Source organism: Gordonia sp. WA4-43 (assembly GCF_020520305.1).
GTDB lineage: Bacteria > Actinomycetota > Actinomycetes > Mycobacteriales > Mycobacteriaceae > Gordonia > Gordonia hongkongensis.
Genome location: NZ_CP084736.1, coordinates 1,778,416 through 1,836,086, shown reverse-complemented (window position 1 = coordinate 1,836,086; position 57,671 = coordinate 1,778,416). Strand labels below are relative to the sequence as shown.

Sequence of the window (57,671 nt, the reverse complement as noted above, 5' to 3'; positions counted from 1 at the left end):
TCGAGATCGGTGGAGTCCGCACCCGCCGGCTCGGGTACCTCGTTGACCGCATCGATCTCCGCTGCCAGCTTCGCCGGGTCGGTGGTCACCGCATAGCGTCCGCACATGGTGTCCATGCTGCCCTAATGGTGGCCCGGCCTCGTGATGAGTGTCCGTTCCGATGACCGACGATCAGGCGACGGCGATGTCGGCGACGACGGCCTCGGTGACGGACACCAGATCGGCCGGGGCCAGCTCGATCTCGAGCCCGCGCTTGCCGGCGCTGCACAGCACCCGGTCGAAGTGCGTGGCCGACGAGTCGACGACGGTCGGCAACCGGGTCCGCTGGCCGACCGGGGACACGCCGCCGAGAACGTAGCCGGTGGTCCGGGTGACCGCCTTGGCGTCGGCCATCTTCGCCTTCGACGCGCCGAGTGCGGCGGACGCCGATTTGAGCGACAGCTTGGCCGGCACCGGGACCACCGCCACCGCCAGGCCGGGCCGGTCCCCGCCGGAGAGTTCGATGACCAGCGTCTTGAAGATCTGCTCGGCACGGACACCGAGGGTTTCGGCGAGAGCGGCGACCGCCTCCGCGCCGTAGGCCTCCGATCGGGGGTCGTGCGCGTACCGGTGCACCGAGTGGTCGATCCGGGCGCGTTCGAGCGCGGCGATCGCCGGGGTGGACGCCATGGTCGGTTACCTCCTGGTCGTGAGCGGGGTCGCGGCTGAGCGCGTGCGCACGAGGCCGCGGTGATCCGCGCCGAGACGATCGCGGGGGCGGGCCGGGAACAAACCGCGCGGTGCGCTCTGTTGGGACTGATCGGACAACGGACGTATGAAGACGGACACGAAGGAGGTCAGAGGCATATGAGCACAGCGGCCGTGATGGAGCTCCCGCAGCGCGTCGAACCGAGGCCTCTCTCGGTGGGGGACGGGTCGGTAAGCTTGATCGACAACATCTCCGTGATGCCTCCCATCGAAGGGATCGTAGTGTCCGACACAGAAGCATCCGACACAGAGTCACCCGATTCCGGCCGTACCGGGAGCGCCAAGGCGCCTCGCCGGGCCGATCCGAACGAGTCGCCGGAGCAGCTGACCGAGCGGTTCGAGCGTGACGCGCTGCCGCTGCTCGACCAGATGTACGGTGCCGCGCTGCGGATGACCCGCAATCCCGCCGACGCCGAGGACCTGGTCCAGGAGACCTACATCAAGGCGTTCACCGCGTTCGCGTCGTTCCGGGAGGGCACCAACCTCAAGGCCTGGCTCTACCGGATTCTCACCAACACCTACATCAACGGCTACCGCAAGAAGCAGCGTCAGCCCGCGCAGTACCCGACCGACGAGATCACCGACTGGCAGATCGCGGCGACCGCCGAACACACCTCGCAGGGGTTGCGGTCGGCGGAGATCGAGGCGCTCGACGCCCTCCCCGACGACGAGATCAAGGCCGCGCTGCAGGAATTGCCGGAAGACTTCCGGATGGCCGTCTACTACGCCGATGTGGAAGGCCTGCCGTACAAGGAGATCGCCGAGATCATGGACACCCCGATCGGTACCGTCATGTCCCGACTGCACCGCGGTCGCCGTCAGCTGCGTGAGCTGCTGGCCGACGTCGCGCGTGAGCGCGGGTTCAATCGTTCCGCACGTGCGGCGGCGGATGCGGAGGTGGCGCGATGAGCGACGTCGATCCGGAGCTGACCCAGCTCGACTGCTCGGCCGTCATCGCCGATGTCTGGCTCCTGCTGGACAACGAGTGCGACCAGAACGCCCGGGAACGACTCCAGGGCCATCTCGACTCCTGCCCGTCGTGCCTGGCGCACTACGGCATCGAGCAGCAGCTCAAGGCGCTCGTCAACCGGAAGTGCGGCGGCGACCAGGCACCGCAGAGCCTGCGCGACCGTCTGCGCATCGAGATCCGCAAGACCGTGATCGTGCACGAGGTCTCCGAATCCGATCGCTGATCGCGTCGAGAACACACCAAAAAGCCCGGGCGGCCTGTGAAGGCCGTACCCGGGCTTTTTGGCTTGCTCGCTCGCCGAGACCGCGTGGTGCGGTGATCAGGCGTTGGGGCGCTTGCCGTGGTTGGCAGCGTTCTTCTTACGAGCACGCTTCTTGCGTCCGCGCTTTCCCATGACGCATCTCCTTCATTGCGGGGCGGGCGCCGTGGGACCGGGCCCGCCGTGTACTGGTTCAGCTGTGCTGAGACAACCCTGGCATCGGCCGGGGAGGACATCCCTGGTTTCATCCGGGGAAGACATCCCTGGTGATCGGGACATCACAGTGTCTCAGGGATTCTCCCACGTACCAAAAACACCTCTGCTGACGCCCCCGGCACCGGGACCTCCGGGTATGACGCCGTGGGCTAATTTGGGTGCATGGCAGAAGACGTTGTGGCAGAGATCGTCGCGAGTGTCCTCGAGGTGCGCGTCGCCGCGGGGGAGCAGATCGAGGTCGGCGACACCCTGGTCCTGCTGGAGTCGATGAAGATGGAGATCCCCGTGCTGGCCGAGGAGCCGGGCACGCTCGCCGAGGTCAAGGTCGAGGTCGGCGACGTCATCCAGGCCGGCGATGTGATCGCCGTCTACGAGTAGTAGTGAACCGGCCCCGGCCCGTCGTCGCCCCCGTGTCCTGAGATGTCCACCCTCTCCGACCTGCTCGCCGAACACACCACGCTGTCCGACTCGGCAGCCGCGCATCTGCAGCGCCTCGTCGCCGAATGGCAACTGCTCGCCGACCTCTCGTTCGCCGACCTCCTGTTGTCGGTGCGCACGGAGGCGGGCGCGGTCGTCACGGTCGCGCAATGCCGTCCCAACACGGCCTCGACGGTCTTCCCGACGGACGAGGTCGGCCGCGTCATCGACACCGAAGCACATCCACAGGTGTTGCGCGCCTTCACCTCCGCCCGCATCCTGCGCGACGAGGACCCCACCTGGTTCGGCGCGACGGCCATGCGGCAGGAAGCGGTTCCGGTCGGCTTCGACGGCGAGGTGATCGCCGTGGCGACCCGAGCTGTCGACCTCACCCACCCGCGCCTGCCGTCGCCGCTCGAACTCGCCTATCAGGACTCGGCCGACGATCTGTGCCAGATGGTCGCCGACGGCACGTTTCCGCACGAGGAGGGGAATCCGCGCGGGCTGTCGACGCCCCGCGCCGGCGACGGCTTCGTCCGTCTCGATGGACAGGGCCTCGTCACCTACACCAGCCCGAACGCGCTGTCGGCCTTCCACCGGATGGGGTGGACCGCCGAACTCAATCACACGCGCTTGTCCGACGTCGTCAAGCAACTCATCACCGAACCGTTCGAGGCCGACGACGTCGCACTGATGCTCGACATCGCGGCCGGCGTCGCCGAGATCCCGACCGGCCCCTACCGCGACATCGGGATGCGCGTGGAGGCAGACGCCCGCCGCGCGACGGCCCTGATCCGCGCCGTGCCGCTCCGTCCGCGGGGCGAGACGACCGGAACCGTCGTCCTGATCCGGGACGTCACCGAGGTCAAGCGACGCGACCGCGCACTCATCAGCAAAGACGCCACCATCCGCGAGATCCACCACCGGGTGAAGAACAACCTGCAGTCGGTCTCGGCGCTGTTGCGACTACAGGCGCGGCGCACGTCGAACTCCGATGCCCGCGAGGCGCTCAACGAGGCGGTGCGCCGAGTGGCCTCCATCGCGCTCGTCCACGAGTTGTTGTCGGGCAGCGTGGACGAGGAGGTCGACCTCGACGAGGTCGTCGATCGTCTGGTCCCGATCCTGGTCGATGTCGCGTCGGGGGAGGCGAGGGTGGCTGTGCGCCATCGCGATCGGCTCGGCGTGCTGACCGCCGAACTCGCGATGCCGCTGGTGATGGTCCTCACCGAACTCATCCAGAACGCGATCGAACACGGCTTCGACGGCGCGCCGCACGATGACGCCGAGATCGCGGTCGTCGCCGAACGGGATGTGCGCGGCCTTCGAATAGCGGTCCGCGACAACGGTTCCGGTCTTCCGGAGCATTTCGATCTGGCCACGTCCGACCATCTCGGCCTGCAGATCGTCAAGACCTTGGTGTCCATCGAACTGGGCGGTGAACTCGATGTCCGGTCCAATCCGGGTGGCACGGGAACCGAAGTGGGTGTCTACATTCCGCTACGCTCGTGAGCCGTGGTCGCGGACCGCATTGTCTGACCGCGGTTTCCGCCGGACAGTGGGGACGAGTGCACGAAAAAACCCGGCCGTGGCCGGGTTTCTTCGAGTCCGGGGCGACGCCGGCCGTCGAGGCCTAGACGCTGCTCCGGGTACGCGTACGTGCGGTACGGCGCTTGAGTGCGCGTCGCTCGTCCTCGCTCATGCCGCCCCACACTCCGGCATCCTGGCCGGACTCGAGGGCCCACGACAGGCAGTCGGCGGTGACGGGGCACCGCGCGCAGACGAGCTTCGCGTCGGCGACCTGTGCGATGGCCGGGCCGCTGGTCCCCACGGGGAAGAACAGTTCCGGATCCTCGTCGCGACAGATGGCCTTGTGACGCCAGTCCATTCCACTACTCCTTCGGGCGCGTTCGCACCACTCGATCGTCTTGCTGGTGATTGTCGGCTGTAACTCTCAGTTCACGCGGCGCACCAAATGTTTCCGCGTTGTTGCTTGTGAATACTTTCACGAATCGGGCCGAAGTCAATGGGTTTGCTTCACACGTGGGCAACATCACGTCACCCGCCTAGCACTCCGGTCGCGGACTCCCGAAGGGGGGTCCGGGCACTTTGTCTCACGGCCTTGTTGTAGCCTACGCGTCTCGCGGCGGTACTGTCGACGACTTTCTGCAGGTCGCGACCCCGTCGCCGGTGAAAAACGCTCGTGACGTGGCCGGACGCCGAGGGTATTGTTCACCACATGCGTCGACGATGTTGATCCACACCGCCCCGGCGGCCCCACCGCAGGCTGACAGCCGCGGCGGTGGGCTCCGCCCTCCTCGAAGATCTCATCCCGCTCTACCCGCTGTACGCCGTCCTCTTCGCCGACCCCGGGATTCCGGGCGCCGGGCTCGGGCCCGCCGAGATCTCGGCGCTGTTCGTGATCTGGTCGGTGTCGTCGGTGATCGTCGAGGTCCCCACCGGTGTGCTGGCCGACCGCGTGTCCCGACGGAAGCTGCTGGTCGCCGGTCCGCTGATCACCGCGTCGGGTTTCGCGCTGTGGACGGTGGCGCCGTCGTTCGTCGCCTTCGCTGCCGGATTCGTCCTGTGGGCCCTCGGTGGAGCGTTGCGGTCCGGCACGACACAGGCGCTGGTCTACGACGAGCTGAACCGGCTGGGGCGCTCGCATGACTACGCCCGACTGACCGGGCTCATGCGGGCGGCCGGGGCCATCGGAGTGATCGGCGGCACCGCGGCGGCCGCACCGTTGTTCGCGTGGGGCGGTTACGACGCCGCGGGCGCCGCCAGCGTCGTCGCCTGCGTGTTGTGTTCGGTGATGTCGGCGATGCTGCCCGAGAAGGGTCGAGAGGCCGCCGCCGATCCACCGGAACCCGAGGACGCGGACCCCGACCTCGGTTGGCGGGAGATCGTCCGCCACGGCTGGGGCTCGGTGCGGACGCAGCCGGTCGCACGGCGCATGTTGCTGCTGGGCGTGGCGCTGACCTGGGTCGCGGCGCTCGACGAGTATCTCCCGTTGCTGATCGCGTCGTTCGTGGTCGACGCCGCCGCCGAGCCCGATCCGGCGGCGGTCGCGCTGCTGATGATCGTGGTGTCGGTCGGTGACATCGGCGGCGCGCTCGCGGCGGGGTGGTTCCGGTCGGTCGACGCGATCGGGCCGGCGGTGGGGGTGGGCGCGGTCGTGCTCATCGGGTCGGCGCTGTGGGGGCACCCGGTGGGGGCCGCCGGCGTCGCGACGGCGTTCGGGATCCTGGGGTGGGCGCGTGTCGTGGCCGACGCCGAGCTGCAGGACCATCTGAGTTCGGCATCGCGGGCCACCGTCACCTCGCTGGCCGGGATGGGCGAGGAGGTGGTCGCGATCCTGGCCTTCGCCGGCTGGGCGCTGGGGTCGACATGGCTGGGTCCGGCCGGGCTCTTCGCGGCGGCGGCGCTGCCCTACGTCGTGATGTCGGCGGTGCTGATCGGCGGTGCGATGACCGTGAGGGCGTCGCGGCGATGACGAAAACGTATGTCGCGGAACGCCCCGATGTAATCGCCGTCCATCTGTACGTCGATCGGGGCCTCCGCGCGGAAGCACACCTCGTCGACGTCGTCATCCCGAAAGAGGTGGCGTGCCTTGGGATCTGCCTGTGACAGGAGTCGCGTCGCCAGTGGGAGGTTACGGAACACGCCGGTGGAGGTCGCCACGAACACCCCGAGGCCGGTGTGGAAACCGGTGCCGGGGTTGGTGCGGATCTCGCGCGGTCCGAGATAGGTCCACGGGCTGGTGTTGGACACGAAACCGTAACACGCGCCGACGATCCGGTCCCGGCCGGGGATCTCGACGTCGAACGTGGCCGACGAACCGGACTGCTTCAGGAAGCTGGTGATCGTGGTCCACAGGTATCGGGCCGGCGTCGCGGTCTTGCCCGCGTGCCGCTTGTCCTCCATCGCGTGGATGACGACCGCGTCCATGCCCATGCCCGTGTTGAACAGGAACCAGCGGTCATCGGTGTGGCCGAGTCCGATCCGGCGACTGCGTCCCGCGTCGAGGAGGGTGATGATCTGCTGTGTCGCGAGCAGCGGGTCGGGATCGACCCCCAGCGTGCGCGCGAAGACGTTGGCGCTACCGCCGGGGATCACGGCCAGGGCGGGCCGCCGCCGGTCGGGATCGCTGCTCGACGGCGGGTCGAGCAGTCCGTTGGCGGCCTCGTTCACCGATCCGTCGCCGCCGTGCACGATGACGGTGTCGAAGTCCTCGGCCGCGGCGCGCGCGGCGAGCTCGAACGCATGCCCGCGGTGCGTGGTGAGTTCGACGTCGAGGTGGAAATGCGCGCTCAGGGTGTGCGCCAGCGCGTCGCGGCCGGCCGGACTGGTCGCGGTGGCGAACGGGTTGACGATCAGCATGACACGCACGACACCCGAGGATATGGGGTCGTCGCCGCCCGCGCGTAATCGCGCGGATGTGTACGGCGCCATCGCTCCGGTGCGCACACCCGCGGAGGTCCGCGCGAGAGGACCAAATATCCTGGGACGGTGAGCACCGAGAACGGCCGTCCGGAGTCCGACACCGATCCGTCGGTGACCCCGCGCCAGATCAAGATCGCGGGTGCGGTGACCACGCTGCAGGGGCTGGCCGGTGTTGCGGTCGCGGTGATCCTGGTGGTGCGCGGCCTGGCCGGGCACGAGGAGACCACCATCAGCGGCTACGGCACCGCGGCCTGGTTCGGCATCATCGGCGGGGGAGTACTGGTCGGCGGTCTGGCGCTGCTCTCGGGGCGGCGGTGGGGACGCTCGATCGCCATGGTGGCGCAGATCCTGCTGCTGCCGGTGGCGTATTACCTGTTCACGAGCGGATGGCCGGTGTTCGGCGTGCCGCTGGCACTCGCGGCGCTCGCGGTCCTGGTGATGCTGTTCAGTCCGGCGTCCATGAGGTGGCTCGCCGACGAACTCGAACCCGAGCGCTGACATCCTCCTCCGGCGGGCTCTCCTCCGTCCGGGTACGCCGCGCAGCCGAGGTGGACTCTCATCCGACGATCGACGCCCGGGCGGTCGTACAGTAGGGCGCATGACGCGCATCCTCGCGATTGCCAATCAGAAAGGTGGGGTCGCCAAGACCACCACGGTGGAATCCCTCGGTGCCGCCCTCGCCGATCTCGACGTCTCGGTCCTCGTCGTCGATCTCGACCCGCAAGGGTGTCTCACCTTCTCGCTCGGGCACGATCCCGATCAGCTCACCTCCTCGGTCCACGACGTGTTGCTCGGTGACGAGGAGATCGCCGATGTCCTACTCGACACCGAGGACAAGGTCACCCTGCTGCCGGCGACCATCGACCTGGCCGGCGCCGAGGCGCTGCTATTGATGCGCCCGGGGCGGGAGTATGCCCTCAAGCGTGCACTCGCAGAAGTGAGCGAGGACTTCGACGTCGTCATCGTCGACTGCCCGCCGTCGCTCGGCGTGCTCACCCTGAACGGTCTCACCGCGGCGGACGAGGTGATCGTGCCGCTGCAGTGCGAGACGCTCGCCCATCGTGGCGTCGGGCAGCTGTTGCGCACTGTCCGGGAGGTCCAGCAGATCACCAATCCGAACCTCACGATGCTGGGTGCGGTGGCCACCCTCTTCGACGCCCGGACCACGCACAGCCGCGACGTTCTCGCCGACGTGGCCGATCGGTACGACCTGCCGGTGCTCGACCCGCCCATCCCGCGCACGGTGCGTTTCGCCGAGGCCTCCGCCTCCGGGACGTCGGTCATGCGGGGCCGAAAGAACAAGGGCGCGACGGCATATCGCGCGCTCGCCGAGAATCTGTGGAAGCACTGGGAGGCGGGCGCCGAAGTCGGCACCTTCGAGGTCTGACAGTCGGGTCTGAGGTCCGGGGGGTCGTGGAGGTCAGCCCGGACCGAACGCCTCGATCCGGGGTCCGTGCTGTTCGACGACGATGTCGCCGAGGACACGCAGACTCACCACGGGCGCGGCCGGTTCACTCCGGGTGAGCGGGATGGACCGGATCTCCCGGCCGGTCGCGACATCGCGGACGCTGATCCCGGTGGTACTCGGCAGCAGGAGCTGTCCCGCCATCATCTGGCCGGGTCCCAATGTGCCGGGGACCTGGTAGATCGGATTCAGCGTCTGGGCATTCAGGACGACGGTCGCCTTCCCGGTCCAGTAGGTGACGATCCCGTCGGAGGAGATCGGGACGCTGCCGGCGGGCGGCATCGAGTCGCCGGCAACGGTGTTGGTCCCCGCCGCGTTCGCGTCGGTGTCGAACCGGCGGATCGCCGGCCCGCTCTCGGCGTCGAACGTGGGCGGTTCGGCCGGTGCGGCGCCACCGTCGTACACGGCGATCCCCGACGACGACATCGCGATGACCACGGGCGGCGGTCCGCTCACGTCGCCGGTGATGAGGGTCGACCCGTACTGCTCGACCTTCTCGTCGTCGCCGAGTACCGCGCCGAGGACCGTGAGCCGATACCCGGGGTCGTCGGCGCAGCGTTCGACGACGGCCACGCGGTCTCCCGACACCACCGACGAGAACAGCTCGCAGTCGACGCGATCGGGCGCGTCCTCCGGTCGGACCGGCGCCTCGACCCGGCCGTATTCGATTCCGCGAACGAGATTGGAACCCCAGGTCTCCATCCGGCGGGGGCCCTGCGCGACGACGTACCCCGAGTCGGTCGCGAGCCGGACCTCCGGGTCGGCGTCGCTTGTGCGGGCGCCCTTCCGGCTGCCGGTGCCCGCATCGAGAGCGGTCACCTCCGAGCAACCGCGGCTGTTGCGGTACACGGCCAGCGCCAGATCGGCGCTCCCGGTCCAGGCGGTACCGACCGCACACAGGTCGAGATCGCGGCTGTACGACCAGAGTTCGCGTCCGGTGGCCGGGTCGTGCCCGACCACCCGTCCGCCGTTCCCGGTGACGACGGCGGAGGTGCCGATCGCGGGGGCGCGGGTGGCGTCGGAGTCGGCCCGCCAGCGCGCGACGAAACTCGCGGGCACGGACTGTGCCGGCTGCACCGCGGCGGGTTCGGCCGCGGCCGGCACGCTCACGGTGTGGCGAACCGGGCTGAGGGCCCAGGCGGTGACGCACAGGGCCGCGACGACGACCACGATGGCCGCGGTGACCGCGAGATCGATCGGGCGGCGCCGTTCGGGCCTGACTCGTGCCACGCGGGTCAGCCGGTGGTCAGTCGGCGACAGCTGCTGTGGACTCCGACGCGCCGGCGTCGGACGCGGCGGTCTGCTCGCCGGCGGGCTTGCGGTTGGCGCCACCCCGACGGCGACGACGGCGACGCGGCTTCGCGGTGCCGTCACCGGCGGAGGTGTCGCTGCCGGACTCGGTCGTCGTGGTCTCGGTTGTCGTGGTCTCGGCGGCCGATTCGGTGGACGTCCCATTGGCGTCCGTCTGCCCGCCCCGGGTGCGACGGCGAGTGCGGGTCGAGCGCTTGCGCGGCTCGCGGTCCGCGCGCGTCTCCCGCGTCTCGTCGGGGTCGCGCGGCGGCTTGGCGGCGGCGATCCGCCCCGTCTTCGACTCGTCGATCGACAGGTCCGACCGGAGGTGTTCCGACGTCGAGTAGGTCTCCGGCGGATCGGGGATACCGAGACTCAGCGCCTTGTCGATGAGCTCCCAGCGGTGCAGCTCATCCCAGTCGACGAGGGTCACCGCGATGCCTGTGCGCCCGGCGCGACCGGTACGGCCGATGCGGTGCACGTAGGTCTTGTCGTCTTCGGGGCACTGGTAGTTGATGACATGGGTGACGTCGTCGATGTCGATGCCGCGGGCGGCCACGTCGGTGGCGACCAGCACATCGATGGTGCCGTCGCGGAACCGCTTGAGCGCCTTCTCGCGGGCGACCTGGCCGAGATCGCCGTGGACCGCGCCGACCTTGAAGCCGCGCTCGGCGAGGTCGTCGGCGACCTTCTGCGCGGTGCGCTTGGTGCGGGTGAAGATCATCGTGGCGCCGCGACCCTCGGCCTGCAGGATGCGGGCGACGAGTTCGGCCTTGTCCAGCGCGTGCGCCCGGTAGGCGTACTGCTTGGTGCGGTCGTGGACCGCGGAGTCGTTGGCGTTCTCGGCCCGGATGTGGGTCGGCCGGTTCAGGAACGTGCGGGCCAGGGTGACGATCGGACCGGGCATGGTCGCCGAGAACAGCATCGTCTGACGAGGCGTCGGCAATGCGGACATGATGCGCTCGATGTCGGGCAGGAAGCCGAGGTCGAGCATCTCGTCGGCCTCGTCGAGAACCAGGATCGACACTTTGCCGAGGACGAGGTGGCCCTGCTGGGCGAGGTCGAGGAGCCGGCCCGGGGTGCCGACCACGACGTCGACGCCGGACTGCAGCTCGGCGATCTGCGACTCGTACGGACGGCCACCATAGATCGAAGTGACCTTCAGGGGACGCTTCGTGCCATCGGCCAGGGTGACCTCGAGCGACGGCGCCGCCACCTGGAGATCGCCGGTCACCTGCACGCACAGCTCGCGCGTGGGCACGATGATCAGCGCGCGGGGCGTGTTGTCCAGCGGACGGACCCCGGACTCCTCGGCATGGGCGAGCCGGTGCAGCAGCGGGATGCCGAAGCCGAAGGTCTTGCCCATGCCGGTGCGGGCCTGGCCGATGAGGTCGTGGCCTTCGAGCGCCAGCGGCAGGGTCAGTTCCTGGATCGCGAAGGTGTGGGTCTTGCCGTCTGCGGCGAGGGCCGAGACGATACGGTCGTCGACGCCGAGCTCGGCGAAGGTGGGGGCGGTGTGGGTGTCGTCGACGATGGTCGTCTGCACGGCGGAATCGCTCATGTGCGGTTGTGTGCCTTTCTGGGCCGGTCTGCGCGCGATGTGTTTCGGTGCGCGCACGGAGAAGGCTCGAAAGTGCACGCGCATATGTCGTAGTGGCACCGGGGATGTGACCGGGTATCGCGAGGAACTCGCAGTTCGGCGAGCAACGCCGTCGTCACATCCACACGCTCGCGCCGGCGAGCACGCGCTCCACGCGCAGCTCAGCGGGCAAGCGACGGGGGGTCCCGTCGGAGTGCACCGCCGTCGAGTGTACTTGGTGCCCCGCGGCGGCCCGCTACCATCACCTCATGGCGCCTGCATCCGACCCGTCCGAGTCGACCCCGTCACCTGCGACGTCCACCTCGGTGGCGTCGGCCGAGATGCGGGATTCGGCGATCGGGAAGCTGTTCGCCGTGCTGCTCGCCGGCGAGTTCGCCGCGTTCCACCGGCTCATCGAGGAGTCGGCGATGGCGCCGGATGTGCCCAGCCGCATCGCGATCGCCCGGATGGCGGCCTCCGAGGTCGGCCACTTCGACCGGCTCGCCGAGCGGGTGGAGGCGATGACCGGCCTCGGCGCCGCGGAAGCCGTCGAGCGCTACCGTTCGGTGTTCGATCAGTATCACCGCGCGACGACGCCGAAGACCTGGTACGAGGCGCTGGTCAAGGCGTATGTCGGCGACGGACTCGCGGCCGACTTCTACGCCGAGCTCTCCGACATGCTGCCGCCGGACTCGCAGGCCGTGATGGCCGAGGTGATGTCGGAAACCGCCAACTCCCAGTTCGCCCGGGACCAGGTCCGGGCGGCCGTCGAGGCCGACCCGTCGATCAAATCGGCCCTGGTGCTGTGGGGCCGCCGGCTACTCGGAGAAGCCATCACCCATGCGCAGTGGGTTCTCGCCGCCGAGGAAGAGGTCACCGATCTGCTCTTCGCCGGGGCCAGTTCGCTGACCGGCGTCGCCGGGTTCTTCGACGTCGTCGCCGGCAAACACGCCGAGCGGATGGCCGACCTCGGCCTCGCCTGAGCCGGACCTGACCACGGCGGAGTCGGCCGACGGTGTTTCGCTCTGAGCGGAGTGGCTGTCCCGCCGCACCCCGGCTGCACTAGCCTTGTGCGGCAAGCGTTGACAGACACCGAGGAGGGCGGCACATGGCCGTGGAAGTGAAGATCGGCATCACCGACAGCCCGCGGGAGCTGACCATCGCGTCGACCCTGACCAGCGACAAGGCCTTCGCCGAGGTCGAGGCGGCACTGGGTGGCAAGCAGCAGCTGTTGTCCCTCGTGGACGACAAGGGCGCCCGCTACCTCATCCCGGTCACCAAGATCGCCTATGTCGAGGTGGGTGCGTCGGAGAATCGCCGCGTCGGATTCGGTTCCTGACGGGCGGCACAACCAGATCGACGAGAAGGGGCCTGTACGCCGGATGGCGTGCAGGCCCCTTCTCGCGTCGGAAGTGGTTCAGGCAGTGGCGTTGACAGTCGGCCCGCTCGGCTCGGTTCCGGCGCCGTTGACAGTCGGCCCGCTTCCGGCGTCGGTGACTTCGGTGTCCGGCTCGACGACCGGCTGCGCGTCGACCGACGCCGTCTGTCGCGGGAAGTGCGACAACCCGCCCCAGAGGAGGGCGACCGTGGTGTCCACGGCGGTCTGCTTGTCGACCGGGCGCTTGGCCTCGAGCCAGTAGCGGGCGTTGACCTGGCTGGCGCCGACGAGCCCCGACGCGAGCATCCGCGAACGGTACGGGTCGAGACCGGAATCGTGCATGACCAGGCCGTATACGGCGTCGACGCACGCCTCGGTCGCGCCCTCCACCCGGCGGATGACGGCGGGATCGGAGGCGTCGGAGGAGAAGATCAACCGGTAGCCCGAGTTGTCCTGATCGATGAAGTCGAAGAAGGCCTGAACCGCGGCACGGACGCGCTTGCGGTTGTCGGTGGTCGTCCGCAGGGCGGTGTTGACGTCGCTCACCAGCTTCTCGGCGTGGCTGTCCACGACCGCGATGTACAGGTCGAGCTTCGACGGGAAGTGTTGATACAGAACGGGTTTGCTCACTCCCGCGTGCACCGCGATCTCATCCATGCCGGCCGCGTGGTAGCCGCGTTCGACGAAGATCTCACTGGCCGCGTCGAGCAACTGCATACGTCGTGCGCTGCGCGGCAGGCGAGTGCTGCGGCCGGGCACGGCGGACGCGTTGGTTGCGGTCGACATGCCCAAGAGAGTACTCGGCGGAGCTTCCTGCGCAGTATCGGTGGTCTGCTGTGAGAAAGTTGACCGGTGAGCCGCACAGAGGACGGTGGCCCCGGGTCCGAGCGTGGCCGGGTGCGTGCCAAGGATGTCGGCCCGAGATCGTCGGGACGCCCCAGACCGGACCAGCCGCTACGAGCGCGCTGGGACCCGACCGACGACAGCGGACGTCCCCGCGTCGACCGCGATGCCCAGCCGGAATACAAGAAGCAGTCGGCGCTCGGGCGGTTCGTCTCGACCTATGGGTGGCGTGCCTATGCGATCCCGGTGCTCACGATCCTGACGATCGCGCTGATCGTCGTCACCATCCGGGACGGCCGGACCGATGCGCTCGAGCCGGCGGCGGCCGCCAGTCCCGACTCCGCGGCGCGCAACACCGACATCAGCAAGGAGACCCGCCCGATCGGTGCCCCCACCGGCGACATCCAGGCGGCCGCGCTGCCCGCCGGGACGCTGCCCCAGGGCGGCCCGTTCACCGACCGGGCCCGCAAGACGTTCCGGGTCCTGCGCGGCGGCGGTCCGCCCGTCGGCACCGGCGGGCAGGTGTACACCTACACGGTGGAGGTGGAGAACGGCCTCAACCCGCAGGACTACGGCGGTGACCCGACCTTCGCGAAGATGGTGGACACGACGCTGGCCAACCCGCGCAGCTGGATCGGCGACGGCCGCGTGTCCTTCCGCCGTGTCGACCGCGGCGAACCCGACCTCCGCATCTCGCTCACCTCGACCGGCACCACCCGCGAGTTGTGCGGCTACCAGATCCGCCTGGAGACCTCGTGCTATTACCCGCCGCAGGCGCGGGTCACGCTGAACGAAGCCCGATGGGTGCGCGGTGCGCTGTCCTATCAGGGTGACGACGTCGCCTACCGGCAGTACCTCATCAACCACGAGGTCGGTCACGGCATCGGCTACGAGGCGCACGAGGCGTGCCGCGAGGACGGCGCGCTCGCGCCGATCATGATGCAGCAGTCCTTCGGCGTCGCGAACTCCGAGATCATGGCTCTCGACCCGCAGATGAAGGCCAACCGGACCTTCGTGTGCCGTCCCAATCCCTGGCCGTTCCCCACCCGCTGACCGGGAATGCCGCCGCGGACTCATCCGTTGTGCCGGGGGTACGTAGTCAGCCCGAACAATGGAGGCGTTCGTGTCATCGCAAGGGTCGCCCACAGGGTCGCTGCCGCCGCTGGTGGAACCGGCCGCGGAACTGAGCAACGAAGAGGTGGCCCGCTACAGCCGTCACCTGATCATCCCGGACGTGGGGATGGACGGTCAGAAGCGTCTGAAGAACGCCAAGGTGCTGGTGATCGGCGCCGGAGGACTGGGTTCGCCGACGCTGCTGTACCTCGCTGCGGCGGGGGTCGGGACGATCGGCATCGTCGAGTTCGACATCGTCGACGAATCCAACCTGCAGCGCCAGGTCATCCACGGCCAGTCCGACATCGGCCGGCCCAAGGCCGAGAGCGCGCGGGACTCCATCCTGGAGATCAACCCCTTCGTCACCGTCAACCTGCATGACCGGCGGCTCGAGCCCGAGGGTGCGATCGAACTGTTCTCGCAGTACGACCTCATCCTCGACGGCACCGACAACTTCGCGACCCGGTACCTGGTCAACGACGCCGCGGTCCTCGCGCACAAGCCCTACGTGTGGGGGTCGATCTACCGCTTCGAGGGTCAGGCCTCGGTCTTCTGGGAGGACGCCCCCGACGGCCGCGGTCTCAACTACCGCGACCTCTACCCGCAGGCGCCACCGCCCGGGATGGTGCCATCCTGCGCCGAAGGCGGTGTACTCGGCATCCTCTGCGCCTCGATCGGATCCATCATGGGCACCGAGGCCATCAAGCTGATCTGTGGGATCGGCGAGCCCCTCCTCGGTCGACTCATGGTGTACGACGCCCTCGACATGACCTACCGGACCATCAAGATCCGCAAGGATCCGGAGGGTGAGCGCGTCGCCGGTCTCATCGACTACGACGACTTCTGCGGTGTCGTCTCCTCGGAGGCGTCCGACGCCGCCGCGGGGTCCACGCTGACCGCCGTCGAACTCAAGCAGAAGATCGACGCGGGCGAGAAGCTGGCGATCATCGACGTCCGGGAGCCCGTCGAATGGGACATCGTTCGCATCGACGGCGCGACCCTCATCCCGAAGGGCGACATCCTCTCCGGCGAGGGTCTCGCCAAGGTGCCGCAGGACCGGCCCACCGTGCTCTACTGCAAGACCGGCATCCGGTCCGCCGAGGCGCTCGCCGCGCTGAAGCGAGCCGGTTTCGCCGACGCCACGCACCTGCAGGGCGGCGTGACCGCGTGGGCGAACCAGGTCGACAAGACGTTGCCGGTCTACTGAGCCCGGTCATCGATCCGCACGTCGGTGCGGGTGGTTGCCGCGTGCCTTCCGGAAACGGACAACCGCGCTCGGTAATCTGGCCGACGTGAACACCGTCGAGCCGCCCGAACACGTGTTGAACACGTTCGGGCTCACCGCCCACCCGCCCATCGCGATGGGGGAATCGTGGGTCGGCGGGTGGCGTGTCGGCGAAGTCGTGCTCTCACTGGTCCCCGACCACGCGCGCGCCGCGTGGTCGGCGTCGGTGCGCGAATCCCTGTTCGTGGAGGGGATGCGCATCGCGCGTCCGTTCCGCGCCACCGACGGCCGGTACGTGGTGTCGGGCTGGCGGGCCGACACCTACATCGCCGGGACGCCCGAACCACGGCACGACGAGGTCGTCCTGGTCGCCGACCGGCTGCACGAGGCGACCGCCTCGCTCGAACGGCCCCGGTTCCTGCTGCAGCCGCCTGCTCCGCCGCACACCGACGTCGACGTGTTCACCGCGGCCGATCGTGCCGCCTGGGAGGACGTCCCGCTGCGCTCGGCCCGGGCCGCCGGTATGGCCGAGCCGACCGCACCCGACGGTGTGCAGAGCGTCGACATGCTGAAAACCCTTGCGAAGCTTCGTAAGCCGGTGGATCTGCCGTCTCAGGTCGTGCACGGTGACCTTTTCGGCACGGTGCTGTTCGCCGGTGCCGCGGCCCCGGGGATCACCGACATCGTCCCGTATTGGCGGCCCGCCCCGTGGGCGGCGGCGGTCGCGGTGGTCGACGCCCTGGCGTGGGGTGGTGCCGACACCGAACTCATCCAGCGATGGTCGGATCAGCCCGAGTGGCCGCAGATGATGCTGCGGGCGACGATGTTCCGGCTGGCCGTCCACGCGCTGCACCCGCGGTCGACCTCGGGCGCACTGCCCGGGTTGCAGCGAGTCGTCGAACATGTGCGTTTACTCGTATAACCGCAGCTCACAGCCCTGACTGACCGCTGACAGGGTTCTCACAACGCCCGTGTGACGGAGTGAGGACAACGTGACGATGCGGTCACCTCGCGGAAAATCCGCGCAACACGCCCCCTCCACACTTGGTCTCGAGTCGCACGACACCGGTGTCGGCGTCTTCCACGACAGCCACCACTGCACGCAGCCCTGTGCACGGCAGTGACACCACGTAGACCAGCAACCATCGGAGGCGGAGCCTTGGCATTCGCAGATCTCAGAGCACAACTGACACGGGACCACACGATCACCGACTGGGACCCGGAGGACCGGGTCGCCTGGGACAACGGCAATGCCGCGATCGCCAAGCGCAACCTGATCTGGTCGGTCATCTGTGAGCACGTCGGATTCTCGATCTGGTCCCTGTTCTCGGTGATGGCCCTGTTCATGGGCCCCGAGTACGGCATCAGCATGGACCAGAAGTTCGTCATCGCCGCCACCGCGACCCTGGTCGGCTCCTGCCTGCGCATCCCGTACACGCAGGCCACCGCCAAGTTCGGCGGCCGCAACTGGGCGATCTTCTCCGCCGTCGTGCTGCTCATCCCGACCGGGCTGACGATGATGCTGATGATGAACCCGGGCGAGTTCGGGTTCGGCTGGTTCCTCGCCGTCGCGGCCATCACCGGTTTCGGTGGCGGCAACTTCGCGTCGTCGATGACCAACATCAACGCGTTCTACCCGCAACGGCTGAAGGGCTGGGCGCTCGGACTCAACGCCGGCGGCGGCAACATCGGCGTGCCGGTCGTGCAGGTCATCGGTCTGCTGGTCATCTGGCTCGCCGCCGACCAGCCCGAGATCGTGTGCGCCATCTACCTCGTCGCCCTGGCCGTCGCCGGTATCGGTGCCGCCCTCTACATGGACAACCTGGACCACCAGACGGCCAGCGGTCGGGCGATGCTCGACTGCCTCAAGTACCGCGACACGTGGCTGATCTGCCTGCTCTACATCGGTACGTTCGGTTCGTTCATCGGCTTCGGGTTCGCGTTCGGCCAGGTCCTCAACATCAGTTTCACCGAGGCCGGAGTCGCGAAGCCGGCGCTGGCAGCAGCGCAGATCGTCTGGATCGGTCCGCTGCTGGGGTCGGTCATCCGTCCCTACGGCGGAAAACTGGCCGATCGCGTCGGCGGCGGCAAGGTGACGCTGTACACCTTCATCGCGATGGTCTTCTCCGCGGCGATCCTCGTCGTCGCCGGCACGATCGCCGACAACAACGGCAAGACGATCACCGGCGCCACGTTGACGGCCTTCATCATCGGCTTCATCCTGCTGTTCCTGCTCTCGGGCCTGGCCAACGGGTCGGTCTACAAGATCATCCCGACCATCTGGGAGCACAAGGCGCAGGCGCAGAGCGGACTGAATTCGCTCGGGAAGGCGAAGTGGTCGCGGAGCATGTCCGGCGCGCTCATCGGGATCGCCGGTGCCGCAGGCGGTCTCGGCGGTGTGGGTATCAACCTGGTGCTGCGCGCCAGCTACCAGTCCAACAAGTCGGCGACGATGGCCTTCTGGGTGTTCATGCTCTTCTACGTCCTGGCAGCGGTCGTGACCTGGTGGTTCTACGCCCGGCGCCCGATCGTCATCGCGGAGACCACCGATCTCGCGGTCACCGGTGCCCATGACGAAACGGCACCGACTGTCGACGGGACCGCATCGACCGGTGCTGCCGCCGAGGGCACCGACAAGCAGGCAACCAAGGAAGCGCTGGCCTGATCCTCACGGGACCGGCGAGGCAAGGGAGCAAAGAGCAGTGAACAGCGAAACCGCAACGCGCACAACCAAGACAGTGGTGGTGGTGGGCCATGGCATGGTCGGTCACCGCTTCGTCCAGGCGCTCCGCGAGCGTGACGCGACCGACCTGTGGCGTATCGAGATCGTCAGCGAGGAGATCGACCCGGCCTACGACCGGGTGGGGCTGTCCTCGTATGTCGGTGCCTGGCTTCGGGATTCTCTCGCACTCGAGGGGAACACGTACGCCGGGGACGATCGGGTCGTCACGCATCTGGGCGAGACCGTCACCGGCATCGATCGGGACGCCCGCCGGGTCGTCACCTCGAGCGGTCGCGAGATCGACTACGACGCAGTCGTTCTGGCCACCGGTTCCTACGCTTTCGTCCCGCCGGTCCCCGGTCACGACAACGACCGGTGCTTCGTCTACCGCACCCTCGACGACCTCGACGACATCCGGGCCGCGGCCGAGGCCGCCGGTCCGGGTGCGACGGGTGTGGTCGTCGGTGGCGGCCTGCTCGGACTCGAGGCCGCCAACGCACTCAAGCTCATGGGGATGACCCCCCACGTGGTGGAGTTCGCCCCGCGTCTGATGCCGATGCAGGTCGACGAGGGCGGCGGCGCGATCCTGAAGAACCTGGTGACCGAGCTCGGACTCGAGGTCCACACCGGGGTCGGGACGTCGGAGATCGCCGACGCCGAGGACGGCGGCCTGCGGGTCACGCTGTCCGACGAGTCGACGATCGACGCCTCGCTCGTGGTGTTCTCCGCCGGCGTCCGACCGCGCGATCAACTCGCTCGGGACGCGGGACTGGCCGTCGGCGAGCGCGGCGGCGTGCTCGTCGACGCCGGTTGTGTAACCGACGACGAGAACGTCTACGCCATCGGCGAGGTCGCCGCCGTCGAAGGCCGCTGCTACGGCCTCGTCGCCCCCGGTTACTCGACCGCCGAGGTGGTCGCCGACCGTCTGCTCGGCGGGACGTCGGAGTTCCCCGGTGCCGACCTGTCCACGAAGCTGAAGCTCCTCGGCGTCGACGTGGCCAGCTTCGGGGATGCGTTCGGCACCACCGAGAACGCGCTGGAGATCACCTACCACGACGCGGTCGCCGGCCGGTACGCGAAGATCGTCGTCAGCGACGACGCGAAGACGCTGCTCGGCGGAATCCTGGTCGGCGACGCATCGGCCTACGCGATGCTCAAGCCGATGGTCGGCCGGGAGATCCCGGGCGACCCCGCTGCCCTCATCGCGCCCGAGGGCGGCGCCGCGGTGGGTATGGACGCACTGCCCGACGACGCGGAGATCTGCTCGTGCAACGGCGTCTCGAAGGGTGCCATCTGCTCGGCGATCGCCGACGGCGCGTGCGACATCGCCGCGGTCAAGGGCTGCACCTCGGCCGGCACCACCTGCGGTGGCTGCCTGCCCAGCATCAAGCAGCTGCTCGCCGCGTCCGGGGTCGAACTGAGCAAGTCGCTGTGCGACCACTTCACCCAGTCGCGCGCCGAGCTGTTCGAGATCGTCGCGGTGACCGGTATCCGGACGTTCTCCGAACTCGTCGAGCGATACGGCACCGGGCAGGGTTGCGAGATCTGCAAGCCGACGGTCGCGTCGATCCTCGCGTCGACCTCCAGCGACCACATCCTCGAGGGCGAGCAGGCCGCGCTGCAGGACACCAACGACCACTTCCTGGCGAACATGCAGAAGAACGGCTCGTACTCGGTCGTGCCGCGGATGCCCGGTGGCGAGGTCACGCCCGAGCAGCTGATCGTGATCGGTGAGATCGCGCGCGACTTCGGGCTGTACACCAAGGTCACCGGCGGCCAGCGGATCGACCTGTTCGGTGCGCGCGTCGACCAGTTGCCCGAGATCTGGCGGCGCCTCGTCGACGCCGGGATGGAGTCGGGGCAGGCGTACGGCAAGAGCCTGCGGACGGTGAAGAGTTGCGTCGGTTCGACGTGGTGCCGGTACGGCGTGCAGGACTCGGTCGGCATGGCCGTGCTCCTGGAGAAGCGGTACCGCGGACTGCGCTCACCCCACAAGATCAAGTTCGGGGTCTCGGGATGTGCCCGCGAGTGCGCCGAGGCGAGGGGCAAGGACGTCGGTGTCATCGCCACCGAGCACGGCTGGAACCTCTACGTCGGCGGCAACGGCGGCCAGAGCCCGAAGCATGCGGTGCTGCTCGCCAGCGGAGTGGATGACGAGACCCTCGTCGCCTACATTGATCGGTACCTCATGTTCTACATCCGAACAGCCGATCGACTGCAGCGCACGGCGCCGTGGCTGGAGTCGCTCGAAGGTGGTCTCGACCATCTGAAGGACGTGGTGTGTGAGGACAGCCTGGGGCTCGCCGCCGAACTCGAGGAGGCGATGGCCCGCCACGTCGGCGGTTACCAGGACGAGTGGGCCGCGGTGCTCGCGGACGAGGACAAGCTGAAGCGGTTCGTCTCGTTCGTGAATGCGCCCGATGTCGTCGACCCGACGATCCGGTTCTCCGAGTACGAGCGCAAGGCGCCGGTGCTGCTCGACATGCCGGCGGTCCGTCCGGGTGCGACCGCTCCGTCGGGCCCCGATGGAGTGAGCGAACGACCGGTGAGAAAAGGAGTGCCCACATGACCATCGAAACAGGGGAGGCCGACACCATGTCCGCAGAGACGACACCCACCGGCGCCGCCACGGTGTGTGAGGGGAGCTGGGTGCGCGCTTGTTCGATCGACGACCTGATCGTCGGTCGCGGCGTCGCCGTGCTGGGTCCCGAGGGTGTGCAGGCCGCGCTGTTCCGTCTGCCCGCCGCCGAGTCCGATCGCGAGGCGGCGCCCGGGCGCTCCCGCCTGTACGCGATCGGCAACATCGATCCGTTCGGTCGCGCCGCGGTCCTCTCCCGGGGACTCACCGGCGACCGCGGGGGCGAACCCACCGTCGCCTCGCCGCTGGGTAAACAGGTCTTCGCGCTGCGCACCGGGATCTGCCTGGACGACGAGACGGTGTCGGTCCCCAGCTACGGTGTGCGGGTGGTCAACCGCATCGTCGAGGTGTTCTTCCCGGCGTGAACACCATGACCCCCGCCGGTGCAGACCCTGCCGGCGCAACCTCACCGGACCCCGACCCGTTGCCGCTCGCCGGTTTCACGATCGGGATCACCGCCGCGCGTCGCGCCGAGGAGTTCGCGGTACTGCTGGAACGACGCGGTGCCGAGGTGATGCAGGCGCCGACCATCCGCATCCTGCCGCTGGTCGACGACACCGAACTCGAGCGGGTGACCGAGGAACTCATCGCCCACCCGCCTGAGGTGATGGTCGCCACGACCGGTATCGGCTTCCGCGGGTGGGTCGAGGCCGCCGACGGATGGGGCAACGCCGAGGCCGTCCTACGGGCGCTGTCCGAGAGCCGGCTGATCGCACGCGGCCCGAAGGCCAAGGGCGCGATCCGGGCGGCGGGGCTGCGCGAGGAGTGGTCGCCGGAGAGCGAGTCCTCCTCGGAAGTCCTCGACCGGCTGCTGGAAGAGGGCGTCGACGGCGTTCGGATCGCGGTCCAGTTGCACGGTGCCACCAGCGAGTGGGAACCGCTGCCGGACTTCTGCACGGTGCTGCGCGCCGCCGGTGCCGAGGTGGTGCCGATCCCGGTGTACCGCTGGCACATGCACCCCGACGTGGCGCGCATCGACAAGATGATCGGTGCGGTGCTCCGCGGCGATCTCGACGCGATCACCTTCACCAGCGCCCCGGCGGCGGCGTCGATCCTGACCCGTGCCAAAGAACTCGGCAAGCTGCAGCAGTTCATCCACGCACTGCGGACCGCGGTACCGGTGATGTGCGTGGGTTCGGTGACCGCCAGTCCGCTGGAGGCGCTGCAGATCCCGACGATCTACCCGCGCCGGTTCCGTCTCGGCGCGCTCGCGCGCCTGATCACCGACGAACTGCCGCGGCGGAGCCACCTGCTGCGGGTCGCCGGGCACGACACCGCCATCCGCGGCCAGGCCGTCGTGGTCGACGGTGAGCTCCGCGAGATGTCGGCGACGAGTCTGCTCCTGCTCAAACTGTTGGCCCGCAACCCCGGTCGCGTGGTCTCGCGGCAGGAGTTGCTCGCCGGTCTGCCCGGCGACAGCTCCGACACCCATGCGGTCGAGGTCGCCGTCGCGCGACTCCGTGCCGCACTGGGGGATTCGAAGATGGTACAAACCGTCGTCAAGCGTGGTTACCGGCTCGCGGTCGACCTCGAGTACGACGCCGAAGACGAGTGAGAAGGAAGCGAGAACACATGCACGACAACCATGTACGGCTTCCGCACGGTGACCGGTTGCAGGGGTACAGCCCCGTCCTAGTCGCGCACGGGACCCGCAACCCGCACGGGGTCAACGTGATCGCCCAGATCGCCGAAGCCGTCAGCGACCGCATCGGGCTCACCCGCACCGCATTCGTCGACGTCCTCGGACCGACGCCGAGCGAGGTCATCGCCGACCTGGAACGTCCGGCGGTGCTGGTGCCCGCGTTCCTCGCCTCGGGCTACCACGTCCGCAAGGACCTGCCCGAACACGTCGCGGCCGCGGGACGGGCGGACACCGTCGTCACCCGGGCGCTGGGACCCGATCCGGCCATCGCCTCGGTCGCCCGACTCCGTCTGGCCGAAGCGGGCTGGGAACCGGGCGACGCGGTCGTGCTCGCCGCCGCCGGGTCATCGGACGAGAGTGCCTGCGGGCAGGTTCATCTGGCCGCCCGGCAGCTGGAATCGCTGATCGGCGGACGGGTCGAGGTCGGGTTCATCACGACCGCGACCCCCACTGTGCCCGAGGCGGTCGAGCGGGCCCGGCGCACGGGACGGCGGGTCGTGATCGCCAGCCACCTCCTCGCCCCGGGCCTGTTCCATCAGCGCCTGAGCACCTACGGCGCGGACGCGGTCGCCGCACCCCTGGGGCCGGACCCCAGGATCGTCGACCTGATCGTCACGCGGATGCGTGCGGCCATCAGTCCGTACCGACGTGTGCCGGTCCCGCGCCACGTCTGAGCTGCCCTGCAAACCCACCCTTTTTCGGCATATCCAGCACCCTCCAAGGGGGTGGGTATGCCGAGAACAGGTGGGTTTGCGGGTCGGTCACGTGGCGGGGTCCCACCGGCACTCGCGCAGTCGGATTCGCCCGTCGGTGATCGGAACACCCTCCGCCCGTAGCCGTTCCAGCTGACGTGTCGCGAGATGAGGCGCCGGCCGGCCGCCGGCGGGCACCACACGGTGCCAGGGCAGGTCGGCCGAATCGGTCCGCATGATCCAGCCGACGATCCGCGGGCTGGACAACCCGGCCGCGGCGGCCAGGTCGCCGTAGGTGCTCACCTGGCCGGCCGGAATGGCCGACACGAGTGCACGGACCCGTTCGACCTGCTCCTCGGTGATGGCTGCCATCGTCGCCTCGACAGATGTCGTCGCTACAGCAGCGATCGGACCAGCGCGGCCGCGAGCCCGGGCTCGAGGAACGGCACCATGTGGCCGCAGTCGGCGTGGTGGACGGTGACCTCGGCGCCGCGCTCGCTCGCGCACGCATCGAGGAACGCCGGCCGCACGAATGGGGGCTGGACCTGGTCGGCGACGACCACGTGGGTGGGCACGCCTGGCGGCGGAAGCACTGCGGGCCTTGCCATCTCGCTCCACGACGCCGCTGCGGCGGGTGCGCTCACCCGCCAGCCGACCCGGCCGCGCGGCCGGGGGACGAGGTGTTCGGCGAGTTCGGCCTCCATGAGCTCGTCGGGAACGGCGGCCCAGCCCTCCGCACGTTTCGCGGCGCGGGCGGTGTCGGCATCCGCGTAGTCCCAGTTGTCGAGACTGTCGGTGGCCACGTCGAGCGCGAATTCGGGGTCGAGGCCCTGCGCGGGGTCGAGCAGCACCAGCCCCTTCACCGCATCCGGGCGGCGGTTGGCCAGGTGCAACGCCAGCGCGCCACCGAACGAGTGACCCACGACGACCACCGGCTGCTCATCGGCGGGGATGTGTTCGTCGATCACCGCGGACAACGCCCGCACCTGGTGCTCGATGCTCCACGGCGGTCGCCACGGGGACCGGCCGTGACCGATCAGATCCGGCGCGACGAGGCGCACGCCGGGGAGGTGATCGGTCAGCGCTGCCCAGCGGCGGCCGTGCCCGGTGAGTCCGTGGATCGCGAGAACCGCAGGACCGCTGCCGAAGACATGCGTGTTGAGAGCTGTCACCCGTCCATCCTGCCGTACGCCGCGCGGCGGACTCCGACACAGGTCGCGGGGACACAGGTCGCGGGCACGGCCGACGTGGTCGTCGGTGGGCCGTGATTCGATGGGTGCATGAGTCGGAAACCGGGTGTCCAGACCCCGCGGAGCGCGCTGCGTGCGCGACTCGTCGCGGCCCCCGACCCGACGGACCGGCCCCGGCACTGGCCACCGTCGGTGGCGCAGGTGATCGACCCGCCCACGAGTCGGCCGGCGGACGAGGAGCAGGCGTGGCGCCCGGTGCGGGTGCACGGCGGACCCGGGAGCGGAAAGACCGCGCTGATCGTCGACGCCGCGGTCGCCCGCCTGCTCGACCCCGCCACCGATCCGGAGTCGGTCCTCGTCCTGGCGTCGAGCAGGCGCGCCGCCGTCGCGCTCCGGGAGGAGATCACCCGGCGCGTCCTGTCCGCGGGGTCGAGCGGTCGCCGGGTGCTCGGCGGTGCGCTGCGCGAGCCGCTGGTGCGGACCGTGCACTCCTACGCCTTCGCGATCCTCCGCTTACAGGCGCAGGCCCACAACAATCCGCCGCCGCGCCTCATCACGGGGTCCGAACAGGACGTCGTCCTGCGTGAACTGCTCGCCGGTGACATCGAGGACGGCGCCGGGTACTGGCCTGCCCACCTACGGCCCGCGCTGGGCACCGACGGGTTCGCCCAGGCGTTGCGCGACCTGATGATGCGCGCCGCCGAACGCGGGGTGGGTCCGGAAGAGCTTGCTGCGCTGGGGCGTACGCACAAACGACCGGAGTGGGCCGCGGCCGCCCGGGCCTACGCGCAGTACGAGCAGAACATGCTGCTGCGCGGGGCGGTCGGGCTCGAGACCCCGGGGGCCTCGGCGCCCGCGGTCGACGCGGCCGAATTGATCGGGTCGGCCCTGTCGGCCTTCGCCACCGATCCCGACCTGCTGAGCGGCGAGCGTCGTCGTATCCGACATCTGCTGGTCGATGACGCGCAGCATCTCGACCCGCAGGCGGCGCAGCTCATCACGCTGGTCGGCACCGGAACCCTCTCGACGATCATCGCCGCCGACACCGACCAGTCCGTGTTCGGATTCCGGGGTGCGAGTCCGCGATTCGCGGACGGGCTGGCCGAACCGGGCAGCCCGCTCGACATCCTGCTGGAACACGATCACCGCGCCCGGCCCGAGCTGTCCCGCCTCGGGCGCGCGATCGCCGCCCGGCTGCCCGGCGCTCGCCCGCACCCGTATCCCGACCCGGTGACGGATTCGGCCGACGCCGACCCGGGCGCGGCCGATGGGGGAGGCGCGGCCGCGGTGCGCGTGTACGGGTCTGCCGCGAAAGAGGCCACCGCCATCGCCGACCTCCTGCGGCGTGCGCATCTGTTCGACGGGGTCCCGTGGTCGCAGATGGCGGTCGTCGTCCGGTCGGTGTCCCTGGCCCTGCCGCCGCTCCGACGCGCCTTCCGGTCCGCGGGCGTACCCCTGACGACGCCCGCGAGCGACCTCCCCCTGCATCGGCAACGAGCCGTCATCGGACTGATGCTGGTGCTGCGCGCCGTCGCCGCGCGGGCGGCCGCGGGAGCAGATGCCGACCTGCCCGACACCACCGACCCGGAGACCACCGACCTGTTCACCAGCGAGCTCTTCAGCACCGAGGACACGCTCACGTTGCTGTCCGGTCCGATCGGGGCGGCCGACCCGGGTTCGATGCGCCGTCTCCGACGCGGTGTGCGGCGTCTCGACGATGCCGACGACCCAGCGGGACAACCGGATTCGCTCACGTCGCTGACCCGCGCCATCCTCGACCCCGAGGTCGGTGCGCGCTATCGCCGACGGCTCACCGAGACCGAGGCGGCGCCGCTGGCTCGCGTGCTGGACGTCGTCGGTGCGGCCCAGCGGGTGCATGACGCGCGCCGCGGGATCGAGGAGACCCTGTGGGCGGCGTGGCAGGCCACGGGACTCGAGCGGCGGTGGGCGGCATCGGCGGTCCGCGGCGGCCCGGCCGGTGAACAGGCCGACCGCGACCTCGACGCGGTCATGGCGATGTTCGAATCCGCCGCGGATTTCACCGACACGCTGCCCGCGGCCGGGCCCGCCGGATTCGTGCACTACCTGTCCCAGTTGCAGATCCCGCGCGACAGCCGAACAGCCACCGCCGCAGCCGAGTCGGTGACCGTGCTGTCCGCGCACGCCGCGGTGGGGCGGGAATGGGAGGTCGTCGCCGTCGCCGGGGTCCAGGACGGACTGTGGCCGTCGCTGCGCAGCCGGGGTGGCGTTCTCGCCACCGGGCAACTCGTCGACCTCCTCGACGGTATGGCCGCCGACGCCGTGGACACCGTCGCCCGTGGGGCGACGGCACTCGCCGACGAGCGTCGGCTCTTCCTCGTCGCCTGCACCAGGGCGCGCAGCCGGCTGCTCGTGACCGCGGTCGAGGACGGCAGCGGAGACGCCTCGCCGTCGCGGTTCATCACCGAACTCGCGGATCTGGTGGGGGAGACCGACGATCCGGCCGAATCGGCCCGCGCCGAGGTCCGGCTCGATCCCGGCGTCGACCGGGTGCTCTCGTTGCCGTCCCTCGTCGCGACACTGCGGTCGGCGGTGATCGCCGGCGTCGACGAACCCGATGCACCCCGGACGAAGGCCGCGGCGCGACTGCTCGCCGAGCTCGCCGACTCCGACATCCCGGGTGCGCACCCGCGCGACTGGTTCGGGCTCGCCGCACCCAGCACCGACGACCCGCTGTGGACGCCGGAGTCGGGGGCGCTGACGCTCTCACCGTCGAATGTCGATGCACTGACCCGCTGTTCGCTGCGGTGGGTGCTCGAACGCAACGGCGGACGCGACGGCGACGGCACTCCCGCGCTGACCGGCAGTCTCGTGCACACGCTCGTCCAGGCGGTCGCCGGCCAGCTCGACCCGGCCGAGGTGACGGCGGCGCTGCGCGGCATCTGGGAACGCGTCGACACCGGGGCGGGCTGGTACTCGGCTCGCGAACTCGAACGGGCTGAGGGCATGCTCGGGCACTTCCGGGAGTGGCTGCGCATCTCGCGTGCCGATCTCGAGGAGGTGGGCGTCGAATTGCCGATCGACGCAACCATTCCCGCGGCGACCGGGCCGGATTCCGATGAGCCCGCGGTCCGTCTGCGCGGACGTGTCGACCGTCTCGAGACCGATGGCGCCGGCCGGCCGGTCGTCGTCGACGTGAAGACCTCGAAGAACCCCATCACCAAGGCCGACGCCGACGAGCACGCGCAGATGGCGGCCTATCAGGTGGCGCTGGCGCACGGCGGGGTGCCCCAGTTCGGCGACGTTGCGCCGGGCGGCGCCCGACTCGTCTACGTGTCGACCGCGAAACGCAATTCCGGTGCGGCCGAGCGTGTTCAGTCGCCGCTCACGCCGGAGTTGCTGGACGAGTGGATCGGGGTGGTGCGTCGCGCGGCCCGGGCGAGTATCGGTCCGACGTACAGCGCGACGCCCAACCCGGGCTGTGTGCACTGCAACCTCACCACCAGCTGTCCGGCCCAGATCCCGGGGAAGGCGGTGACCGATGACTGACCTGCAGGATCGGACCGAACGGCCGATGGTCGGGGCGAAGTCGCTGGCCGCGGCGCTGGGTCTGCCCGACCCCACGCCCGAGCAGGTGGCGGTGATCGAGGCACCCATGGAGCCGATGCTCGTCGTCGCCGGAGCCGGGGCCGGCAAGACCGAGACGATGGCCTCACGCGTGGTGTGGCTGGTGGCCAACCAGCTCGTGGCCCCCGACGAGATCCTCGGGCTCACCTTCACGCGCAAGGCCGCGAGCGAACTCGGCGCCCGCATCCGGCGTCGGCTCTCGATGCTCGCCGGGTCGCCGGCGCTGCGGAACTGGGATCCCGACGGCGCGTTGGCCGCCCGCCTGCGCGGCGCCGACCCCGAGGTGAGCACCTATCACGCCTACGCCGGCCGGCTGATCGCCGACTACGGGCTGCTGCTGCCGGTGGAACCGTCGTCGACGCTGCTCACCGAGACCGAGCTCTGGCAGCTCGCGTTCTCCCTCGTCTCCGCGTGGCCGGGCGAGCTGAACACCAAGAAGGTGCCGGCGAGTGTCACCGAGGCGGTGCTCAAGCTGTACGGCGAGATGTCCGAGCACCTCGTCGACATCGCCGACCTCGCGCAAGCGGGTTCGACGCTGTACGAGCTCGTCGACACCCTGCCGAAGGGCCCCAAGCAGCGCGACAAACCGACCCAGGCGCTGCTGAAGGTCCAGGAGGTCATCGACGAACGTCGCGAGCTGATCCCGATGGTCATCGCGCTGGGCGAGACGATGCGCGCCCAGTCCGCGCTCGACTTCGGCAGCCAGATGTCGCTGGCGGCACGGCTGGTGGTGTCCAATTCCGAGGTCGTGACCGCCGAGCGCACCGCCTTCCGCGCGGTTCTCCTCGACGAGTACCAGGACACCGGCCACTCGCAACGGGTGTTGCTGTCGACCCTGTTCGGCGGGCACGGCCGCGCGCCGGTCGCGGTCACCGCGGTCGGCGACCCCATCCAGTCCATCTACGGGTGGCGTGGCGCCTCGGCGGCCAACCTGCCGCGGTTCGCGCGCGACTTCCCACGACCCGACGGGACCCCGGCCCGGCGCCTCGAACTGCTCACCAGCTGGCGCAACTCGGCCCAGGGGTTGCGGTTGGCCAATCAGATCTCCGAGGAGCTCCGACGCCGCGGTATCCCGGTCAGTGTGCTCCGGCCGCGTCCCGATGCCCCGCACGGAACGGCGTCGATCGCCCTGACCGAAACGGTTCTGGACGAACGGAACTGGATCGCCGACGCCATCGAGGAACGCTACCGGGCGGCCGAGGCCGCAGACGTGGCGCCGCCGACGACTGCGATCCTGGTGCGCCGCAACGAGGATTCGGCGCCGCTGGCCGCCGAGCTCGAGAGTCGGGGCATCCCCACCGAGGTGGTCGGCATCGGCGGGCTGCTGCACGTCCCGGAGATCGAGGACATCGTCGCGACCCTGCGCGTGATGGCCGACCCGATGGCCGGGACCGCGGTCATGCGTCTGCTCACCGGGGCCCGCTGGCGGCTCGGCGCCAAGGACCTCGCCGCGCTGTGGCGTCGGGCCACCAACCTGGCGGCGGAGAGTTTCGCCGAGGCGGGCGGGGTGGTCACCAGCAGGGAAGCGCTCGACGCCGCACTCGACGCGGTGCTGCCCACCGAGATCGTCGACCGGGCGGGCATCGCCGACGCCGTCGTCGACCCGGGCGAACCCACCGACTACAGCCCCGAGGGTTACGCCCGCATCCGGGCGTTCGGGGCGCAGTTGGAGTCACTGCGCCGTCGCATCGGACAACCACTGCCCGAACTCGTCGCCGACGTGGAGAACACGATCGGGGTCGGCGTCGAGGCGCAGATCCGGGCGCGCCGCATGCGGGGTGCGATCACCGGCCGCGAACATCTCGACGCCTTCGCCGACTACGTCAGTCATTACGCCGATCGTCCGGGAGCGAATCTGCCTGGGCTGCTCGCCTTCCTGGATGCTGCCGAGACCATCGAGAAGGGTCTCGAACCGGGCCGCATCGAGGTGGCCGAACAGCGGGTGCAGATCCTCACCGTGCACGCGGCCAAGGGCCTCGAATGGGATGTCGTCGCGATCCCGCACCTGGCGAAGGGGATCTTCCCCAGCGCCAAGGCCGACACCACATGGTTGGGCAGTGCGCGCGAACTCCCGGCGGACCTGCGCGGCGATCTGGCCATCCCGGCCGAGGCGGCCGACGGTGCGCCGGAGGGGTTCCCGATCCTGAAGATCGACACCGTCGCCGACCGCAAGCAACTCGAGGACGCCCTGACCGACCACAAGGCCGCGATCGGCGAACGGCGACTCGAGGAGGATCGCCGGCTGCTCTATGTGGCGCTCACCCGCGCCCGGCACGACCTGCTGATCTCGGCGCACCACTGGTCGGAGACCGGCGACAAACCCCGCGGCGGTTCGGATTTCTTCGACGAGTTGATGACCGGCATCGATGAGGCGATCGCCGACCCGAGCGTCGACTCGACCGGTCTGTCGATCGCGGTGCGTACGCCACCGCCCGAACCGGACAGCCCGAATCCGTTGGCCGAACGTGCGATCGCGGCGCCCTGGCCGCGCGATCCGCTCGCCGGCCGCCGCGACTCGGTACAGCGGGCGGCCGATCTGGTCGCCGACGCCATCGCCACCCGCGCGGCGCCCGCGCTGTTCGACACACCTGTTGTCCAGTCCGGCTCAGCCGACGCCGAGACCCCCACGGCGCCACCGACCGACCCCGCGGACGAGATCGGGGCGTGGGAGGCCGAGGTGACGGCCCTGCTCGCCGAGCACCATCAGGCCAACCAGGCGCTCGTCGAGGTGTCGTTGCCGACCCATCTGTCCGTCAGCCAGCTGGTCGAACTCGACGCCGACGAGGCCGAGTTCGCTCGCCGGCTCCGCCGGCCCACCCCGTTCCGGCCCAACCCGATGGCCCGGCGCGGCACCGCGTTCCACGCCTGGGTGGAACGCTGGTTCGGGGCGACACGGCTCCTCGACATCGACGAACTGCCCGGCGCCGCCGACGCGACCGCGAGTCCGGACGCCGATCTCGAGGAACTGCGGGCCGCGTTCCTCTCCTCACCCTGGGCGAATCGCAGCCCGACCGAGGTGGAGGTGCCCTTCGAGACCGTCATCGGCGGGATCGTCGTGCGCGGACGGATCGACGCAGTCTTCGCCGAGAAGGACGGTTCGTGGACGGTCGTGGACTGGAAGACCGGTGTGATCCCCGAACCCGCCCGCCGGGAATCACTCTTCATCCAGCTCGCCGCGTACCGCCTGGCGTGGGCGCAGCTGGCCGGGGTGGAGCCGACCAATGTCCGCGCCGCGTTCCACTATGTGCGCGACGGGCACACCCTGGAGGCCGACGACCTGCCCGACGAGGCGACCCTCGCCGCGAAGCTGGCCCGCTGAGCGCGCCGGTGCCCCGGGACAGCTCCCGCCACATGCCTTGTGATGCCCCGAGGTGGGCTACATTGCAGCGTGTGAGCGAACTCGACGTGCGCGTGCGTGCCGGTGGCTAACCGTCTGCGCCGACGCTTCGGCGGTACCGAGCTGGCCAACCGGCCCGACCACGCACTGGTCGGCGTCGTCCGTATCCCAGAACTCCAGCAGAGCCCGAGCCGGGCGATCGGTCGGCGCGTCTTCTGGGCGACCCTGGCACTGCTGTTCACCTCGGTCGTGGTCTGGCTGGATCGCGCCGGCTATCGCGATGCCCAGGACAACGAGCTGTCGTACCTGGATGCGCTCTACTACTCCGCGGTGACCCTCTCCACAACCGGCTACGGCGACATCACGCCGATCACCCCGTTCGCCCGTTTCATCAACCTTGTCATCATCACGCCGTTGCGCGTGCTGTTCCTGATCGTGCTGATCGGTACCACCCTCGAGGTGCTCACCGAACGGTCGCGCCAGGCGCTCAAGATCCAGCGTTGGAGGAATACCGTGCGCAATCACACCGTGGTCATCGGCTACGGCACCAAGGGCCGCACCGCGGTGGACGCCATGCGGGGCGACGGCATCAAGCCCTCCGAGATCGTCGTCGTCGACGCGGACGCCACCGTGCTCGAGGCAGCCGCCTCCGACGGGCTGGTCACCGTGCGCGGCGACGCCACCAAGTCGGATGTGCTCCGCCTCGCCGGTGTCGCGCACGCCGCCAGCATCGTCGTCGCCACCAGCCGCGACGACACCGCGGTCCTCGCCACGCTCACCGCCCGCGAACTCAATCCACGGGCGAAGATCGTCGCGTCGATCCGGGAGTCGGAGAACACCCACCTGATGCGCCAGTCCGGCGCCAACTCGGTGGTGGTGTCGTCGGAGACCGCCGGCCGCCTCCTCGGGATCGCGACGATGACCCCGTCGGTGGTCGAGGTGATCGAGGACCTCCTCACCCCGGACGCCGGCTATGCCATCGCCGAACGCGAGGTCGACCCGACCGAGACCGGCGGATCGCCCGCGCACACCCGCGACATCGTCCTGGGTGTCGTGCGGAACGGTGTGCTGCACCGCGTCGACGACAGCGAGGTCGAACAGATCGAGGTCGGTGACCGGCTGCTGTACGTCCGCACCAACCCCAACGACGACTGATCGTTCCGTGATCGAGAAAGGCCGTGTCACCGTGCATTTCGACATGCCCCAGCCGCCGCTGCTGTCGCGGGCGGTGTTCGACCGGGCGGACGCGATCCGCGACGACGCCGAGCGGATGGCCGCCGGCTGGCCGACGGCCAAGGTGCTGTTGATCGACGCGGCCGGCCGCTACCCGGTCACCGATTCCGGTGCGCTGCACTGGGTTGCGGCTCCGACCGTGGCCGAGGCGCCGCCCGGGGATGCGGTGATCCTCGGCTTCGACGGGTCGGGCGGCGCCGGTGGAGCCGACCTGTGGACGCGCCGGGTGGACCACATCGACGGACCGACCGATGACGCCCGACGCGGTGCGACGCGACTGTCCGCCGACGAGGCGGGGCTCCTCGCGACCGCCCTGGGAATCCTGAACTGGCATGCGACCGCGAGTCATTCACCGGTCGACGGTTCCGTCACCCGGCCGGCCCGCGGTGGTTGGGTCCGGCGCAGTGTGGATTCCGGCCGCGACGAGTTCCCGCGGACCGACCCGGCGATCATCACCGTCGTCCACGACGGCGCCGATCGCATCCTGCTCGGCCGCCAGTCGGTGTGGCCGCAGGGTTGGTATTCGACGCTGGCCGGCTTCGTCGAGCCGGGGGAGTCGCTCGAACAGTGCGTCCTGCGCGAGGTGTACGAAGAGGTCGGGATCGTGGTGCGGGAACCGCGCTACCTCGGCAGTCAGCCGTGGCCGTTCCCGCGGTCGCTGATGCTGGGATTCGCCGCACTCGGCGACCCGGCCGACGAGTTGGCGTTCCTCGACGGCGAGATCGGCGATGCGCAGTGGTTCCATCGCGACGAGGTCCGGGCGGCGCTGGCCCGGGGCGACGGCTGGTCCCGCGCCGAGGCGCCGGGTTCCGACGACGCCGACCGTCTGCGCCTCCCCGGATCGATCTCCATCGCTCGTTCGATGATCGAGGCCTGGGCGGCCTCTGCCCCCTGAGGTGCGAGGAGCGCAAGCGACGAGCCTCGAAGGGCCCGGTGAGCCGACCCCGAAACGGTGTCAGACGCCCAGCTTGGCCTTCACGTCGGCGATCGACGGGTTGGTGGCGGTGGTGCCGTCGGCATAGAGGACGGTCGGGACGACATGGTTGCCGCCGTTCACGCTGCCCACGAACTCGGCGGCGTCCGGGTTCAGCTCGATGTCGATCTCCTGCCAGCTGATACCGCTGCTCTTGAGGCCGCGCTTGAGGCGCGCGCAGAAGCCGCACCACGACGTGGTGTACATGGTCAGCTCACCGGAGTCGGAGGTGCGGGCGCCAGCCTCGTCGTCGATCACGTTGCTCATGGGTCCCATAACACCATGTCCGGGCCTGCTGTTCCCGTCCGCGTTGTTCGCCTGCCGGCGGCGTCGGTGGTTGGTGACATAGTGGACGCCGTGCCTCATCCGACTTCTGCCGCGAAACCCGAGTCCCCGCGTCGTGCTGCGGTGTCGGCGAGTGGCGGCGCGGTCGAGGGACTCGATCCCGAGCAGAGCGCCGCAGTCCTGGCGCCGCGCGGACCGGTGTGCGTGCTGGCCGGGGCGGGCACGGGCAAGACCCGGACCATCACCAGGCGCATCGCCCACCTCGTCGACACCGGCCAGGTCAATCCCGGCCAGGTCCTGGCGGTCACCTTCACCGCCCGCGCCGCCGGCGAGATGCGCACCCGCCTGCGCAGTCTCGGTGTCGGCGGTTCGGGGGGCAGCGTCGCGGCCCAGACCTTCCACGCGGCCGCCATGCGTCAGCTGCGGTACTTCTGGCCGCGTGCCTTCGGTGACGCCCGGTGGGAGCTCCTGGACAACAAGTTCCCGCTCATCTCGCGGGCGGCTCGCCGCTCCGGCCTCGACACCTCGACCGACACGCTGCGAGACCTGTCGTCGGAGATCGAGTGGGCCAAGGCCTCGCTGATCTCACCGGAGAACTACGTCGAGGCGGTCGGCCGACTCGGCCGCGAGTCCCCGGCACCGCCGCCGAAGGTCGCGGCCGTGTACGGGCACTACGAAGACGCCAAGGTCTCGCCCGACGGGGACCGGTTGCTCGATTTCGACGACATGCTCATCTACATGACCCAGATCCTCACCGTCGAACCGGGCGCCGCGGACGAATTCCGTTCGCGGTACCGGTGTTTCGTCGTCGACGAGTACCAGGACGTGACGCCGGTGCAGCAGGGTCTGCTGGACGCCTGGCTCGGGGAACGCGACGACCTGACGGTCGTCGGTGACGCCAACCAGACCATCTACACGTTCACCGGTGCCTCGCCGAACCATCTCTTGGATTTCAGTCGCCGGTTCCCGGAGGCCACGGTCGTCCGTCTCGAGCGCGACTACCGGTCCACCCCGCAGGTCGTCGATCTGGCGAACCGCGTCATCGGTGCCGCCCGGGGGCGCATCGCGGGAACCCGCCTGCAGCTCATCGGACAGCGCCCGCCCGGGCCGGCGCCGCAGTTCGCCGAGTACGACGACGAGCCCGCCGCCGCGACGGCGATCGCCATCGAGATCAAACACCTCATCAGATCGGGGGTCGCGCCCGCCGAGATCGCGATCCTGTACCGCGTCAACGCACAGTCCGAGAACTACGAGCAGGCCCTGACCGAGGCCGGCATCCCGTACCAGGTGCGCGGCGGCGAGGCGTTCTTCGCGCGCACCGAGGTCCGGCAGGCCATGCGGCAACTCGCGACGGTCGCTGGCCGCGAGGTCAGACCCGACGTGGAGCTCCTCGACGTCGTGCGAGCGGCGCTGGGCGAGCTGGGTCTCAGCGAGGAGCAGCCGTCCGGTGCGCAGGCGCGAAGCCGGTGGGAATCACTGAAAGCGCTGGTCCAGCTGACCGAGGACATGGTCGCCGAGAACCCGGAACTGACGCTGCCGCAACTGTCGGCCGAACTCGCCGCCCGCGCCGAGGCGCGCCATCCCCCGACGGTGCAGGGCGTGACGTTGTCGTCGCTGCACGCGGCCAAGGGACTCGAGTGGGATGCGGTGTTCCTCGTCGGACTCACCGACGGGTCGCTGCCCATCAGCCAGGCGATCAAGGGCTCCTGGGAAGAGGTCGAGGAGGAGCGGCGACTGTTCTATGTCGGAGTGACGCGTGCCCGCGAGCACCTGCACCTGTCGTGGGCCCTGGCCCGCAACGAGGGCGGCCGTGCCCGGCGTCGCTCGCGGTTCCTCGCCGACCTCGTGCCCGACGACTCGCCCGCGTCGCCGATCGCGAAGGAGCGCGCGCCCCGCCGCGGACCGACATGCCGGGTCTGCGGTTCCCGGTTGATGGATTCGACCGCGACGCTGCTCGGTCGCTGCGCCGGGTGCCCGTCGGATCTGGACGAAGGACTGCTGGTCTCGCTCAAGGAGTGGCGTCGCGAGCGGGCCCAGGAGAAAAAGGTGCCGGCCTTCGTCGTCTTCTCCGACAAGACGCTCACCGCGATCGCCGAGCAACGACCGACCGATACCGCTGCGCTGGTGGCGATCTCGGGAATCGGGGCGAAGAAGGTCGACGAGTACGGCGCCGACATCATCGAACTCGTCAAAACCGCAGGTCAAAAATAGGTTGTGCGGGTTTCGGCCCAGCGTCTACTCTGAGTCCCGTCAGTACGGGGATGGGTTGTGTGCGTCCGTCACACCAGCCCGCCACAGTCACCGACGACCGACACGAACGCGGAAAGCCACGAGACCAGAAGGGAGTGGATCAGTGAACGGAATCACCGTGAGCCAGGCCGGCATCTGCCAGTCTGCGGCGAACCTGAGAGCAGCCGACACGCATGCGCCGAAATTGCATGCGCTGAAGCCGAATCAGCCCGCCATCGCGCGTACCGGTCGCACCCGCTCCTGGATGCCGGTCGCCCGAGCGTGCACGAGCTTTGCACGCCCGGTCGCCGTTCCGCCGGCGGTTCTGCACCTGGCAGCCGAAGCGCGCGTCGCGCGAATCGCACCGCCCGCAGCAGCAGTAGCACCCGCGCCGCGTCGGTTCCCCGTTCTGTTCCGAAGTTCCCGGAGTTAGATCTCCGAGACATTCCGGGCCACGGGCGAATCGCAGAGGCGACACCCGTGGCCCTCTTTTTCTGTCACCGAATCTCCACCCCGATCCAGGGGTCTCGGACACAGAGCCACATCGAGGACTCGGGTTCAACACCCCAAACGAGCAGATGTGGAGAAACCAATGACTGTCGAATGCGTCCTCGAGTCCTGTATGTCGGCGGACCGCGCAGCGACCGCCCGGCTCGACCTGCCCTGCCAGGTCGCCGACGCAGATCTGTGGTTCGCCGAAGACCCCCGTGACCTCGAGCGTGCCAAGGCCATGTGCGCCGAATGCCCGTTGCGGGCCCAGTGCCTGCAGGCCGCACTCGATCGATCCGAGCCCTGGGGGGTCTGGGGAGGCGAGATCTTCGAGCGCGGAGCCGTCATCGCACGCAAGCGTCCCCGCGGTCGCCCGCGTAAGAACGTTGCCTGACAACAACACCGACGCCGCGAGCAGAAATGCTCGCGGCGTCGGTGTCGTGTCTGCGGGGTGGGGTCAGTCGCCAAGGCCGGGGACCCACTCCTCCATGATGGCCCGGTACGGGGCATGCGCCTCGAGCTGCGAGGCGATGCCGACGCAGCCCCCGAGCACGCGGAAGACCATCACGAAACGCTTGGGCACGTTCAGGTTTCGTGACGTCTTGTACACCTCGCCGCGAACATCGGTGGCCTTGCCCGCGGCCCGCTGCATCCACTTCCGGGTGAAGTGGAACGACTCGCTGTAGAGCGGATCGACGTAGGGACGCAGGTAGGCCTCGAGGTCGGCACTCGTCACCTTGTTCGCGTGGGACGGGCGGATGAACTCGGCGGAGATCATGAGTTCTTTGAGTTCGTCGTACTTCTTGTCCCGCGCCAGACGGAGAATCGGTCCGGTCTCGGGCGGGAGGCCTTCCGGATAGTGGCCGACCGCACCGAAGTCGAGTACGCCGAACCGCCCGTCGGTGGCCCGGAAGAAATTGCCCGGATGCGGATCGCCGTGGAGGAGTCCGACCCGGTACGGCGAGCTGACCTCGAATTCGGCCATCTTCGCGGCGGCGTCGTCGCGGGTCTGCTGGTCCCCGGTCGTGATGATCTTCGACAGCGGGACGCCGTCGACCCACTCCGAGACGACGACCTTGGGTGCACTCGCGACGACCTTGGGGATGAGGAAGTCGGGATGGCCGTCGTAGGCCTTGGCGAAGGCGCGCTGATTGTCGGCCTCGCCGAGGTAATCGAGCTCGGCCTCGGTCCGGTCGATGAGTTCGTCCATCATCGCCTTGACGTCGGTGCCGGGGGACAGGCGCTGCAGGAGTCCGGACATGCGGGACAGGGTCTTCAGATCGGCCTTCAATGCGTGGTCGGCCCCGGGGTACTGGACCTTGACCGCGACCTCACGGCCGTCGGACCAGATTCCCTTGTGTACCTGTCCGATCGACGCCGATGCCGCGGGCTCGTCGGAGAATTCCCGGAAACGCTCGCGCCACCGGGTGCCGAGCTGCTGGTCGAGCACCTTGTGGACCTTCGCGGCCGGCATGGGCGGGGCGTCGGCCTGCAACTTGGTGAGCGCTTCGCGGAACGGCTCGCCGAACTCGTCGGGGATCGCGGCTTCCATGATCGAGAGCGCCTGCCCGACCTTCATGGCGCCGCCCTTGAGTTCGCCGAGAACGGCGAACAGTTGTTCGGCGGACTTCTCCAGGAGCTCCTGGTTGACCTCGTCCTTGTCCCTGCCGACCATGCGCTTGCCGAAACCGGCAGCAGCCCGCCCGGCCATACCGATCGGAAGAGAGGCCAGTTTCGCGTTGCGGCGACCCTGTCCTTTGGTGATGTCGGTCATAGCATCCTTTCCGCGTCACACAATAGACGACCTGGCTTGCTGATCCGGTGCGGGACGACAATCGCAGGCCGGGTGCGGCGACCATTGTTTGATGTCCAGCCGCGTCGGGTCATCTCGGAACTCCAACACATGGTCGAGCAGCTGCGGATCGGGTCGCGGCTCCACATGCGGCCGGTCGCGTACGGCCTCCACCAATTGCTCGATCTGCGAGTGGGCCATCGCGGCGGTCATCGCCACCACGGCCGGGCTCGCCTGACCCGACGTCCGGATCAGCTGGACGGCCAGGGCCGGCCAGTCCGGGTCCGCGTCGGACCGGTGACGGTCCGCGCACATGAGGCAACTCGACAGTCCGGGGAGCACCAGCGGGCCGACGATGCCTACCCCGTCGCGGACCCGGACCAGCAGATGGGGGATCCGGGCCCGGGTCAGTGCGAACACCACCCGCGGATCGTGGACGACGAAGTCGGTCAGGATCACCAGGTCGGTGTCGACGGCATCGAGCGTCCCGTCGGGTAGCCGCCGCATCGTCCGTCGAGCTGACAAACCCATGCCGCGCAACGAGTTCGACAGCTGTTCGCTGATCGGTCCCTGGCCATGGATCAGGATGTGGAACTCCGCGGCCGTGGGCGGGCGGTCGACAACCGCTCGGCCGGCCGACACCAGACTGCTCAGGACCAGATCGAGGTCGTCGTCGTGGAGGCCGGCCCGTCGGGCGCGGCGAGCGAAGGTGTCCGCCGTGCACGGGTCCTCCAACGATCGAAGCAGCCCGGCGACGGAATACGCCGACACCGAGGCGTCGAAGTCGAGGAGCAGGCTGTCGGCCGGATCGATGCCCACGCGGACCGAGTTGCCCGGCTGGACGATGACGGGCGTCCCCGGGAGCAGCCGCGGGACCGCGGGCGGAACAGCGCAGGGGGACACCGAGATGGCGCTGGAACTCGTCCGGGCTGGCGACATGCGGCAACTCTGCCAGCCGAACGCCGTCGCGGGCGCTCGGCGAGCAGGTTATCCACAACATGGCGTGTTCCACCGGTGGTGTGGATTCCTACGATCCGCCTCGTGTCGAGTCGTCGTCGTCGTCGCTCCGGGACTCGTCGGTGGCGTCGCGTGCCTTCTCCTCGGCGATGGTCTTCTCGAGCTGTGCGATCGGGTCGTCGAGATCGTCGCCGCCCAGGAGCCGGTCGATGAAACCCGCAGGGTTGTCGAGGTCATCGGCATCCGGCAGCAGATCAGGGTGCGCCCACACGCCGTCCCTGGTCGCGACGTCGGTGGCCTCCAGCGCGCGGCGCCACAGCTCCGACGCCTCGCGGACCTTGCGGGGCCGAAGCTCGAGACCGACGAGGGTTGCGAATGTCTGCTCGGCCGGCCCGCCCGACGCGCGCCGGCGTCGCATGGTCTCGGTGAGGGCCCCGGTACTCGGGATCCGGTCGCCGAGCGCTCGGGTCACGACCTGCTCTACCCAGCCCTCGATCAGGGCGAGGAGGGTCTCGAGACGGCCGAGCGCCGCTTTCTGCTCAGGTGTCGTGGTCGGCTCGAACGACGTCGACGAACTGATGATCTCCTCGAGTTTCGAAGGGTCGGAGAGCAATTGGGTTGGGTCGATCCCGGCGGTGGCGTCGGTGATACCGCTGAAATCGATACTGATGCCGCGGGCGTATTCCTCGACGGTGGTCAGCAACCGCTGACGCAGCCAGCCGACGTGGGTGAACAGGCGCACATGGGCGGCCTCGCGCGCGGCGAGGAAGACGATGATCTCCTGCGCCGGCTGCTCCAGACCCTCGGCGAACTTGGCGATCGCCTCGGGGAGCAGGACGGCGATCCCCTCGGGCGCCAGCGGCAGCCCGACGTCGGTCGACGTCAGCACCTCCTTGGCGAGCTGACCGAGCCCCTGGCCGAGCTGGGTGCCGAACGCCATGCCGCTCATCTGGGTCAGCATCCCGATCATCGGGCCGGCGAACTGGGCCGCCTCGGCGGGGAGGTTGTCCTGCCAAGTTCGGGCCAGCTGCTCTGCGACCGGGTCGCACAGACCCTTCCACGTGTCCATCGACTCCTCGAGCCATTGGACCGGTGTCCACGCCACCGTCTGGGTGACGCCGCTGGGAAAATTCGTCGCGTCGTCGAGCCAGACGTCGGCGAGCCGTACCGCGTCGGCCGAGGCCGAGATCTCCTTCTCGAGGATCGGGGTGAACGAACCGATCTGCTGGCGGGCGAGATTGGTCGCGACCGAGTAGTTCACCGGACCGTTTCCGCCGCCCGCCATGCCCGCGCCCATACCGCTGAACATGTTGCCCAGTTGCGAGAACATCTGGCCGATCATGTTGGGATCGAACTTCGAGGGGTCGAAGTCGCCGCCGGGACCGCCTCCGAACCCCTGCCCGCCCCCGAATCCGAACGGGTTGGCCCCGCCGAACGGGTTGCCACCGGGATTGTCGCCCGGCTTGTTCTTGTCACCGCTGTTCTTGTCGCGGTCGTCATCGCCGTCACCGGACGACGAGAAGCCGAAGGGCAGATCACTCATAAGTTCCACCGTACCGCCCGGTGAGGCCCGCAAACGGCGACGACTGTTCGCCCTGCGCGTAGCCGGCTCATGGTCGCCGGCGCAGCCGACTCGTGGTCGCTGCGGGGCACTATCGTGTGCGGAATGAGTTCGAGCCCCCGATTCCGGAGAATCGCTTCGGCCGCGGTCTCCACCGTGGTCCTGCTGGCGTTGCTGGTGCTCGGCACGCAGGTGCAGGTGCCCTACGCCGCGCTCGGGCCCGGACCCACGCTCAACACCCTCGGTACGACGAAGGTGGAGGACGACGGGGCGGTGGTGGAGCGCAAGGTCGTGCAGATCGACGGTGCGCCGACCGATCCGACGACCGGCCACCTCAACCTCACCACCGTCTCGGTGCGGGACGGGATCTCGCTGTTCGACGCCCTGGGCATGTGGGTGTCGGGCACCTACTCGCTCACGCCGCGCGACCAGGTCTATCCGCCCGACCGCACCACCGAGCAGGTTCAGGAGGAGAACGCGCAGCAGATGACGGGGTCAGAGGAGAACGCGACGGTCGCCGCGCTCCGTTACCTCGATCGTCCCACCGCGTTGCGCATCGCGAGCGTCGCACCCGACGGGCCCGCGGTCGACGTGCTGCGCGCCGGCGACGAGGTCGTGGCGGCCGGCGGCGTGCCGGTGGAAACGGGTGAACAGCTGCGGAAGGTCGTCGGCGACAATCCGCCGGGGACCGTCCTGCCCATCGAGATCGTCCGCGCCGGTGCCCGGCAGACCGTGTCGGTGACCCTCGGCACGCATCCGGCCGACTCCGAGGCCGGGTATCTGGGCGTCGTTCCGGAGGTGGTCGATGCCGATCCGCGCCTCGAGGTCACCTACAACGTGGGGGACATCGGGGGACCGTCGGCGGGGATGATGCTGGCACTCGCGGTCATCGACCAGTTGAGTCCCGGCGAGCTGACCTCCGGCAAGTTCATCGCGGGCACCGGCACGATCACCGACGAGGGGGTTGTCGGTCCCATCGGCGGGATCACGCACAAGACCCGGGCCGCCCGCGACGCCGGCGCGACGGTCTTCCTGGTCCCTGCCCGCAACTGTGCCGAGGCGGTCTCGGAGCGACCGGACGGATTGGAGCTGGTGAAGGTCGACACCCTCGAGGGCGCTGTCGACGCGCTGAACGCGGTCGGCGCGGGCCGTCCGGCGCCGAGCTGCTGAGGCTTGCCAGGACTGCCGCGTCAGCCCCGGTCGGACGACTCCGGTAGATCGGGAGCGAAGGTGTCGCGCAACGCGGCCCGCAGTTCGAGTGCCAGTTGCGGGTGGGTCAGCAGTTCGGGTTCCCCGTCGGGTTCGGGTCGAAGACGCATCAGCGCGAGATCGGCGCCGGTGCGCAGCACCCCGACCACCAGCCGCGCAACCTCCTCGCCCGGATGGTGATCGCCGGTGTCGGTGACCACGAAGCGGGGCGTCCGGTCGTCGTCTTCGGGATCGGCGATGACGATCTCCATACTCACCGCCGCCCCGGCGACCTCCTCCGGCCAGACCGCCGAGGCGAGGAACTCGTCGAGGTCGTCGATGTCTTCCTCCACCGGGGTGAACACCGAACCGTCGTCGGAGATCACCTCGGGAAGCTGTGCGTGGAGGAGGGCGGTCGGCGCCAGCGCGAACACGGACGGTGACTGACCCCAGCCACGGGAGTCGAGGTGTTCCATGATCTCGTTCAACGCGCTGCCGAGATCGTCGGTGGAGAAGGCGCGTGGTGTCGTCGGGAGGTCGGGCACGTGCTCATCCTGCCCTGGGTCGCGGTGCGACCGCGAGTCTGCGACGCCGCCAGGGAACCGCTGAGGTGTGGCGATCGTTGAGCGGGCGCCCCGAGTGAGTTGGTCACCCGGGTGGTGCCAGTACAGTGGGCACCACGCCCAGCAGGCACGTGTGCGCGGGTGGTGTCCGGATTGAGAGCTTTGGAGAGTGGGTCTGGTGGGCGTCCGAGGGCCGGCGGGAATGCCGACACTGTCACGCAGGAGCAAGATCATCATCGGGCTCGGCGTGGCCGTCCTGGTGCTGTTGCTCGTCGGGCCACGCCTGATCGGTCTCGCGACCGACTGGCTCTGGTTCTCCGACGTCGGGTATTCGAGCGTCTTCACCAAGGTGATCTGGACGCGCGTGATCCTCTTCCTGATCACGACGATCGTCGTCGGACTCATCATCTTCGGGGCGGTCTCCCTGGCGTACCGCAGTCGCCCGGTGTTCGTACCGACCGCGGGCCCGAACGATCCGCTCGCCCGGTACCGCACGGCCATCATGGGCAAGGTCCGCTGGTTCGCCATCGTTCCGGCGGTGATCATCGGCGCCCTGGCCGGTCTGGTCGCGCAGGGGTCCTGGGCGACCGTCCAGATGTTCCTGCACGGCCAGTCGTTCGGTCGGACAGACCCGCAGTTCAACCTCGACATCGGGTTCTACGCCTTCGACCTGCCGTTCTTCCGCTTCGTGCTCAACCTGCTGTTCGTCGTGGTCGTGGTGGCGTTCCTGGCGAACCTGGTCACGCACTACCTGTTCGGCGGTATCCGTCTGGGGCAAGGCGGTGGTTCGGTCACGACCGCGGCACGCATTCAGCTCGCGGTGCTGGCGGGCACCTTCCTACTGCTGAAAGCGGCCGCCTACTGGCTCGACCGGTACACCCTGCTGTCCAGTCAGCGGAAGGCCGAGATCTTCCCGGGGGCGAGTTACACCGACATCAACGCGGTGCTGCCGTCGAAGCTCATCCTGATGGCGATCGCGATCATCTGTGCGGTGGCGTTCTTCGCCGGGATCGTGCTCCGCGACCTGCGGGTGCCGGCACTGGCCACCGTCTTGATGTTGTTCTCCGCGTTGCTCATCGGGGTCGGCTGGCCGTTGACGATGGAGCAGTTCTCGGTCAAGCCGAATGCCGCGCAGAAGGAAGCCGAGTACATAGAACGCGCGATCACCTCGACCCGCGAGGCGTACGGGATCGGGCCGGACAAGGTCATCACCCAGCCGGGCTGGACCGCCGGACCGGCAAACCCGGCGCTGGTGAACAGCGATGAACCGACGCTGTCGAACGTGCGGATCCTGGACCCGAATGTGGTGTCCCCGACGTTCATCCAGCAGCAGCAGCGGCAGAACTTCTACGGATTCCCGACGCAGCTGGCGGTTGACCGCTATCGCATCGACGGCGAGCTCCGTGACTTCGTGGTGTCGGTGCGCGAGCTCGATCCGAGTCGCTATCTCGAAAACCAGCAGAACTGGCTGAACAAGCACCTGGTGTACACCCACGGCGACGGGTTCGTCGCCGCGCCGGCCAACCGGGTGAAGGAGTCGACGGACGTCAACAACGTCGACGGTGGCGGCGATCCGTTCTACTACGTCAGCGACACCTCGAACTACCAGACCGAGGAGTACAAGCGGGACGCCCCGATCAAGGTGTCACAGCCGCGGATCTACTTCGGCGAGCTGCTCGCGAAGATCGACCCGGATTACGCGATCGTCGGTTCCGACGACGGGCAGGCTCGTGAGCACGACATCGGGGACGACAAGTACACCTACCAGGGGCCGGCGGGAGTCTCGCTCGGCAATTGGTTCGCCCGCGCCCTCTATGCCGGCAAGTACGCCGAGCGGAACTTCCTGCTCTCGGGCGAGATCAACTCGGCGTCGAAGATCATCTACAACCGCGACCCACGGGACCGCGTCGAACAGGTCGCACCGTGGCTGACGGTCGATTCGAAGACGTACCCCGCGGTGATGGAGGACGGCTCGATCAAGTGGATCGTCGACGGTTACACCACCCTCGACGACTACCCGTACTCGCAGCCCACGTCGTTGCAGAGCGCGACCGCCGACGCCCAAGACCTCAACCCGGGGCAGACCGGTCGGACGCAGATCAACAAGACCGTGTCCTACGTGCGCAACTCGGTGAAGGCGACCGTCGATGCCTACACCGGCGAGGTCGAGCTGTATCAGTTCGACACCGATGACCCGGTGCTGAAGACGTGGATGGAGGTCTTTCCCGACACGGTCAAGTCCCGCGCCGACTTCGACGCGCAGACCTCCCTGCGGGATCACGTCCGCTACCCCGAGGACATCTTCAAGATCCAGCGGTCGCTGCTGACCCGCTACCACGTCGATTCGCCCCAGACGTTCTTCCAGGCGAGCGATTTCTGGTCGGTGCCCTCCGATCCGACGGACCCGGACGCCGAGCAGCGCGGACTGGACCAGCCCCCGTACTACTTCGTGGCCTCGGATCCGGAGAGCGGTGAGCCGACGTTCCAGCTGACCTCGGTGCTGACGCGACTCAACCGACCGATCCTGGGCGCCTATGTGACCGTGTCGTCGAATCCCGAGAACTACGGTCAGATGACGGTCAAGCAGTTGCCCAGCAACTCCCAACGGTCCGGTCCGCAGCAGGCGTTCAACCCGATGCGCACCGACCGAACGGTGGCGGAATCACTGAAGTCGCTCGAGAACACGGCGACGGTAACCTTCGGTAATCTCCTCACGCTTCCGGTGGGCGACAACGGCATCCTGTACGTCGTCCCGTTGTACGCACAGGCCCAGGGCGAAGAGGCCTTCCCCCGTCTGTTCCGTGTGATCACGAGGTTCGAATCGGCAGACCGGGTATCCGGGATCGGTTATGCACCCACGACCCGCGAGGCTCTGCGGCAGGTCGGCATCACGCCCGCTGCCGGAGTGGTCCCCGGAGATCAGCAGGCACCGCCCGCGCCGGACCAGGCCGGAACGCCGGCACCGGCCACGCCGACGCCGAATCAACCTCCGCAGCAGGGTGATTCGCCCGAGCGGGACGACGCGGCAAACGCCATCAGTGACGCGATCACGGCGCTACGCCAGGCTCAGCAGAGTGGCGACTTCGCAGCGTACGGCGAGGCACTCGACCAGCTGAGTCAGGCGGTTGCCCGCTACGAGTCGCTGGCGGCTCCCAACTAGTCGAACGACGACCCAGGCCGGGCGCTATCTGCGAGTCATACCGCTATCCGCGGTATTTCCGCAGGTAGCGCTCGGTTTCGTTGGGGGTGTTGTCGGGGAGCACCGGGCTGTGGTGGTGCCGGTGGCCCAGCGAGAAGAAGATCGACACCGCCGTGGTGAAAGCCGCGACCATCAGCAGGCCGCAGATGATCGCGGGGCCGACATTCCCGACCGCCATGTGGACCAGCCAGAGCGCGGCCATGGCGAATCCGGTCAGTGCCAAGACGAACCCGACGAAACTCATCGGATGGTTCCCGTGGCTTTCGTGGTGGAAGCGGTGGGTGTTCATGGTTCCTCCTCGGCGGGGCGTCTCGTGAGCCGAGTGTACGCCTGATGTGACTGGCATCACATTGCACAGCGGCGACGGGCGGGCCGTTCGGGGCGTCACGTCACCTGGGGTTATCGAGGTGCGAGTGACCGCCGTCACTGACGTTTTCCCAGGTCGGATGGGGTTGGAGTATCGATTTGCATCGCTGACAAACCGGTGTGTAACGTTGTGTTCACCAACGCGGGGTGGAGCAGCTCGGTAGCTCGCTGGGCTCATAACCCAGAGGTCGCAGGTTCAAATCCTGTCCCCGCTACCAACACCAAGAACCCCCGCCCGGGACACCCGGGCGGGGGTTCTTGCTATGTGTAGTCCTGTCGAAGGCGGGACAAGCCCGACGCTTCGGGAACCCAACCGGGCAGGCCCGGCTGCGGCCGCATCGGCGGGCGGATCATCCACTCTGGTCGGTCCCCGTGGCACCGTCGCGGCCGGCTTGCCGACCGAACAGTCTGCGAAATCTGCACTCCCAGGTCGTCGCATCGAGCGTCGCACCCACTCTGACCAGGCGATTTGACGACGGGTACGGCGGTGCGTAACTTATGTCGAGTCAGCGAGCCACGGCGCCGCCCCGGAAGGGCCTGAGAGGGTCTGAGGTGGGGAGTGGAGACCGGGTTTCTTGGCTGGCCGCCCCTGAATGTTTCGGCTTGAGTCGTTGTGGCTCGGGTAGCGTGTTTGGGGTTGCTGGATTCTCCTGGGTTCGGAATTCTTCGGGGTTGCGGGCTGCGGGTGGGGTCTGGTAGGCTGGAAGAGTTGCCCCGGAGACGGGGTGGCTGGCAAGGTTGAATGCGAAGTCTGCTGGTGAGAGCCCTGATTTGGGGTGGGTAGCTGGTGGGTGTGTGTTCTTTGAGAACTCGATAGTGTGATGATGAATTGTCTGATGCCAATTGGCATCGTGCATCTTTTGTGGATGTAGATGTTTGTTTTTTTGTGTGGCGTTCGGGCCCCGTCCTGGGTGTCACATTTTGCTAGGTTTATTTTGGTCAGGTTGTGCTTTCCTGATTGTGTTGAAACGCCGGCCTTTTTTGGGGTTGGTTTTGTTTCACTGTTTTTTCATGGAGAGTTTGATCCTGGCTCAGGACGAACGCTGGCGGCGTGCTTAACACATGCAAGTCGAACGGAAAGGCCCAGCTTGCTGGGTACTCGAGTGGCGAACGGGTGAGTAACACGTGGGTGATCTGCCCTGCACTCTGGGATAAGCCTGGGAAACTGGGTCTAATACCGGATATGACCAACTGTCGCATGGTGGTTGGTGGAAAGCTTTTGCGGTGTGGGATGGGCCCGCGGCCTATCAGCTTGTTGGTGGGGTAATGGCCTACCAAGGCGACGACGGGTAGCCGACCTGAGAGGGTGATCGGCCACACTGGGACTGAGACACGGCCCAGACTCCTACGGGAGGCAGCAGTGGGGAATATTGCACAATGGGCGCAAGCCTGATGCAGCGACGCCGCGTGAGGGATGACGGCCTTCGGGTTGTAAACCTCTTTCACCAGGGACGAAGCGTGAGTGACGGTACCTGGAGAAGAAGCACCGGCCAACTACGTGCCAGCAGCCGCGGTAATACGTAGGGTGCGAGCGTTGTCCGGAATTACTGGGCGTAAAGAGCTCGTAGGCGGTTTGTCGCGTCGTCTGTGAAATTCTGCAACTCAATTGCAGGCGTGCAGGCGATACGGGCAGACTTGAGTACTACAGGGGAGACTGGAATTCCTGGTGTAGCGGTGAAATGCGCAGATATCAGGAGGAACACCGGTGGCGAAGGCGGGTCTCTGGGTAGTAACTGACGCTGAGGAGCGAAAGCGTGGGTAGCGAACAGGATTAGATACCCTGGTAGTCCACGCCGTAAACGGTGGGTACTAGGTGTGGGTTCCTTTTCACGGGATCCGTGCCGTAGCTAACGCATTAAGTACCCCGCCTGGGGAGTACGGCCGCAAGGCTAAAACTCAAAGGAATTGACGGGGGCCCGCACAAGCGGCGGAGCATGTGGATTAATTCGATGCAACGCGAAGAACCTTACCTGGGTTTGACATACACCAGACGCGGCTAGAGATAGTCGTTCCCTTGTGGTTGGTGTACAGGTGGTGCATGGCTGTCGTCAGCTCGTGTCGTGAGATGTTGGGTTAAGTCCCGCAACGAGCGCAACCCTTGTCCTGTATTGCCAGCGGGTTATGCCGGGGACTTGCAGGAGACTGCCGGGGTCAACTCGGAGGAAGGTGGGGATGACGTCAAGTCATCATGCCCCTTATGTCCAGGGCTTCACACATGCTACAATGGCTGGTACAGAGGGCTGCGATACCGTGAGGTGGAGCGAATCCCTTAAAGCCAGTCTCAGTTCGGATTGGGGTCTGCAACTCGACCCCATGAAGTCGGAGTCGCTAGTAATCGCAGATCAGCAACGCTGCGGTGAATACGTTCCCGGGCCTTGTACACACCGCCCGTCACGTCATGAAAGTCGGTAACACCCGAAGCCGGTGGCCTAACCCCTTGTGGGAGGGAGCTGTCGAAGGTGGGATCGGCGATTGGGACGAAGTCGTAACAAGGTAGCCGTACCGGAAGGTGCGGCTGGATCACCTCCTTTCTAAGGAGCACACAACATCACCCATTTCTGCCGGCGTATGTCTGTGCGGTGGGTGTGTGTTCGAGGGTGAAACATCAGACAGGCCCACCACCTTCTACACCGGTAGAAGGGTCGGGGGTCACCGCGGGTCCGTGAGGGCTGGCGGGTTCATTGTCACGCTATCGGGGTTCTGAGAGAACACACGCGTGTTGTCTCTGACCTAGCTCATGACTGGGGTGCGGGTGGTGATCGTGACTGTGATGGTCGCGGGAGCGCGTGCACGGTGGTGGGTGTGTGTTGTTTGAGAAGTGCATAGTGGATGCGAGCATCTTTATTTCAAACCAATGCTTCGACTGTTGTTGGAGTGCTGGTCTGTGATTTAGCAGAAATTGTAGTGTTTTGTGGTGTCTACATTCGATCCTCGTTCATGGCTGGCCTTGTGCTGGTTGTGGGTGGGGGGTTGTTTGTAGGTGTTGTTGTAAGTGTGTAAGGGCGTTCGGTGGATGCCTTGGTACCAGGAGCCGATGAAGGACGTGGTAGGCCGCGATAGTCCTCGGGGAGTTGTCAAACGAGCTGTGATCCGAGGGTGTCCGAATGGGGAAACCCAGCACGAGTGATGTCGTGTTACCACCAGCTGAATGTATAGGCTGTGTGGGGGGAACGTGGGGAAGTGAAACATCTCAGTACCCATAGGAAGAGAAAACAATTGTGATTCCGTGAGTAGTGGCGAGCGAAAGCGGAGGAGGCTAAACCATGCGCATGTGATACCGGGTAGGGGTTGTGTGTGTGGGGTTGTGGGGTTCGTCTTCTTCCATCTGCCTGTGGAAGCGTGAGTCAAAAAGCTGTGTGTTAGGTGAAGTGGCCTGGAATGGTCTGCCGTAGTCGGTGAGAGTCCGGTAGCTGAAAACACATGGTCTTGCGTGACGGTGTCCCCAAGTAGCAGCGGGCTCGTGGAATCTGCTGTGAATCTGCCGGGACCACCCGGTAAGCCTGAATACTTCCTGGTGACCGATAGCGGACTAGTACCGTGAGGGAAAGGTGAAAAGTACCCCGGGAGGGGAGTGAAATAGTACCTGAAACCGGACGCTTACAATCCGTCAAAGCCTGTGAGTCCTTGTGGCTGCGGGTGATGGCGTGCCTTTTGAAGAATGAGCCTGCGAGTTAGTGCTCGGTGGCGAGGTTAACCCGTGTGGGGTAGCCGTAGCGAAAGCGAGTCTGAATAGGGCGTTTGAGTCGCCGGGTCTAGACCCGAAGCGGAGTGATCTACCCATGGCCAGGGTGAAGCGTCGGTAAGACGTCGTGGAGGCCCGAACCCACTTCAGTTGAAAATGGAGGGGATGAGTTGTGGGTAGGGGTGAAAGGCCAATCAAACTCCGTGATAGCTGGTTCTCCCCGAAATGCATTTAGGTGCAGCGTCACATGTTTCTTACTGGAGGTAGAGCTACTGGATGGCCGATGGGCCCCACAGGGTTACTGACGTCAGCCAAACTCCGAATGCCGGTAAGTGAGAGTGTGGCAGTGAGACTGCGGGCGATAAGGTTCGTAGTCGAGAGGGAAACAGCCCAGATCGCCGGCTAAGGCCCCTAAGCGTGTACTAAGTGGAAAAGGATGTGGGGTCGCGAAGACAACCAGGAGGTTGGCTTAGAAGCAGCCACCCTTGAAAGAGTGCGTAATAGCTCACTGGTCAAGTGATCCTGCGCCGACAATGTAGCGGGGCTCAAGTACACCGCCGAAGCCGCGGCACTCACACGTTAGCCCGTCGATCTTTTACGGAGGGTCGACCAGGTGTGTGGGTGGGTAGGGGAGCGTCCTGCATCCGTGGAAGCGCCGGAGTGATCCAGGTGTGGAGGGTGTGGGAGTGAGAATGCAGGCATGAGTAGCGAAAGCAGAGTGAGAAACTCTGCCGCCGAATGACCAAGGGTTCCTGGGCCAGGCTAATCCGCCCAGGGTGAGTCGGGACCTAAGGCGAGGCCGACAGGCGTAGTCGATGGACAACGGGTTGATATTCCCGTACCCGTGTATCCGCGCCCATGCTGAATCAGTTGTACTAACCATCCTGATCCCCCGGGAGTACCTTCGGGTGCCGAGTGGGGTGATGCATGGGACCTTGGCTGGTAGTAGGCAAGCGATGGGGTGACGCAGGAAGGTAGTGGGGCCAGTCAGTGGTTGTACTGGTGTAAGCCTGTAGGGCGAGTGATAGGCAAATCCGTCACTCACATAGCCTGAGAGGTGATGCGTAGCCGTTGTGGCGAATTCCATGATCCTATGCTGCCGAGAAAAGCCTCTAGTGAGTTGGTACACGGCCCGTACCCCAAACCAACACAGGTGGTCAGGTAGAGAATACTAAGGCGATCGAGAGAACTGTGGTTAAGGAACTCGGCAAAATGCCCCCGTAACTTCGGGAGAAGGGGGACCCATCCTGGTGACGATCTTTTCGGTCTGAGCTGGTGTGGGTCGCAGAGACCAGAGAGAAGCGACTGTTTACTAAAAACACAGGTCCGTGCGAAGTCGTAAGACGATGTATACGGACTGACGCCTGCCCGGTGCTGGAAGGTTAAGAGGACCGGTTAATCACTTCGGTGGTGAAGCTGAGAATTTAAGCCCCAGTAAACGGCGGTGGTAACTATAACCATCCTAAGGTAGCGAAATTCCTTGTCGGGTAAGTTCCGACCTGCACGAATGGCGTAACGACTTCTCTGCTGTCTCAACCACAGACTCGGCGAAATTGCAGTACGAGTAAAGATGCTCGTTACGCGCGGCAGGACGAAAAGACCCCGGGACCTTCACTATAGCTTGGTATTGGTGTTCGGTTCGGTTTGTGTAGGATAGGTGGGAGACTGTGAAGTGGGCACGCCAGTGTTCATGGAGTCGTTGTTGAAATACCACTCTGATCGTATTGGACTTCTAACCTCGGACCCTGATCGGGTTCAGGGACAGTGCCTGGTGGGTAGTTTAACTGGGGCGGTTGCCTCCTAAAAGGTAACGGAGGCGCCCAAAGGTTCCCTCAGCCTGGTTGGCAATCAGGTGTTGAGTGTAAGTGCACAAGGGAGCTTGACTGTGAGACGTACATGTCGAGCAGGGACGAAAGTCGGGACTAGTGATCCGGCACCGGCAAGTGGAAGCGGTGTCGCTCAACGGATAAAAGGTACCCCGGGGATAACAGGCTGATCTTCCCCAAGAGTCCATATCGACGGGATGGTTTGGCACCTCGATGTCGGCTCGTCGCATCCTGGGGCTGGAGTAGGTCCCAAGGGTTGGGCTGTTCGCCCATTAAAGCGGCACGCGAGCTGGGTTTAGAACGTCGTGAGACAGTTCGGTCTCTATCCGCCGCGCGCGTAAGAAACTTGAGGAAACCTGTCCCTAGTACGAGAGGACCGGGACGGACGAACCTCTGGTGTGCCAGTTGTCCCGCCAGGGGCACTGCTGGTTAGCTACGTTCGGAAGGGATAACCGCTGAAAGCATCTAAGCGGGAAGCCTGTTCCAAGATGAGGTTTCTCACCCCCTTCGCGGGGTTAAGGCCCCCCACAGACCATGGGGTTGATAGGCCAGAACTGTACGCACAGCAATGTGTTCAGGTGACTGGTACTAATCGGCCGAGGACTTACCAACAACACCCACAACATCACCACACACGGTTTTGGTGTGTTCGCATCCACTATGTACTTCTGAAACAACACACAACGATAAATAAACACTGTTGTGTGACAGTTGTTTCACAAAGTTACGGCGGCTATAGCGGAGGGGAAACGCCCGGCCCCATTCCGAACCCGGAAGCTAAGCCCTCCAGCGCCAATGGTACTGCACCCTAATCAGTGTGGGAGAGTAGGACACCGCCGAACACAATTTCAGAAAGGCCCCGCAACCCTCGTGGTTGCGGGGCCTTTCTCATTGGTGATCAGCTCAGGTGGTGGACGTCCGCCAAGCCGTATACGGGCGTGGGGATTCCTTCATATCGCGCCTTCAGCTGTAGGGCGAGATACAGCGAATAGTGGCGCGACTGGTGCAGATTTCCGCCGTGGAACCACAGGCCCGGTTGCTGGGTGGGCTTCCACATGTTCCGCTGTTCGCCCTCCCAGGGGCCCGGGTCCTTGGTCGTCTCGGAACCGAGTCCCCACACTTTTCCGACACGGTCGGCGACCTCCTGTCCCATGAGGTCGGCGGCCCAGCCGTTCATCGATCCGTACCCCGTGGCGTAGACGACCACGTCGGCGTCGATCTCGGTCCCGTCGGCGAGCACCACCGAATTCTCGGTGAGGTGGTCCAGTTGACCGTGGACCAGCTTGATCGTTCCGTCGGCGATGAGTTCGCTCGCGCCCACGTCGATGTAGTAGCCGGACCCGCGGCGTAGGTACTTCATGAAGAGTCCGGAGTCGTCGTCGCCGAAGTCGTGCTCGAAGCCGGCCGCCTCGAGTCGTTCGTAGAATTCCTTGTCCTGTTGGCGGATCTGGTCATACACGGGTATCTGGAACTGGTGCATGATCCGGTAGGGCAACGAGGCGAAGGTGAGATCGGCCTTCTTGGTCGTCATCCCGGAGGCGACCGCCTCCTCGCTGTACAGGGAACCGAGGGCGATGGACCGCAGCGAGTCGGATTTCACGATGTGGGTCGAGGAGCGCTGCACCATCGTGGCGTCGACGCCGTTGTCCACCAGCGCCTTGCAGATGTCGTGCGCGGAGTTGTTGGAGCCGATGACGACGACCTTCTTGCCGAGGTAGCCGTCCGGTCCGGGATGTGCGCTCGAGTGGTGTTGCTCGCCGGCGAACACATCCTGCCCGGGGACCGAAGGGACGGCAGGTTTGCCGGACATCCCGGTCGCGAGGACCAGCTGCGTCGGATGGAGCGTGAGGCGCTCACCGTCCCGGTCGACCTCAACCGTCCACCGTGACTCGGCCTCGTCGTACTCAGCGGACAGACACGTCGTCTTACTCCAGTACGGAACCTCCATGACCTTGGTGTAGAACTCGAGCCAGTCGCCGATCTTGTCCTTGGGTGCGAAGACCGGCCAGTTGTCGGGGAACGGCAGGTACGGGAGATGGTCGTACCAAACCGGGTCGTGCAGGCACAGCGACTTGTAGCGTTTGCGCCACTGGTCCCCGGGACGGTCATGGCGATCGACGACGACCGACGGCACGCCGAGCTGGCGGAGTCGTGCGCCGAGCGCGATACCGCCCTGCCCGCCGCCGATCACGAGCACGTACGGTTGCGCCGACCGTCCGAGCGACAGTTCCTCGTCGGCCTTCTTCTCCGCCCAGGAACGGGTGTCGGGGTCGGAACCGTGCACCGCCCCGAGCGGTCGATTCGGGCCGGCCGACTCCTCGTGTCCCTTGAGTTCCTGCATCGTCGTCAGCAGCGTCCAGGCCTTGTCCTCCCCGGCGTCGCGCCCGCCACCGTCGGTGCCGGCGTCGTCGCGACGGATGCGCAGGTGTCCCTCACACCGTCCGACGGCGGTCTCGAACGCGATGAACGCCGAGACGACACCGTCCCCGTCGTCGGTGGCCGGTTCAGTGGTGGTGAAGTTCGACGGGCGGGTGTCCGCGAGACGCGCGGTCAGCATGTTGGCGATCTGCTCGTGGCCCTCCACCGTCTTGATGTTCCAGGTGAATGCTGTCAGGTCGCGCCAGTAGCTGTCGGTCAGAAACGCGTTCGTCGCGCGGGCGATGTCGTCTGCGGCGAGTGCGGATTCGAACTCACGCAGCCAGGCGTCCATCCGCTCCTGCGGGGTGCGGTCGAGATGGACCAGCGGTTCCAATGTCTGAGTCATGATGCCTCCTCGAGATGTGCCCCGCGAACGTGATGTGGAACACAGCGGGTTGTGGACAGCAGACGCCCCGGCGCCGGGTGGCGGCAAGGGTTGCAGGGGGTTGCGAGGGGCGGGGTACGTTGTCGTCGTCTGTGACGTGACGCACAATCGAAGAGATGAACGCTTACGAGTCGGCCTCCGAGCTGGAGCCCGCGGTGCACGCCGGCGACGATCCGCGCGAGTTCGCGTCCGTTCTCAGCGCGGTTCACGACGCGGCGATGTCGGGCGCGCGCATGCCGGCGCGTCCGCGCAGCGTCATCGACGACTCGTGGCAGCGACTCCGACGTGCCGGTCTCGACCCGGACGTGGACTGCGCCGGGGAACGGACGCTTCAGCTCGAGGAGCTCGAAGAACGCCGCCGACGCTCCGGCCTGGCGGAGGTCGTGGACGAGTTGGCACGTGGCCTCGACTCGCTGATCGCCGACGGTGACAACATCCTGGTCGTCTCGGATGCCGACGGGCACGTGCTGTGGCGGAGCGGGTCGTCGAAGGTGCTCACGCGCGCGGACACTCTCGGATTCGTCGAGGGTGCCGACTGGGCCGAGGGCTCGGTGGGGACCAACGCGATCGGTACGGCACTGATGTCCGGTCGTTCGGTGCAGGTGTTCTCGGCCGAGCACTTCGTGCGCAGTCATCATTCGTGGACCTGTACCGGTGCACCGATCAAGGACCCGCGGACCGGTGAGATGTTGGGGGTGGTCGATGTGAGTGGTCCGGCCGCCACCATCCATCCGACCACCTTGGCGCTGGTGCATGCGGTCGCCCGGCTGGCCGAATCACAACTACGCGAGAGCCACCACCGACGACTCGATTCGTTGCGGGCGGTGGCCGCGCCGATCCTCGCCCGCATGCCCGGCCCAGCGTTGGCGGTCGACACCGACGGGTGGGTCGCCGCCGTGGACACCGTGTCTCCGCGATCGCGACTGATCCTGCCGCCGCGGCTCGGCCCCGGCCGGATCTTCGTGAATGCGCTGGGGGAGTGCGACGTCGAGGCGTTGCCCGGCGGATGGTTGGTGCGCGTCGCGGAGACCTCGGACGCATCCACCACACGGGTGATCGTGCGGGTACCGCCGGACGCGTCGGGTCTCCGAAATGTCGAGGTCACTGTCGAAGGCGCGAGCGGTGCCTGGACCCATCGCTGTTCGCCCCGGCACGGCGAGATCCTCACCCTCCTGGCGCGACGGCCCGGCGGCGTCACCGCGGCCCAGATGTCGATGCACCTGTTCGGCGTCGACGACCGGACGGTCACAGTGCGGGCCGAGATGTCCCGGCTGCGCAAGCACTTCGGTGGTCTGCTCGTGGCGGGCCCGTACCGGTTCGTCGACGGGGTCGACGTCGAGGTGCTCGCCCCCGAGATCACCACCGTGCACGACTGATCTACACGGGCTCAGTCGTACTCGGCGACCACGAGCCCACGGTCGAAGGCGTATACGATCGCCGCCGCCCGGTCGCGGAGGTCGAGCTTCGTGAAGATGTGGTTGATGTGGCTCTTCACGGTCACCTGCGAGATACCGAGGGCCGCAACGATTTCCGCGTTGGTGCGGCCCCGCGCGATCAGGCGGAGGACATCGGTCTCGCGGTCGGTGAGCCCGGGCACGGCGCTCACCTGCTCACGCCCCGACCGTCGGAACCCGTGGAGAACGCGTTCGGTCACCGCCGGGTCGAGGAACGCGCCGTCGCGAACCACCGCGCGGACCGCCCAGATCAGCGCCTCGGCCGGCGAGTCCTTGAGTATGAACCCGGCCGCTCCGGCGCGCAGCGCACGGGACAACAGGGCGTCGTCGTCGAAGGTGGTGAGGATCAGTACCGGCGGCGGCTCCCGCAGGGTGCGGACCATCGTGGTGGCGGTGATGCCGTCGACGTCACGCATCCGCAGATCCATCAGCACGATGTCGGGCCGGTGTTCGGCGATCCCCGCGGGGACCCCGGAACCGTCCGCGCACTCACCCACGATGTCGAAGCCGTCGCGCAGGCGCAGGATGCGACGCAGGCCCGTACGGATGAGCTCCTGGTCATCGACGAGAAGAACCCGGATCTGGTCGGCCGCGGGATCGGTGGGTGCGGTCGTCGTCATACGGGCACCCCGGCGGTGATCGGTCGCGACGGCAGGCTCGCGTGTACCGACCAGGTGCCTGCCCGATGTGCTGTCTGGAGAGTGCCGCCGAGCAGTGCCGCGCGCTGGGTCATTCCCTCGATACCGGTGCCGTCGCATTCTCGTGGCCGATCCTCGGTCGCCGGGTTCTCGACCGTGAGAGCCACCGCATTGGCCACCGACACCGAGACCGAGGCCTGCTTGGCCACCGAGTGTTCGACGACGTTGGCCAGGGACTCCTGGGTGATCCGATACAGCGCCGCACCGACCGGACGTGGCAGCTCGGTGAGGTCGCCGACGAGGCTGAAGTCGATGTCGACGCCGGCCTTGCGGTAGTCCTCGACGAGCCGGACGAGGTCTCCGGCGCCCGGTGACGGGGCCGTCGTTCCCGTCGGCTCGGTCGTCCCCAGTACGTGGACGATGGTGCGGATCTCGGTCATCGCCTGTCGGCCTTGGCGTTCGGCGTCGGAGAGTGCCTCCAGTGCCTCCTCGATGTCACGATCCTGTTCGAGCACGCGACGGGCGCCGGTGACGTTGAGCATGGTGATCGACAGGGAATGCGCTATGACATCGTGGATCTCGCGGGCGATCCGCTGTCGTTCGTCGCTCGCGGCGCGGTCGGCACGCTCGGCGAGCACCCGGGCCCGATTGTCGGCCAGAC

At 67.6% G+C, this 57,671-nt stretch carries 45 protein-coding genes, 1 tRNA gene and 3 rRNA genes (2 of these 49 only partly in view); 30 read left to right on the top strand and 19 right to left on the bottom strand.

The features are described from left to right. Both LEL84_RS08395 and ybaK read right to left on the bottom strand, forming a co-directional pair. Positions 1-107, bottom strand: partial view of an SOS response-associated peptidase gene (locus LEL84_RS08395; RefSeq protein WP_226514271.1) — the 5' portion only. Its footprint begins 670 nt before the window's first position; only the first 107 of its 777 coding nucleotides appear in the window; it begins with the start codon at positions 105-107; its stop codon lies off the left edge, out of view. A 64-nt stretch (positions 108-171) separates the two neighbouring features. Next, positions 172-669, bottom strand: coding sequence for a Cys-tRNA(Pro) deacylase (gene ybaK / locus LEL84_RS08390; RefSeq protein ID WP_226513783.1), 498 nt, complete (start codon positions 667-669; stop codon positions 172-174). Positions 670-846: 177 nt separating this feature from the next. On the opposite strand from ybaK, the gene LEL84_RS08385 reads away from it, so the two are divergent. Continuing rightward, positions 847-1,656: a sigma-70 family RNA polymerase sigma factor gene (locus tag LEL84_RS08385; RefSeq protein ID WP_058251904.1), complete on the top strand. Its 810-nt coding sequence runs from the start codon at positions 847-849 to the stop codon at positions 1,654-1,656. Further along, positions 1,653-1,940: a mycothiol system anti-sigma-R factor gene (gene rsrA / locus LEL84_RS08380; RefSeq protein WP_055475556.1), complete on the top strand. Its 288-nt coding sequence runs from the start codon at positions 1,653-1,655 to the stop codon at positions 1,938-1,940. Before LEL84_RS08385 ends, rsrA begins: the two co-directional genes overlap by 4 nt. Positions 1,941-2,036: 96 nt before the next feature. Here rsrA and LEL84_RS24900 read toward each other — a convergent pair whose 3' ends face one another. Continuing rightward, entirely contained in the window at positions 2,037-2,111 is a 75-nt protein-coding gene (locus LEL84_RS24900; protein ID WP_369758845.1) for a 50S ribosomal protein bL37, read from the bottom strand. 243 nt (positions 2,112-2,354) lie between these two features. On the opposite strand from LEL84_RS24900, the gene LEL84_RS08375 reads away from it, so the two are divergent. Both LEL84_RS08375 and LEL84_RS08370 read left to right on the top strand, forming a co-directional pair. After that, entirely contained in the window at positions 2,355-2,570 is a 216-nt protein-coding gene (locus tag LEL84_RS08375) for a biotin/lipoyl-binding carrier protein (protein WP_055475555.1), read from the top strand. Positions 2,571-2,612: 42 nt separating this feature from the next. Continuing rightward, a complete protein-coding gene (locus LEL84_RS08370; protein WP_226513782.1) occupies positions 2,613-4,118 on the top strand; it encodes a sensor histidine kinase in 1,506 nt (501 codons plus the stop codon). Positions 4,119-4,239: 121 nt separating this feature from the next. On the opposite strand, the gene LEL84_RS08365 is transcribed toward LEL84_RS08370, so the two are convergent. Beyond that, positions 4,240-4,494, bottom strand: a complete 255-nt coding sequence (locus LEL84_RS08365; RefSeq protein ID WP_004023450.1) for a WhiB family transcriptional regulator — start codon at positions 4,492-4,494, stop codon at positions 4,240-4,242. Between the two features lie 414 nt (positions 4,495-4,908). Between LEL84_RS08365 and LEL84_RS08360 the strand changes: the two genes are divergently transcribed. After that, positions 4,909-6,102, top strand: a complete 1,194-nt coding sequence (locus tag LEL84_RS08360; RefSeq protein ID WP_226513781.1) for an MFS transporter — start codon at positions 4,909-4,911, stop codon at positions 6,100-6,102. Here the strand turns inward: LEL84_RS08360 and LEL84_RS08355 are convergent. After that, a complete protein-coding gene (locus LEL84_RS08355; RefSeq protein ID WP_226514270.1) occupies positions 6,039-6,989 on the bottom strand; it encodes a diacylglycerol/lipid kinase family protein in 951 nt (316 codons plus the stop codon). The genes LEL84_RS08360 and LEL84_RS08355 overlap by 64 nt on opposite strands. A gap of 129 nt (positions 6,990-7,118) precedes the next feature. Between LEL84_RS08355 and LEL84_RS08350 the strand changes: the two genes are divergently transcribed. Together LEL84_RS08350 and LEL84_RS08345 are read left to right on the top strand one after the other, a co-directional pair. Then, positions 7,119-7,550: a hypothetical protein gene (locus tag LEL84_RS08350; protein WP_055475551.1), complete on the top strand. Its 432-nt coding sequence runs from the start codon at positions 7,119-7,121 to the stop codon at positions 7,548-7,550. A gap of 100 nt (positions 7,551-7,650) precedes the next feature. After that, complete coding sequence (locus LEL84_RS08345) at positions 7,651-8,439, top strand: ParA family protein (RefSeq protein ID WP_055475550.1); 789 nt, start codon at positions 7,651-7,653, stop codon at positions 8,437-8,439. Between the two features lie 33 nt (positions 8,440-8,472). Here the strand turns inward: LEL84_RS08345 and LEL84_RS08340 are convergent, their stop codons facing one another. Both LEL84_RS08340 and LEL84_RS08335 read right to left on the bottom strand, forming a co-directional pair. Beyond that, positions 8,473-9,747, bottom strand: a complete 1,275-nt coding sequence (locus LEL84_RS08340) for a hypothetical protein (RefSeq protein ID WP_226513780.1) — start codon at positions 9,745-9,747, stop codon at positions 8,473-8,475. A gap of 16 nt (positions 9,748-9,763) precedes the next feature. Next, positions 9,764-11,368, bottom strand: a complete 1,605-nt coding sequence (locus tag LEL84_RS08335; protein ID WP_226513779.1) for a DEAD/DEAH box helicase — start codon at positions 11,366-11,368, stop codon at positions 9,764-9,766. 287 nt (positions 11,369-11,655) lie between these two features. Here LEL84_RS08335 and LEL84_RS08330 point away from each other — a divergent pair, with 287 nt between their 5' ends. After that, positions 11,656-12,369 carry a ferritin-like fold-containing protein gene (locus LEL84_RS08330; protein ID WP_083207443.1) on the top strand — a complete coding sequence of 238 codons (714 nt, stop codon included), beginning with the start codon at positions 11,656-11,658 and terminating at the stop codon, positions 12,367-12,369. 125 nt (positions 12,370-12,494) lie between these two features. After that, positions 12,495-12,725, top strand: coding sequence for a DUF3107 domain-containing protein (locus LEL84_RS08325; protein WP_004023442.1), 231 nt, complete (start codon positions 12,495-12,497; stop codon positions 12,723-12,725). 78 nt (positions 12,726-12,803) lie between these two features. On the opposite strand, the gene LEL84_RS08320 is transcribed toward LEL84_RS08325, so the two are convergent. Continuing rightward, positions 12,804-13,550 (bottom strand): TetR/AcrR family transcriptional regulator, encoded by a 747-nt coding sequence (locus tag LEL84_RS08320; RefSeq protein ID WP_226513778.1) that lies wholly within the window; start codon positions 13,548-13,550, stop codon positions 12,804-12,806. Between the two features lie 66 nt (positions 13,551-13,616). Between LEL84_RS08320 and LEL84_RS08315 the strand changes: the two genes are divergently transcribed. From LEL84_RS08315 to LEL84_RS08280, 8 genes are all read left to right on the top strand, one after another. Beyond that, positions 13,617-14,660 carry a DUF3152 domain-containing protein gene (locus LEL84_RS08315; RefSeq protein WP_055475547.1) on the top strand — a complete coding sequence of 348 codons (1,044 nt, stop codon included), beginning with the start codon at positions 13,617-13,619 and terminating at the stop codon, positions 14,658-14,660. Between the two features lie 58 nt (positions 14,661-14,718). Further along, on the top strand, positions 14,719-15,927 hold the full coding sequence (gene moeZ, locus LEL84_RS08310; RefSeq protein ID WP_226513777.1) for an adenylyltransferase/sulfurtransferase MoeZ: 1,209 nt from the start codon (positions 14,719-14,721) through the stop codon (positions 15,925-15,927). Positions 15,928-16,012: 85 nt separating this feature from the next. Beyond that, positions 16,013-16,867 carry a TIGR02569 family protein gene (locus tag LEL84_RS08305; RefSeq protein ID WP_226513776.1) on the top strand — a complete coding sequence of 285 codons (855 nt, stop codon included), beginning with the start codon at positions 16,013-16,015 and terminating at the stop codon, positions 16,865-16,867. A gap of 237 nt (positions 16,868-17,104) precedes the next feature. Next, positions 17,105-18,610: a nitrate/nitrite transporter gene (locus tag LEL84_RS08300; protein ID WP_226513775.1), complete on the top strand. Its 1,506-nt coding sequence runs from the start codon at positions 17,105-17,107 to the stop codon at positions 18,608-18,610. Between the two features lie 37 nt (positions 18,611-18,647). Further along, positions 18,648-21,236, top strand: coding sequence for a nitrite reductase large subunit NirB (nirB, locus tag LEL84_RS08295; protein ID WP_226513774.1), 2,589 nt, complete (start codon positions 18,648-18,650; stop codon positions 21,234-21,236). Continuing rightward, positions 21,233-21,670 (top strand): nitrite reductase (NAD(P)H) small subunit family protein, encoded by a 438-nt coding sequence (locus LEL84_RS08290; protein ID WP_413466950.1) that lies wholly within the window; start codon positions 21,233-21,235, stop codon positions 21,668-21,670. Before nirB ends, LEL84_RS08290 begins: the two co-directional genes overlap by 4 nt. Positions 21,671-21,675: 5 nt before the next feature. Continuing rightward, the gene (locus tag LEL84_RS08285) at positions 21,676-22,860 is read left to right on the top strand and encodes a uroporphyrinogen-III synthase (protein ID WP_058252010.1); all 1,185 of its coding nucleotides are present in this window, start codon (positions 21,676-21,678) and stop codon (positions 22,858-22,860) included. Between the two features lie 17 nt (positions 22,861-22,877). Next, positions 22,878-23,621, top strand: a complete 744-nt coding sequence (locus tag LEL84_RS08280; RefSeq protein ID WP_226513773.1) for a sirohydrochlorin chelatase — start codon at positions 22,878-22,880, stop codon at positions 23,619-23,621. 87 nt (positions 23,622-23,708) lie between these two features. Here the strand turns inward: LEL84_RS08280 and LEL84_RS08275 are convergent, their stop codons facing one another. Next, positions 23,709-24,011, bottom strand: coding sequence for an MGMT family protein (locus LEL84_RS08275; RefSeq protein ID WP_058251895.1), 303 nt, complete (start codon positions 24,009-24,011; stop codon positions 23,709-23,711). 23 nt (positions 24,012-24,034) lie between these two features. Further along, positions 24,035-24,811 carry an alpha/beta fold hydrolase gene (locus LEL84_RS08270; protein ID WP_226513772.1) on the bottom strand — a complete coding sequence of 259 codons (777 nt, stop codon included), beginning with the start codon at positions 24,809-24,811 and terminating at the stop codon, positions 24,035-24,037. Between the two features lie 108 nt (positions 24,812-24,919). Between LEL84_RS08270 and LEL84_RS08265 the strand changes: the two genes are divergently transcribed. From LEL84_RS08265 to nudC, 4 genes are all read left to right on the top strand, one after another. Further along, positions 24,920-28,357, top strand: coding sequence for an ATP-dependent helicase (locus tag LEL84_RS08265; RefSeq protein ID WP_226513771.1), 3,438 nt, complete (start codon positions 24,920-24,922; stop codon positions 28,355-28,357). Then, the gene (locus LEL84_RS08260) at positions 28,350-31,754 is read left to right on the top strand and encodes an ATP-dependent helicase (protein ID WP_226513770.1); all 3,405 of its coding nucleotides are present in this window, start codon (positions 28,350-28,352) and stop codon (positions 31,752-31,754) included. Before LEL84_RS08265 ends, LEL84_RS08260 begins: the two co-directional genes overlap by 8 nt. Before the next feature lie 102 nt (positions 31,755-31,856). Continuing rightward, positions 31,857-32,927: a potassium channel family protein gene (locus LEL84_RS08255; RefSeq protein WP_058252009.1), complete on the top strand. Its 1,071-nt coding sequence runs from the start codon at positions 31,857-31,859 to the stop codon at positions 32,925-32,927. A 43-nt stretch (positions 32,928-32,970) separates the two neighbouring features. Continuing rightward, positions 32,971-33,900, top strand: coding sequence for an NAD(+) diphosphatase (gene nudC / locus LEL84_RS08250; protein ID WP_413466973.1), 930 nt, complete (start codon positions 32,971-32,973; stop codon positions 33,898-33,900). 60 nt (positions 33,901-33,960) lie between these two features. Here the strand turns inward: nudC and LEL84_RS08245 are convergent, their stop codons facing one another. Continuing rightward, positions 33,961-34,245 (bottom strand): mycoredoxin, encoded by a 285-nt coding sequence (locus LEL84_RS08245; RefSeq protein WP_058251890.1) that lies wholly within the window; start codon positions 34,243-34,245, stop codon positions 33,961-33,963. An 81-nt stretch (positions 34,246-34,326) separates the two neighbouring features. On the opposite strand from LEL84_RS08245, the gene LEL84_RS08240 reads away from it, so the two are divergent. Together LEL84_RS08240 and LEL84_RS08235 are read left to right on the top strand one after the other, a co-directional pair. Beyond that, a complete protein-coding gene (locus LEL84_RS08240; RefSeq protein ID WP_226514268.1) occupies positions 34,327-36,474 on the top strand; it encodes an ATP-dependent helicase in 2,148 nt (715 codons plus the stop codon). Positions 36,475-37,084: 610 nt separating this feature from the next. Beyond that, the gene (locus tag LEL84_RS08235) at positions 37,085-37,375 is read left to right on the top strand and encodes a WhiB family transcriptional regulator (RefSeq protein ID WP_058251888.1); all 291 of its coding nucleotides are present in this window, start codon (positions 37,085-37,087) and stop codon (positions 37,373-37,375) included. A 63-nt stretch (positions 37,376-37,438) separates the two neighbouring features. Here the strand turns inward: LEL84_RS08235 and LEL84_RS08230 are convergent, their stop codons facing one another. From LEL84_RS08230 to LEL84_RS08220, 3 genes are all read right to left on the bottom strand, one after another. Then, on the bottom strand, positions 37,439-38,755 hold the full coding sequence (locus tag LEL84_RS08230) for an ABC1 kinase family protein (RefSeq protein ID WP_058251887.1): 1,317 nt from the start codon (positions 38,753-38,755) through the stop codon (positions 37,439-37,441). 15 nt (positions 38,756-38,770) lie between these two features. Then, entirely contained in the window at positions 38,771-39,712 is a 942-nt protein-coding gene (locus tag LEL84_RS08225) for a hypothetical protein (protein ID WP_226513769.1), read from the bottom strand. Between the two features lie 88 nt (positions 39,713-39,800). Continuing rightward, the gene (locus LEL84_RS08220) at positions 39,801-41,273 is read right to left on the bottom strand and encodes a zinc-dependent metalloprotease (protein WP_226513768.1); all 1,473 of its coding nucleotides are present in this window, start codon (positions 41,271-41,273) and stop codon (positions 39,801-39,803) included. A gap of 123 nt (positions 41,274-41,396) precedes the next feature. On the opposite strand from LEL84_RS08220, the gene LEL84_RS08215 reads away from it, so the two are divergent. Continuing rightward, positions 41,397-42,461, top strand: a complete 1,065-nt coding sequence (locus tag LEL84_RS08215; protein WP_226513767.1) for a PDZ domain-containing protein — start codon at positions 41,397-41,399, stop codon at positions 42,459-42,461. 20 nt (positions 42,462-42,481) lie between these two features. Here LEL84_RS08215 and LEL84_RS08210 read toward each other — a convergent pair whose 3' ends face one another. Further along, a complete protein-coding gene (locus LEL84_RS08210; protein ID WP_264186836.1) occupies positions 42,482-43,024 on the bottom strand; it encodes a PPA1309 family protein in 543 nt (180 codons plus the stop codon). A 220-nt stretch (positions 43,025-43,244) separates the two neighbouring features. On the opposite strand from LEL84_RS08210, the gene LEL84_RS08205 reads away from it, so the two are divergent. Then, on the top strand, positions 43,245-46,202 hold the full coding sequence (locus LEL84_RS08205) for a UPF0182 family protein (protein WP_247449840.1): 2,958 nt from the start codon (positions 43,245-43,247) through the stop codon (positions 46,200-46,202). A gap of 43 nt (positions 46,203-46,245) precedes the next feature. Here LEL84_RS08205 and LEL84_RS08200 read toward each other — a convergent pair whose 3' ends face one another. Next, positions 46,246-46,530, bottom strand: a complete 285-nt coding sequence (locus tag LEL84_RS08200) for a hypothetical protein (RefSeq protein ID WP_058251883.1) — start codon at positions 46,528-46,530, stop codon at positions 46,246-46,248. A 218-nt stretch (positions 46,531-46,748) separates the two neighbouring features. On the opposite strand from LEL84_RS08200, the gene LEL84_RS08195 reads away from it, so the two are divergent. From LEL84_RS08195 to rrf, 4 genes are all read left to right on the top strand, one after another. Further along, positions 46,749-46,825, top strand: a tRNA-Met gene (locus LEL84_RS08195). Positions 46,826-47,615: 790 nt separating this feature from the next. Beyond that, positions 47,616-49,138 (top strand): 16S ribosomal RNA (locus tag LEL84_RS08190). Positions 49,139-49,593: 455 nt separating this feature from the next. Further along, positions 49,594-52,727: ribosomal RNA gene (locus LEL84_RS08185) — 23S ribosomal RNA — on the top strand. Between the two features lie 113 nt (positions 52,728-52,840). Continuing rightward, positions 52,841-52,957, top strand: a 5S ribosomal RNA gene (gene rrf / locus LEL84_RS08180). The 16S, 23S and 5S rRNA genes sit together here, the layout of an rRNA operon. A 56-nt stretch (positions 52,958-53,013) precedes the next feature. Here rrf and LEL84_RS08175 read toward each other — a convergent pair. Further along, on the bottom strand, positions 53,014-54,879 hold the full coding sequence (locus LEL84_RS08175; RefSeq protein ID WP_226513765.1) for a flavin-containing monooxygenase: 1,866 nt from the start codon (positions 54,877-54,879) through the stop codon (positions 53,014-53,016). Between the two features lie 155 nt (positions 54,880-55,034). Here LEL84_RS08175 and LEL84_RS08170 point away from each other — a divergent pair, with 155 nt between their 5' ends. Then, positions 55,035-56,294, top strand: coding sequence for a helix-turn-helix domain-containing protein (locus LEL84_RS08170; RefSeq protein WP_226513764.1), 1,260 nt, complete (start codon positions 55,035-55,037; stop codon positions 56,292-56,294). Between the two features lie 11 nt (positions 56,295-56,305). On the opposite strand, the gene LEL84_RS08165 is transcribed toward LEL84_RS08170, so the two are convergent. Both LEL84_RS08165 and LEL84_RS08160 read right to left on the bottom strand, forming a co-directional pair. Continuing rightward, entirely contained in the window at positions 56,306-56,992 is a 687-nt protein-coding gene (locus LEL84_RS08165; protein WP_226513763.1) for a response regulator, read from the bottom strand. Beyond that, positions 56,989-57,671 carry the 3' portion of a sensor histidine kinase gene (locus LEL84_RS08160; protein ID WP_226513762.1) on the bottom strand. Its footprint extends 490 nt past the window's final position, so the window shows 683 of its 1,173 coding nt (coding positions 491-1,173); the start codon falls outside the window, past its right edge; the stop codon is at positions 56,989-56,991. The genes LEL84_RS08165 and LEL84_RS08160 overlap by 4 nt, the downstream gene beginning before the upstream one ends.

Excerpts from the sequence above, each read along its gene's own strand:
- ybaK (WP_226513783.1), bottom strand. The coding sequence starts at position 669 with ATGGCGTCCACCCCGGCGATCGCCGCGCTCGAACGCGCCCGGATCGAC.
- LEL84_RS08285 (WP_058252010.1), top strand. The coding sequence starts at position 21,676 with ATGACCCCCGCCGGTGCAGACCCTGCCGGCGCAACCTCACCGGACCCC.
- LEL84_RS08170 (WP_226513764.1), top strand. The coding sequence starts at position 55,035 with ATGAACGCTTACGAGTCGGCCTCCGAGCTGGAGCCCGCGGTGCACGCC.
- LEL84_RS08215 (WP_226513767.1), top strand. The coding sequence starts at position 41,397 with ATGAGTTCGAGCCCCCGATTCCGGAGAATCGCTTCGGCCGCGGTCTCC.
- LEL84_RS08225 (WP_226513769.1), bottom strand. The coding sequence starts at position 39,712 with ATGTCGCCAGCCCGGACGAGTTCCAGCGCCATCTCGGTGTCCCCCTGC.
- LEL84_RS08245 (WP_058251890.1), bottom strand. The coding sequence starts at position 34,245 with ATGAGCAACGTGATCGACGACGAGGCTGGCGCCCGCACCTCCGACTCC.
- LEL84_RS08275 (WP_058251895.1), bottom strand. The coding sequence starts at position 24,011 with ATGGCAGCCATCACCGAGGAGCAGGTCGAACGGGTCCGTGCACTCGTG.
- LEL84_RS08220 (WP_226513768.1), bottom strand. The coding sequence starts at position 41,273 with ATGAGTGATCTGCCCTTCGGCTTCTCGTCGTCCGGTGACGGCGATGAC.
- nudC (WP_413466973.1), top strand. The coding sequence starts at position 32,971 with ATGCCCCAGCCGCCGCTGCTGTCGCGGGCGGTGTTCGACCGGGCGGAC.
- rsrA (WP_055475556.1), top strand. The coding sequence starts at position 1,653 with ATGAGCGACGTCGATCCGGAGCTGACCCAGCTCGACTGCTCGGCCGTC.
- LEL84_RS08230 (WP_058251887.1), bottom strand. The coding sequence starts at position 38,755 with ATGACCGACATCACCAAAGGACAGGGTCGCCGCAACGCGAAACTGGCC.
- LEL84_RS08200 (WP_058251883.1), bottom strand. The coding sequence starts at position 46,530 with ATGAACACCCACCGCTTCCACCACGAAAGCCACGGGAACCATCCGATG.
- LEL84_RS08320 (WP_226513778.1), bottom strand. The coding sequence starts at position 13,550 with ATGTCGACCGCAACCAACGCGTCCGCCGTGCCCGGCCGCAGCACTCGC.
- LEL84_RS08370 (WP_226513782.1), top strand. The coding sequence starts at position 2,613 with ATGTCCACCCTCTCCGACCTGCTCGCCGAACACACCACGCTGTCCGAC.
- LEL84_RS08290 (WP_413466950.1), top strand. The coding sequence starts at position 21,233 with ATGACCATCGAAACAGGGGAGGCCGACACCATGTCCGCAGAGACGACA.
- LEL84_RS08165 (WP_226513763.1), bottom strand. The coding sequence starts at position 56,992 with ATGACGACGACCGCACCCACCGATCCCGCGGCCGACCAGATCCGGGTT.
- LEL84_RS08175 (WP_226513765.1), bottom strand. The coding sequence starts at position 54,879 with ATGACTCAGACATTGGAACCGCTGGTCCATCTCGACCGCACCCCGCAG.
- moeZ (WP_226513777.1), top strand. The coding sequence starts at position 14,719 with ATGGAGGCGTTCGTGTCATCGCAAGGGTCGCCCACAGGGTCGCTGCCG.
- LEL84_RS08325 (WP_004023442.1), top strand. The coding sequence starts at position 12,495 with ATGGCCGTGGAAGTGAAGATCGGCATCACCGACAGCCCGCGGGAGCTG.
- LEL84_RS08265 (WP_226513771.1), top strand. The coding sequence starts at position 24,920 with ATGAGTCGGAAACCGGGTGTCCAGACCCCGCGGAGCGCGCTGCGTGCG.
- LEL84_RS08235 (WP_058251888.1), top strand. The coding sequence starts at position 37,085 with ATGACTGTCGAATGCGTCCTCGAGTCCTGTATGTCGGCGGACCGCGCA.
- LEL84_RS08355 (WP_226514270.1), bottom strand. The coding sequence starts at position 6,989 with ATGCTGATCGTCAACCCGTTCGCCACCGCGACCAGTCCGGCCGGCCGC.
- LEL84_RS08260 (WP_226513770.1), top strand. The coding sequence starts at position 28,350 with ATGACTGACCTGCAGGATCGGACCGAACGGCCGATGGTCGGGGCGAAG.
- LEL84_RS08205 (WP_247449840.1), top strand. The coding sequence starts at position 43,245 with ATGCCGACACTGTCACGCAGGAGCAAGATCATCATCGGGCTCGGCGTG.
- LEL84_RS08385 (WP_058251904.1), top strand. The coding sequence starts at position 847 with ATGAGCACAGCGGCCGTGATGGAGCTCCCGCAGCGCGTCGAACCGAGG.
- LEL84_RS08365 (WP_004023450.1), bottom strand. The coding sequence starts at position 4,494 with ATGGACTGGCGTCACAAGGCCATCTGTCGCGACGAGGATCCGGAACTG.
- LEL84_RS08330 (WP_083207443.1), top strand. The coding sequence starts at position 11,656 with ATGGCGCCTGCATCCGACCCGTCCGAGTCGACCCCGTCACCTGCGACG.
- LEL84_RS08345 (WP_055475550.1), top strand. The coding sequence starts at position 7,651 with ATGACGCGCATCCTCGCGATTGCCAATCAGAAAGGTGGGGTCGCCAAG.
- LEL84_RS08280 (WP_226513773.1), top strand. The coding sequence starts at position 22,878 with ATGCACGACAACCATGTACGGCTTCCGCACGGTGACCGGTTGCAGGGG.
- LEL84_RS08335 (WP_226513779.1), bottom strand. The coding sequence starts at position 11,368 with ATGAGCGATTCCGCCGTGCAGACGACCATCGTCGACGACACCCACACC.
- LEL84_RS08375 (WP_055475555.1), top strand. The coding sequence starts at position 2,355 with ATGGCAGAAGACGTTGTGGCAGAGATCGTCGCGAGTGTCCTCGAGGTG.